Below are 57671 nucleotides of genomic sequence, written 5' to 3'. Positions count from 1 at the left end.
AGTTCCAGCACAGCTTCTCGGAAGTGACGGTCTGGGAGAAGCTCTGAACCTCAGGTTCGGGTCAGGCTGTCCCGGCGAATGGCCCGCTCCAGGCGCCGGTGGCTTTCGCTGCGCTCGGAGAGCACCTGCTGCACATACTGGATGTGGGTGCCGGCGAGTTCCCGGGCATCCTCCGCGCGCCCCTGCATGATGGCATTGAACAGCAGTCGGTGCTGCTGCTTGAGACCTTCCCGGGTCTCCGCTTCCCTGGCGTACATGCCGCCGATGTTGGTCACCACACTGCTCTTGAGCATGTTGAACAGGGTACGGATGGTGTGCAGCAGAATGACGTTGTGACTGGCTTCGGCGATGGCCAGGTGGAAGCGGGCGTCGGCGGCGCCTTCCGCTTCCAGATCCCGCTCGGAATCTTTCTCATAGCAGGCCTGGAGTTCATCGTAGGCGGCCTGGAGATGTTCCCGGTCCACTTCGGTAGCTCTCAGGGCGGCGTAATAGGCGCAGTCCGCCTCCAGGGTACGGCGGAATTCCAGCAGGTCGCGCTGGGCCTCGGGGCGATCTTCCAGCAGCGAGATCAGCGGGTCACTGAAACTGGAGCCGAGGTTTTCGGTGATAAAATTACCGCCGCCCTGGCGGCTGGTGAGTAGCCCCTTGGCGGCCAGCTTCTGCACCGCTTCCCGAAGCGAAGGCCGTGACACCCCGAACTGCTCGGCCAGAACCCGTTCCGGTGGCAGCCGCTCTCCCGGCTGCAGGGTTCCTTCCAGAATCATGGTTTCCAGTTGCTCGACGATGGTGTCGGCCAGGCGCCGGGGCGCAATGTGTCCGATGGCCATGGATTGCTTTACCTGAGAAATTCGATGGGTTTCAGATTGGTCTTACCAAAACAGCATACTCCGATTACCGGTTGATTTGACAGCAATCACCAAACGCAATTGGACCAATGTCGAGGGTGGTCGTTTTGACAGCAGTCTGCCCCTTCCCCTAACGTAAGCGCCTATCTCTTGTAAATTGGTAATACCAATTATCCGATAAAGATTCCAAAAACAAGATTTGGAGATTTGTATGTCGTCCGGATTGCTCGCCCTCTTGGCGTTTACGCCCATCCTCCTGGCCGGGATTCTGTTGCTCGGCCTGCGCTGGCCGGCCCGCCGTGCCATGCCACTGGTGTTCCTGGTTACGGCCCTGATTGCCTATACCGGCTGGGACATGAGTTTCAACCGTATCCTGGCGTCCTCGCTGCAGGGTCTGGTGATCACCCTTGGTCTGCTGTGGATCATCTTCGGCGCCATCCTGCTGCTGAACACTCTGAAACATTCCGGGGCTATCACCGCCATCCGGGCGGGCTTCACCAACATCAGCCCGGACCGTCGGGTACAGGCGATCATCATCGTCTGGCTGTTCGGCTCCTTTATCGAGGGTGCCTCTGGCTTCGGCACCCCGGCGGCCATCGCCGCGCCTTTGCTGGTGGCCGTCGGCTTCCCCGCCATGGCAGCGGTCATGCTGGGCATGATGGTGCAGAGCACACCGGTGTCCTTCGGCGCGGTCGGCACACCGATCATCGTGGGTGTCACCACCGGCCTGGACCGCAACACCATCAGCGGTCGGCTGGAACAGCTGGGGTCCAACTGGGATCAGTACCTGCAACTGATCACCTCCGAGGTGGCCATCACCCACGCCATCGTGGGCGTGCTTATGCCGCTGTTCATGGTCATGATGATGACCCGCTTCTTCGGCAAGAACAAAAGCTGGCGCGAAGGCCTTGAGGTGCTGCCGTTTGCCCTGTTTGCCGGCATTTCCTTTGTCGTGCCCTATGCCCTGACCGGCGTGATTCTCGGCCCCGAGTTCCCGTCTTTGCTGGGCGGCCTGATCGGTCTGGCCATTGTCACCACGGCCGCCCGTAAGGGCTTCCTGCTGCCGAAAACCGCCTGGGATTTTGCGCCCCGTGACCAGTGGCCGTCCGAGTGGTTCGGTCGTATCGAGATGAAGCTGGAAGATCTCGCCGCCAAGCCCATGAGTGGCTTCCGTGCCTGGCTGCCCTACGTGCTGGTGGGCGTGGTGCTGGTGATCAGCCGGGTGATCCCTGAGGTCAAGGCGGCCTTCACCTCCGTGGGCGTGGGTTTCTCCAACATCCTGGGCGAGACGGGCATCAACGCCGGCGTGCAGCCGCTGTACCTGCCCGGCGGTATCCTGGTGATGGTGGTGATCGCCACCTTCTTCATCCATCGCATGCAGGTTCGGGAGCTGACCGCTGCGGTGAAGGAGTCCGGCAGCGTGCTGCTGAGCGCCGGTTTCGTGCTGCTGTTCACCGTGCCCATGGTGCGCATCCTGATCAACTCCGGCGTGAACCTGTCTGACCTGCCGAGCATGCCCATTGCCATGGCCACCTGGGTGGCCGATACCGTCGGCGGCATCTATCCGCTGCTGGCGCCTGCCGTTGGTGCCATGGGCGCGTTCCTCGCCGGCTCCAATACCGTGTCCAACATGATGTTCAGCCAGTTCCAGTTCGGCGTCGCCGAGAGCCTGGGTCTTTCCACCGCATTGATTGTCGCGGTTCAGGCAGTGGGCGCGGCGGCCGGCAACATGGTGGCGATTCACAACGTGGTGGCCGCGTCTGCCACGGTCGGTCTGCTTGGCCGCGAGGGCCAGACCCTGCGCAAGACCGTCTGGCCAACCCTGTACTACCTGTTGATGACCGGCCTGATTGCTCTGATCGCCGCCTACGGCCTGGGCATCGTGGATCCTTTGGTCTGACTGTAAGCGCGCGAGCGCCGTTTCCGTGAAGGAGCCGATCATGAACGAACTGTTTTACGACGCTGCCCCGAATGCCACCCGGGTTGCCCCGGAGCGACCCGGACCGCGGCAGTATCCCGCTAAACCCCGGGAAGTGATCCTGTTCGGGACCTGCGTGGTGGATCTGTTCTTTCCGGAAGCGGGTCTGGATGCCATTCGTCTGCTTGAGCGCGAGGGCATCCGGGTGCATTTCCCGGAAGGCCAGAGCTGCTGTGGTCAGCCGGCCTGGACCTCCGGCTATGCGGCCGAGGCCCGCGAGGTGGCCCGGGCGCAGCTGGCCGTTCTCGATGCGGGTATGCCGGTGGTGGTGCCCTCAGGGTCCTGTGCAGGCATGTTTCGCCAGCATTACCGGGAACTGTTCGCCGAGGAGCCCGACACCCTCAAGCGGGTGGCGTCGCTGGCCGAGCGCACCTTCGAGCTGACCGAGTTCCTGCTCAACGTCTGCCAGGTTGAGTGGAAGGACCTGGGTGAACCCACCCGGATCGCCCTGCATACCTCCTGTTCCGCCCGCCGTGAGATGAACACCCACCTCCATGCCCGGGAACTGCTGGGCAAGCTGGCCAACGTGGAGCGGGTAGACCACGACCACGAGAGCGAGTGTTGCGGCTTCGGCGGCACCTTCTCAGTAAGGATGCCGGAAGTCTCCGGCGCCATGGTAACGGACAAGACCCAATCCCTGATGGCCTCCGGTGCCGACGAAATGGTTACCGCCGACGGCGGCTGCCTGATGAACATTAACGGTTCCCTGGACAAACAGCAGCAGGCCTTCCGGGGCCGGCACCTGGCCAGTTTCCTCTGGGAGCGGGTGAGCGGGGAGGGCAGGGCATGAGCCAGCGGATTCCTGTTACCGAACTGACCAGTGGTTTCCGGGACCGGGCGGAAGTCGCGCTGGCGGACGGCCAGCTGCGGACCAACTTCCGCACCGCCATGGATTCACTGATGAAGAAGCGGGCCGATGCCTTCCCCGATGAGGAGGAGCGCGAGGGCCTGCGGGAGCTAGGCAACCGCATCAAGGCCCGGGCCCTGTCGCGGCTGCCGGACCTGCTCGAGCAGCTCGAAGCAAAGCTGACCGACAACGGCGTGAGGGTGCACTGGGCCGAAACCACCGAACAGGCCAACGAGATTGTCCATGGCATCATCCAGGCCCGTCAGGGCTCGCAGGTGGTGAAGGGCAAGTCCATGGTCAGCGAGGAAATGGAGATGAACGACTACCTCGCCGAGCGTGGGGTAGAGTGCCTGGAGTCGGATATGGGCGAGTACATCGTCCAGCTCGACGGTGAGAAACCCTCCCACATCATCATGCCGGCGATCCACAAGAACCGGCATCAGGTGGCCCGACTGTTCCACGACAAGCTGGGCGTGGAGGAGACGGACGACGTCAACGAGCTGATCCAGATCGGCCGCCGCACACTGCGCCGCAAGTTCATGGAAGCGGATGTCGGGGTTTCCGGTGTGAACTTCGCTATTGCCGAGACCGGCACCCTGCTGCTGGTGGAGAACGAAGGTAACGGCCGGATGAGCACCACGGCACCCCCGGTCCACATCGCCGTGACCGGGATCGAGAAAGTGGTGGAGAACCTGCGGGACGTGGTGCCGCTGCTGTCCCTGCTGACCCGTTCCGCCCTGGGTCAGCCGATCACCACCTACGTGAACATGATCTCCGGCCCGCGCAAGGCCGACGAGCTGGACGGCCCGGAGGAGGTTCACCTGGTGTTGCTGGACAATGGCCGCAGCGGTGCCTTTGCCGATGCCCAGATGCGCCAGACCCTCAACTGCATCCGCTGCGGCGCCTGCATGAACCATTGCCCGGTATACACGCGAGTGGGTGGCCACACCTACGGTGAGGTTTACCCGGGGCCAATCGGCAAGATCATAACGCCGCACATGGTCGGCTTGCACGAGGTGCCGGACCATCCCAGTGCCTCCTCGCTGTGCGGCGCCTGCGGCGAGGTGTGCCCGGTGAAGATCCCGATCCCGGAACTGCTCCAGCGCCTGCGCCAGGAAAATGTGAAAAGCCCGGCCGAAGGGCCGAAGGTGAAAGATGGGGGGGCCAAGTATTCCCGGAAGGAACGTCTGATCTGGCGGTTCTGGCAGACCCTCAATACCAGCCCGGGCCTTTACCGTCTGTTTCTCTGGGGGGCCACCCGGTTCCGCAAACTGACACCGAAAAACGTCGGCCCCTGGACCGAAAACCACACCGCGCCGGTTCCGGCGAAACGTTCCCTGCACGATCTGGCCCGGGAGCACCTGGCCCGTAATGGAGGGCAGTAACATGAGCGCCCGCAGCAATATCCTGAACAAGCTTCGCAGCGGCCTGGCAGGCTCCATTCCGCGCCCGGACGACTTCGACGAGCGCCTGGTGACCGAGCCCTGGCAGTACGCGCCGGAGGACCGGATCACCCGGCTGCGCAACCTGATGGAAGCGGTGCACACCGAGATCCATCAGGTCAGCAGTGACAACTGGCCGGAAAAAGTGGCCGCGATACTGGCCGAGCGGGACCTCGCCAATCTGGTCCATGCCCCGGCAACCGCCCATGGCCAGCAACTCGCGGAATACTGGCAGCAGTCAGGGTCGTCGGTGCAACTGCTGGCCTACGACCGGCCGGTGGAGGAATGGAAAGAGGAACTGTTCTGGGAAGTGGATGCGAGCATTACCGGCACCGTTGGTGCCATCGCTGCCACCGGCTCGCTGGTGCTCTGGCCGGACCGGCACGAGCCGAGGCTGATGAGCCTGTTGCCGCCGCTGCACATCGCCCTGCTCAAGGCCAGCGAGATAGAGGATAACCTTTACGCCATGATGCAGCGCCAGAACTGGTCGGCGGGCCTGCCCACCAACCTGTTGCTGGTGTCCGGCCCGTCCAAGACCGCGGATATCGAGCAGGTCCTGGCCTACGGCGCCCATGGCCCGAAGGAGCTGGTGGTCCTCATCCTTGAGGACGCCTGAGGCGGGGGGTTACTTGACCCCGAACCCGCGCTTGTTGAGGAATTCCTTCATGTGGGGCCGCAGTTTGGTGGTGAACAGCGGCTTCAGCTCCTTCGACCAGTTGGAGTCCTTGTTGCCACCAGTGCGGTCCAGGTAATACTGGTGCATGGTGTCGTCGAACCCGGCGACCTGTTCCTCGTCCTTGCTGTCGTCGTAATAATCTTCCTTGAGGATGGTCTCCAGCGGCAGCCGGGGCTTCACCTCCGGATCCTGGTCCGGGTAGCCGAGGCTCATGCCGAACACCGGGTAGACGTGCTCCGGCAGCTTCAGAATCTCGGCCACCTGGGCCGGATCATTCCGGATACCGCCCACATAACACAGCCCCAGGCCCTCGGATTCGGCGGCAACCGCCACGTTTTGGGCCATCAGGGCGGCATCCACACTGGCCACCACCAGTTGCTCGGTCATACCCCGGACCACGTCGGCGCCCGCTCGCTCCGCGGCCTCGGTGGAGCGTTTCATGTCGGCGCAGAACACCAGGAAATCCGAAGCTTCCACCACATGGGCCTGGCCACCGGCCAGTTCGGAAATCTTCCGGCGGTTCTCCGGATTGACCACGTGGATGATGGAGTAGGCCTGCACATGATTTGAGGTGGCGGCGCACTGGCCGGCGCGAACCAGCTCTTCCAGCCGTTCATGGGGGATCTTCTGATCCTTGAACTTGCGGATGGAGCGGTGGGATTTCAGGAGTTCAATGGTCGGATTCATGGGTTCTCTCTGGTACATGGCTTTCAGGTAGCATACGAAACAAGTCACAATAATCGGTTCAATGCCCGCAAGGCAAACCACCGACAAACCCTTTCCCTGGAGATTACGCTGTTGTCTGCTGACGAGACCAAACGAAACTTCGTGTCCGTCTGCGTATCGCTGACGTTCTGTTTCGTTGTCTACTCGATGTTGCTGGTGACGGTTCCGGTCTATGGCCTGGAGTTGGGTGCCAGCCCGCTGATGCTGGGCGTGGTGCTGAGTTCCCAGTACCTGCTGCCGTTTCTGCTGGCCATTCCCCTGGGCGGTGTGGTCACCCGGCATGGGGGACGGGTGACCCTGGTGGCGGGGGCGCTGGTCATGGTGGTGGGTCTGGTGTTGATGCAGGTGGTGCCGGGCTTCTATGGCCTGATTGCCGGCCAGCTGCTGGTCGGGCTGGCCCATCTGCAGATGGTGCTCTCGGCGCAGACCGTGATCTCGTCACTGGCGACTGGGCCCAGGTTGGAAGGCTATTTCGGGTGGTATGCGACCTGGCTGTCCGGCGGCCAGGTGATTGGGCCGCTGATTGCCGGTGGCTGGATCGAAGTAGCAGGAGGCGTTGGCAATCTTTTCCTGGTGATGGCGGCGATCGCCTTGGCTGGCGGCGTTACCGGCCTGTTGCTCACCGGCGAGGCGAACCGGGGCGAGCGGGTAGCCCGGTCGCAAACCGGATTCCGGGCTCAGGCCAGGTTGATGCGCGAGAATACCGGCGTGCAGGTTTCGGTACTCATCACGATCGCCGGCATGTTCGCGCTGGGCGTTTATGGCAGCTACCTGCCCGTGTATCTCGACAGTCTCGAGATGAGTGCGGCGGTGATCGGGGTGCTGGTCAGCCTGCGGGCGGGCGTCTCCATGCTCGCCCGCCCGTTCATCCCGAGAATCATTGCCTGGGTGGGCGGCCGGGAAAACGCCACCTACCTGTCCCTCGGTACGCTCTCACTCGGCCTGGGGTGCCTCGGATTTGCCGGTAATGCGCCGCTCGTGGCGCTGTTGTCGGTTCTGGTGGGACTCGGGGCCGGGCTCTGTCAGCCCTTGTCGATGGTGGTGCTGGCGGAGAATGTCGAGAAGGCCCAGCGGGCCGGCGCGCTCGGTATGCGGCTGATGGCCAACCGGGCGATCCACTTCCTGGCTCCGCTGCTGTTCGGTGCGATCCTGGAAGCGGGCGGTTTTGGCGTGTCCTTTGCCCTGTCGGGGGCTGTGGTGGCGGTGATTGCCGGGGTGTTGTACCGCTTCGGGCTGTCTCGACCGGACCTGTGGAAGTTACGGATGTAGTAAAGTGACGGCCATTCAACAGAAGGATCTCATACCATGTCCTTTAAAATATTGATGATCGGCGCCGGCGGGATCGGCGCCTATTACGCGGCCCGGCTTGCCAAAGCGGGTCACTCGGTAGTGCTCACCGCCCGGGGGGAACACCTGACAGCCCTGCAAAGCGCGGGGCTTCGGGTAGATTACGAGGGCGAGAAGCTGGATTGCGGGCTGCCGGCGGTGGATCACGCAGCACTGGTACAGAATTATCAGCCGGATGATTTTGATCTGGTTGCGGTTGCCTTGAAGTCCACTGCGACCGGACCGGTGATGAAGGAACTCGGCGACTGGCTCCGGGCCGGCTCCGTTCCGGTGCTCTCTCTGCAAAACGGCGTGGACAATGAGCCGCTGATTGCCGATGTCGTCGGACAAAGCCGGGTGTTGGGCGGCCTGGCAGTGCGCATCGGTGGGCATATCGTCGAGCCCGGCAAGGTGTTCGCCGAGGGCATGGCCCAGGTTGTTATGGGGGCGTGGCCGCAAGCAGACAACCAGAACGATACCCGGTTGCCGCTGCTCGATCGCCTCGAGAGTGCGTTCAACGAAGCCGGCATTCCCACCACGGTCACCGACAATATCCGCTACGAACTGTGGCGCAAGCTGGTGATCAACAACGGGGTCAATCCGCTCTCGGCCCTGACCGGCCTGGATACCCGAAGCCTGACCCATCACCCGGAATTCGGCAAGATCGTCTACGGCATGATGGCGGAGACGGTGGAGGCTTCGAAGGCGGATGGGGTAAACCTGGGTCAGAAGGATCTGGACGAGATGTTTGACCTGATCAGCAACTTCAACGCCATCAAGACGTCCATGCTGGTGGACAAGGAAAAGGGCCGGCCGCTGGAGCTGGACAGCATCGCCGGGGCGGTGCTCCGGCGATGCGAACGTCTGGGCATTCCGGCACCCTACACCCAGACCGTCAATGCCTTGTTGCAGTTTCAGGAGAGTGGGGATCACTCGGTGCCGTAACGGTCCTCGGACCAGTCCATCAGGCTGCGCTTCTGCAGTTGCGTCAGCAGGCTGTTGATGCCGGCGAGCATCAGGAACACGAAAATGCCGAAAGGCACCAGGCCGTGAACCTCGGGGTTCGGCGCGGCGACGGCGGGCACCAGGATCAGGCCGATGCCGTTACGCAACAGCCGGACGCCGAGGATGCTGTAATGGAATCCCGGCTGAAGGGTGTTGGCCGGTCCCGTCAGAGTGCGTCCCAGCACAGGTAACAGGTGTACTGTGTTCAGAAGCAGAACGATAAAGATAAGTGTCTGGGCTACTTGTAAAATTGTCATGGTACTGGGCGGAAAAGTAAAAACAGCGGGTTAAAAAACGGGTTGTGATTATCCCCGATTGGCGTTTTTTTATCCAGTGCCTGGCGCACCCGGCGAGGGGAGCAACCTGGCACCCCGTTGGTGAGGGCCAGGTTGTCCGGTCTCAGAGGGCGACGCTGAGTTGGGGATCCCGAAGGCTCTGGCCATCAAGTTCCTCGATGTCATCGAGCAGGGAGCGGGTAAAGGATTTCATCAGTTCGATATCGCCCCGGCTCTCCACGTTCAGCCGGATTACCGGTTCGGTGTTGGACATGCGCAGGTTGAAGCGCCAGCGCTGGAACTCCATGCTCAGACCATCGGTGTGCGTGACCGACAGGGCTTCCTCCAGATACCGGCGCTCGATGCCCTGGAGGATGTGTTCCGGGTCCTTCACCGTCCGGTTGATTTCACCGCTGGCGGGGAAGGTCTCAATTCGGGCATCGATCAATGACGACAGCGACACCCCCGATTGGCACAGCCGCTCCGCCACCAGCAGCCAGGGGATCATGCCACTGTCGCAATAGGCGAAGTCCCGGAAATAATGATGGGCGCTCATCTCGCCACCGTAGATGGCGTCCTCGTCCCGCATGCGCTCCTTGATGAACGCATGGCCGGTTTTGCTTTCAATGGGCTCGCCGCCGGCTTCCTGTACCAGCTCGCGGGTATTCCAGGTCAGGCGCGGGTCATGGATCACCTTGCCGCCGCCGGTCTTGCGCAGGAACTGGTCTGCCAGCAGGCCAACGATGTAATAGCCTTCGATGAACCGGCCCTTCTCGTCAAAGAAAAAGCAGCGGTCAAAGTCGCCGTCCCAGGCGATGCCCATGGCGGCATTGCTGGCAGTGACGGCCATGGATGTGGGCGTCCGGTTTTCCGGGAGCAAAGGATTCGGAACGCCGTTGGGAAAGTTGCCGTCGGGCGTATGGTGGACACGGTGGAACTCGAACGGCAGATACGGTTCGAGGGCATCAATAACCTCTCCGGCACCGCCATTGCCCGGATTCACCACGATGTTCAGAGGGGTCAGGGTATCTATGTCGATGTAGCCGAGAAGATGCTCGATGTAAGGTTTCATGGCATCGATCTGGAAAAGTTCACCCGGCTGGCGGGCATTGCCCAGGGGTTCCCGGCACCCCTCCCGGATTGCCAGCAAGCCGTTGGTGGAACTGATCGGGCGGGCATCCGGGCCGACCATCTTCATGCCATTGTAGTCTTTGGGGTTATGGCTTGCGGTTACCATGATGCCGCCATCCATGCCGAAGTGGCTGGTCGCGAAGTACACCTGCTCGGTACCACACTGGCCGATATCGAACACATTGGCACCCGCTGTCCGTAGTCCCTCGCTGAGTGCCGCCGCAATCTCGGGGCTGGACAGCCGGATATCGTAGCCGACGATCACCTTGCGGGCGCCGGTGACCTCCACATAGGACCGGCCGATGCGCTCGGCCAGTTCGGGATTGAGTTGTTCCGGTACCTTGCCCCGGATGTCATAGGCTTTAAAGCAGTCAAGATCCATGGTCAGTCTCCTCTGAATCGCTGGGAAACAGGCCCGGGCCCCGGAGGCCGGGCCCTGGTTTCAGGCCCGGGTCATCATCACCGGGATGGCTTCTTCTTCCACTTCGTCGTAGCCGGACTCCGTTTCCTGGGGCGTGCGGCCGTACTGGTCATCCAGTCGCTCGATATCGTCCTCGCCAAGGTAGGCGCCGGACTGGACCTCGATCAGTTCCAGGGGAATCTTGCCGGGATTGAGCAGGCGATGGACCGAACCGATCGGTATGTAGGTGGACTCGTTCTCCGAGAGCAGGAAGGTTTCCTCATCCCGGGTCACTTCCGCGGTGCCGCGGACGATGATCCAGTGTTCGGCTCGGTGGTGGTGCTTCTGCAGGGAGAGCTTCTCGCCGGGTTTGACGGTGATCCGTTTGACCTGGAACCGGTTGCCGTTGTCGATACTGTCGTAGCTGCCCCACGGGCGGAATACTTCCCGGTGAACCTCGGTTTCCGACCTTGCCTGGGACTTGAGCTCATTGACGACGTGTTTGACGTCCTGAACGCAATCGCGGCGGGCGACCATCAGGGCGTCCTTGGTGTCCACCACAACCAGATCTTCAACGCCAACCATGGCCACCAGTTTATCGGGGGCATGGACCAGGCACCCGGAGGTCTCCCGCAGGCAGGCGTCGCTGAAGACGGCGTTGCGTTGGTCATCCTTGTTGCTGATGTCCCAGATTGAGGACCAGGCGCCCACGTCATTCCAGCCCGCATCCAGCGGCACCAGGGTGGCGCGGGTGGTTTTTTCCATCACCGCGTAGTCGATGGAATCCTCGGGGCAGTGCTCGAAGATTTCAGCGGGAATCCGCTTGAAGCCCATGTCCTGCTCCAGGGATTTGGCGGCCAGCAAAACGGTGTCGTAGATATCGCGGCTGTGCTTTTTCAGCTCCGCCAGATAGACGTCGGCGCGGAACATGAACATGCCGCTGTTCCAGTAGTAGCCACCTTCCTCGAGCAGTGTCCGGGCTGTGGCCGCATCGGGCTTTTCAATAAATTGGCGGACCGGACGCGACTCGTTGGGTTCAAGCTCCGGGTTGCCGGCAGCGACATAGCCGTACCCGGTTTCCGGCCGGTCCGGAGTGATGCCGAACAGGACCAGGTTGCCGTCCCTGGCAACCTTCATGCCCTCCGCGATGGCCTTGTGGAAAGGCTCGGTCTGATCAATGGCATGGTCCGCCGGCAGTACCAGCATGACGGCCCTGGGGTCCCGCCGGGCCACCTCGATGGCGGCCAGAGCCACGGCGGGTGCGGTGTTGCGCCCGAACGGTTCCAGCAGGATGGATTGTGGTGCTTTGCCAATGGCGCTGAGCTGTTCCTGAACCAGGAACCGGTGGTCCTCGTTGGCCACGATGACGGGGGCCTCAACCTCCGTTTCCGGCAGGCGGGCCAGAGTCTGCTGGAACATGCTTTGTTCGTTCAGCAGGGGAAGAAACTGCTTGGGGTAGGCACGGCGCGATAATGGCCAAAGCCGGGAGCCTGTGCCACCTGAGAGTATCACTGGAATCATAGTCCTGCTCCTTTCCTCGTTTCTTGAAGGCCCGGTGTCGGTTCCGGGCGGGTTTCTGACCTGGGTTGGTTCCATTGGTCAGCCGTTGGTTGTGTGTCCGTTGATGCGCAGGTCCGTCGGGGGGAAGGGATCCGTTCCGTCGGGCCAGAGCGGCTCGATGCCATACAGAAACTCGATGTCGCCACCGAGGCGGGTGCTCTTCATCGGGCCATACTCCTCCAGGAAGGAGGACATGCCCGGCAGGCCACTCCAGGTTTCGGTCCAGGGGCGCATCCAGGCCAGGCCCCAGCCGGTATAGAGCCCCTTGGTGATCTGCTCGTGGCCATTGATGGCGGCTATCCGGTCGGGCTCCTCCAGGCCATCCACCACGTTCTGGGCCAGCTTGACGAACCGCTCCCGGTTACCGTCGTAGGCCGGCGTATCATTCACCTCGGCGAACACGGCAAGGAGCGTCAGTGGCTGCATGGCGTAGTTCAGGTACTCCAGGGCGCGGTCCTCGCGGCTGAGCTCCTTGGGCAGGTAGCCGTCGGAGGTGATCTGGCCCATGGCCTCGTCAAACTTGGCAAGGGACCAGGACCAGTCGTCACAGTCACCGGTCGCCACGGACGCAGACATGACCGCCCAGGCGGCCCAGTAGTCGTGATTGTTCACCTTCCTGGGTTCGCGATCGGTGTAGTACTCGCGCACGCCACCGACCACCCGGGAGAGCCAGTCCTCGATGCGGTCCATCCGCTCCGGTTCCAGGGCGGTTTCGCTGGAGGACAGCTTCACCCGCAGATAGGCGTTGGCCGATGCCGCCAGTGCCCATTTGCGCACCGCCTGGCCAACATGATTGATGTTCTCCGGCAACAGGGCGTCGGCGCTGGCCCACTGTTCCAGGTTGTCCAGCACGCAGTCCCGGGCGGCGGGGCCGTCCCCGTCCACCTGGTAGTCGTCGGCGGCGGCAATGACCGCTTTCTCGAAACCACGGATGTTTTCCGATGCCTTCAGGTATTCCTGGTAGGCAGCCTCGTTGAGTTCGTTACGGGCGCTGTCACTGCCCTCGTACTTGCTGGTGAAGTCCATGTCACCGGTGTGCGGTGGCACCATCTCGCAGTCGTAGTCGCCGGCATCCTCCCTGGCCTCGGGGATCTGGTAGTAGCCGAGAGGCGCCCTCAGGCCCTCGGTCGGGCATTCTGCGGCGTTGAGAACGGGCGTGGCGGCCAGGCTCAGCGCCGTGGCAGGGAGCAGGGCGCGCCAGGCTCCCGGTATTCGTCTCGGATCTTCCGTGCTCATAAGGCAACTCTCCTTTCAGAGTTGATGAATTGCTCAGATGTCCTGACGGCGGCAGACTTTGGCCGTGACCGTCAGGCCTTCGGTGACCTGTTCCGGTTCGAGCGCCAGGTCGAGGGACATGAACAGTTCGTCGTTCCAGCTCTCGCCGGTGGGCAGCTCGAACATGAAGCGTCCGGAGGTCTCGACCCGGGAGCCGTACTCGAGATCGATCCGGTCCTTCCGGCCAAAGACGAACCAGATGAAAGCGTCCAGTTCCTTCACGCCCGGATCGCTGAACTGGAGCTCGATCAGGTACTCATCACTTGGCAATTCCAGGAACTCACCACCACCGTTGAACAGCACTTCCGTGGTGCCGGCAGAGACCTTGGCGGTGTTCTGGAGCACCGGCTCACTGCCGTTGCAGCCGTCGGTCACCATCGGGACGACCTGGCGGTAGAACTCCACGCTGTCGAGGGTGTGATAGGCCGGCACTTCCCAGATCAGGATCTTTGGCGGCGACTGCCGGAAGTTGTCGGACATCAGGTATTCGAAGACGGAGCCGTTGTAGCTGCCCCCGGCGACGGCGAAGTTGAGAATCTCCACGCCGAGATACTCCTGCAGGTAACCGACAAAGTTGTAGTCCTGGGCGCCCTTGCTGTTGCTGGTGCCCACCAGGGTTATGGGAGGCAGCGAGTCATCACCAAACAGGGCGCTGGCCTCGGACGATTCCAGGGTGCCGGCAGCCTGGGTACGGAACTCGTCCACATACTGGGTGGGCCAGGTCTGGCCACAGATCCTTCGGGCGGCATCCTGCAGCGAACCGTCCTTGCGGATTAGGCCGGTGCGCCGGGTCTCGAAGCTCTGTTTGGGCAGGGACCGGTAGGCCGGCATCTGCTTGATCCGGTCGGCCACCAGCTGCGCCGTGCGTTTGGCGCCGAAGGGGGTCCAGTGGTGGTCACGCTTGAAGTAGTAGGCATCCTCCCGTTCCTGCTCCCGGAGCAGTGGGCTGAGGTCAGGCACGACCAGCCCGGCCGAGCGGAAACGTTCCAGCGCAGCGACATAATTGGTCCGGGCAAAGGGCCAGGAGTAGGACACCGGCAGGTACTCCGGTAGCTTGTCCGGATGGACCAGGCCCTTGGTTGGCTGGAATGCCAGGACCAGTTCCGTGCCGGTGGTCTGTTTCAGGTGCCGGGCAAACCGCCTGAGATGGGGAAGGCCCTCGGCGCTGGGACCGAATTGCTCGGGCAGCTCGGCTTCTGACCGGAACAGCCAGCCGTCCTTGCCATCGACGAGAACATTGAAGTTCTTCAGGTAGCTGGTGTCATAGGACTCGATCCGGGAAGCTGCCGGGCAGAGGTCGCAGCAGGGCTCGACCTCGTACTCCGGGAACTCCACCGCCGATGCGTCCGGCAGGCCGAAGGCAAACCCGGCCAGAGCCGCCGCCAGAAACCGCCCCGGCCACGGGGCGAGGCGGAGTGCACGCTTGCTGATGCGGTGCATGAATACCGTCTCCAGTTGTTTCACGGAATATCTCTTTGCCCTGTCGCGGCTCAAATCGAGGTGTCCACCTTGTTCTCGCTCACGATCAGCCGTGGTGAGCCTTCCACCTCGAGGATGAAGAAGCTGAAGACCTTGCCGCGCTGCAGGTTGACCGGCGGGGTGGTAGCCAGCGCCTGACCGTCGTCGAAGGCGCCCAGGGATACCTTGACCGCATTGATCTCGCGGTTGGCCACGTCCATGGAATCCAGGCCCTTGATGACGTCGACCTTGCCGTCGGCGGTCTTCAGTGAAAGGGGCGCGTCAGGCGTCAGGTTGTAAAAAGAAATCAATGCCTTGCGAGGATTGTTGAAAGCCTCGTCCTCGAGGATCATTACCTCTCCGGAATCCATCACCACCGCGGTGTAGAACTGGTTCTTTTTCATGCTTACCTGTGCCGAGCGGCCGGCGACCGATAGCTGATAACCACCCTCCGGCAGATAGATGTAGGGGCTCGCCTGCAGGGGCTCGATGTCCTTGAGGGATTTGCCGCCAATGGAGGCTTCGGGCACCGTGCCCTTGATGTCGGCGTTGACGACCCGGATGAACGCGGCGCCATCCGGGGCTTCAGCGGCATACAGGGCGTCCTCCCCCGCCTGGGCAGCCAGAGGGGTGAGCAGAAATATCAGTAGCAGAGTCAGGGCCTTGATTGATGAATGCATGTCAGTGCTCCTCGGGGTTTGATGGATTGCGGTTGATGGCAGCTGCCAGTTGATGGCTGGTGTTCCCGAACCAGGCCAGGGCCTGCTCGGATTCAATGGGCTGGGCCAGGTATCGCTCCGGGAATTCCCAGAGCACCAGGCTCGGCCGGTTGGTCCGGAACTCCTCGGACTGGAGGTATTCCGTCATGGGTTCAAACGGGCCTTGTCCCTCCTCGGCCAGGTTGATCAGATCCTTGCCCAGGTAGCGCCGCAGGGCACCCGGAAAGTCCCACAGGGGATTGGCGCTGTAGCTGGTGCCGACCAGCACCAGGTCAGTCTGCTGTTCCGAAAACAGCAGGTCAGTGGCGCTCTCGTCGCTTTTGGCCTTCACCGTTTCGCGCTTGTTGAAACGGTCCGGGCGGGGAGCCAGGTGCTCGAACAGCGGGTCCAGGGGCAGGTAGTTGAGCAGATCGCCCTCATGCCGGATCGGTTCGCCCAGCGTGGTCACAAACGTCTGCTCTCCCCATGGCTGCTCGTCCAGGCTATGGCGGATGAAGCCCGAGGCATGGCGCGCGAAGACATCGGCGCCTGCAGGCGACCAATGGGTATCGGTTCGGAGAAAGACCTGCGTTCCTTCCACCTGCGCCCGCTCCAGTTCGTCCAGCAGATCCGGCCCGGTGATGCCTTCCGATTCCAGGCGCTCAAGGAACCGGGGGTACAGCGCCTGCATTTCGGGGGCAGGGCGGGTATCGCCGAGTTTTTCGGTGTAGATGCGGGCTTTGCTCGGTACCACCAGCACCACCAGGGGAATGTCCCGGGCGCGCAGGAACCGGTTGACCTCGACCACCCGTTGGAGGTTGGTGTCGATCAGTTCGGAGTTGTCGGTGGCCGGGAACAGTTCCTCATCGGTGAACAGCCAGTTCTCACGCCCGATGGTCACGCCGGGACGTCCCTCGTCGAACACCAGGTAATTGATCGCGGCCCAGATGTTGGTCCCGAGGTCGCGAACCGGAAACCTTTCGTCGTAGTGGTTCTCCAGGTCCCGGGCCAGCTCGCCGTTGATGGGATCGAGCTTTTCGGCTCCCCCGTAATTGGCGAGCGAGCGCAGGGACAGGCCGCCCAGGGTCAGGACGGTGACGATGAAGAGTCCGGCGGTCAGTTTTTTCGAAGTCCTGGTCATGGCATCACCTCAGAACTGGAAGTAGAGGAACGGCGAGAAGCTTTCCGCGGAGAGCTTGAGCACCGCCATCAGGAACACGGGAAGCAGCAGGGTTGGCAGCACCACCCGCAGCGGCGTGGCACGGACCCCGTCGAGGCTCCAGGAGAAACGGTCCCTCATACCCATGACCACAACGATCAGGTAGGCCAGTATCAGGATCGCCACGTTGAGGCCGCGGATGTCCTTCAGGTAGGCGCCGCTCAGCTCAAAGCCGGAGAAACTGAACATGGCGCTGTAAAACTCGAACGCCGATCCGATGGTCGAGGCCCGGAAGGTCACCCAGCCGACCATCACGAACAGGAAGGTCATGAGCCAGCGGCTGATCCGGAAGCTCCGGGGTGCACCGGACACACCCAGGGCCCGCTCGATCGCCAGCAGGCCACCGTGCCACGCGCCCCAGAGCAGAAAAGTCCAGTTGGCGCCGTGCCAGAGACCACCGAGCAGCATGGTCAGCAGCAGGTTGCGATAGGTGCTGACAACGCCGCCCCGGTTACCCCCGAGCGGAATGTACAGGTAGTCACGCAGCCAGCTGGACAGGCTGATGTGCCAGCGCCGCCAGAACTCGGTGATGCTCTGGCTGATGTAGGGCTGGTTGAAGTTCTCGACAAAACGGAAGCCCATCATCAGGCCCAGCCCGATGGCCATGTCCGAGTAGCCGGAAAAGTCGAAGTATAGCTGGGCGGTGTAGGCCAGGATGCCCAGCCAGGCGTCCGCCGTGCTCGGGTCGGAGAGGGCAAAGGCGCTGTCTGCCAGCGGCGCGATCGAGTCGGCGATGAACACCTTCTTGATGAAACCCTGCATGAAACGGATGGCGCCTTCGCCGAACTTCTCCAGGGTATGGGTGCGGTAGGCGAACTGGTCCGCCAGATCCTTGTAGCGCAGGACCGGACCGGCAATCAGTTGCGGGAACAGCGCGATGAAGGCGGCGAAGTCGACGAAGCGCCGGGTCGGCTCGGTGTCGCCCCGGTAGACATCCACCACATAGGAAATGGCCTGGAAGATGTAGAAGGAGATGCCGATGGGCAGGATGATGTGGGCCAGTTCCAGCGGCTGATAACCCAGGGACACGAACAGGCCGTTCAGGCTGTCCACGCCGAAGTTGGCGTATTTGAAATAGCCCAGGGTAGCCAGATCCCCGGTGATACCCACGGCGACCCATTTCCGGGCCCGGGCCGTGCCGATCCCGCTGCGGTAGATGCCGAGGCCGATCACATAGTTCCAGAGTGTGACCGCAACAAACAGCAGCAGGAAGTCCACCCGCCACCAGGCGTAGAAGGCGTAACTGCCCAGCAGGATGACCCAGGACCGGTGCCGGAAAGGCGTCAGGTAATACAGGCCCAGGAACGCCGGCAGGAACAGGAACAGGAAGATATTGGATGAGAAAACCATGGTCAGCCTCCGGCGTTACCGTTGTTGGAAACGGGATTCGGCGTCAGGCGTACGGCATGGCGCCCGTTCAGGAGAGCATCGAAGATCTCGGTCTGATAGGTGCCCAGCAGGCCCTCGAAGTGGATGCCCACGTCCGAGCGCGGAAAGCGCATGTTGACGTCATAGAGTTCCAGGTACTGGGGGTTGTCCGAGGCCAGCGGACCGCTGGCGTTGGCGGCCAGGTTGCCGCCGACGATGGTCATCGACACGGCCTGGTGGTAGTAGTCTTCCTCGAAGTTCCGGTCGGTGGCGCTCAGGTCCTTGACCTGACCGAGTACGCCGTAGGTGCCGTTGAGGGCGGCGACGTTGTTGTAGACCCGGACATTGGTGCTGTTGCGCACACGGATGCCGTTGCGCAGGTTGTTCATCAACCGGTTTTCCCACAGCAGGTTGTCCGGTGACTCGTACAGGCCGATACCGTCGCCCTGGTTGTCATGGACCAGGTTTTTCGCGACGACGTTACGGCGACTTTGCCGGTCCAGCACGATGCCCGACAGGCCGTTCTCGTAGCTGTGGTTATTGATGATCCAGCTGTCGTTCACCTCCCGGGAGATGATGATGCCGTGCTTCTCCCGGGTGCCGTAGACCTCGTTGCCGGCGATCAGCAGATGGCTGGAGTAGTCGTGCGGGTCGATGCCATAGACGATATTGTCGTGGTAGACATTGTTTACGATGGCCACGTTCTCCGCTTCGTAGCAGTAGAAGCCGTAATAGATGCCGGAGAAGGTGGACTCGACCAGCCAGGCTTCTGGCGCCGACCGTTGAAGCCGCTTGTTGTCGTACTCCGAGTACTGAGCCACGGTGAAGCCGTAGGATTTGCTCTGGTTGTAGCCGAGGTGCTGGAAGGTGGAGCCGAGCACAAAGGTCTCGCTGCCGCCCCAGCTGACGAAGAACGGTCGGAACTCGGACTTCCTGATGAAGGTGGCTGGCCCGTTCGCCTTCTCCCGCCAGCCGGTGATGGTGCTGTCGATCACGAACAGCCAGCCGTCATTGGCCATGAACGCACCCCGCTCCTCGGACAGGCGCAGGGTCTCGTCCCGGATCACCAGGGTCGCTTCCGGCTGCACCACCAGGGGCAGACGTACTGTGTAGGAGCCGTCGTCGCTGCGCTCCATGTAGCGGGGATTGCCGACCTGCCGGTACACGTCATCGAGGGTGGTCCGTCCGGCCTCCACCAGGATCGCCTTGGGATGGGAATACTGGCGGATCACCCATTCCCGGGCCCGGCCCTGATCAACGAAGTCCCCCAGGGCGGGAATCTCACCGATGCGCTGTACGGATACCCGTGGAGCATTCTCCGGCCGTTGGGCCAGCTGCTGCTCCACTGCATCGCGGCTGTATTGCGATACGTCCGGCAGTTCCGGAAGCTCGGTGGCCACCTCCTCGCCCGGTACTACCTGCAGCCGATAGTCCTCCAGCTCGTACTGGGGCGCGGATTCCGATGGCTCCAGCCGGGTTTCCAGATTCGCCGCAGCCGCCACGGGTATCAGCAGGACGCAGGTATAAATAGGCAGCAGGCGCAACAGTTGATGGTGTTTCATGGCCATTTCCCTAGAATCGCTTCGCTACGTCGAGCACGACACGATGACGGGCGTCGTCCGCGTCTGGACCATAGGCGTCGCCCGGGAAGAAAACGCCGCCGCGCAGTCGCACGTCAAAGGTGTTCCAGGCAGCGCCGTCATCACCGTAGTAACCCAGCACCAGATCGACGGACTCGCCCAGGTCGTCACTGGTGCCGGTGAATCCCGGTTCGATCAGGTCCGAGGTCACCGTGCCGGCCTGGTCTTCCAGCCAGTAGCGGTGGTACATGAGGTTGGCCGCCCAGTCGTTCCGGTTGGTGAGGGCGGTGTAGGCCGTGATGGTCTTCAGGTTGCTCCACTCGGGCTGGAAGGCCTCCCCGAACCGGGCGACCTGGGATCGGGTACCGGTGTACCGGGACCGGTTGCTTTCCAGACCGGTCTGGCGGAAGGCGTCGGATTCGTCGGCGCTGTCACCACCGGAGGCGATGGCACCGTGGACGCCCGCGGTCCAGCGTGGGCTGTCCACAAGCTGGGCCCGCAGGCCGATATCGGCAGCCCAGCCGCTGACATCCTGCTCCTGGCGGGACAGCAATCCGGTCTCGGTGGTAGTCAGGCGGGACTGGTCACCGGTCACGGCGGCCACTGACGCCAGGTACTGGAGCCGGCTGTGGGAGTGCCAGTCGAAGTAGGCGTTATCCGCCCGGGCACTGGCCCAGGTCAGTGAGTCGGTCACCCGCCCGGGCAAGCCATTGTCGGCCTCGGCTGCCAGGTCGCGGTCATTGCTGTAGCGCTCGGCATGGGTCACAAGGAACGTGAGGTAGTGGTCCTTGTGCCACTGCCACCGGGTCTGACCAAAGGCCCGGGCAATGTCCTGTTCCTCGACCGGCAGCTCGCTGACATCGGTGCGTGCCTCGGAAACCTTGTTGGCAATACCTGCCGTGGCGTCCAGCAGCGTGGTGTCGAAAATCCAGCGCGTCAGGGTGATGTCATCGTCCCACCACATACCGGTGTCCTCTTTCAGTCGCTCACGACCGAAACGGATGGATTCCCCGGGGTAGTCGGTAAGGCCGTTGTAATCGAACCAGAACTCCCTGAGCGCAAAGAAGGCGTCGGTTTCGGTGCCGCCGATTTCATCACTGACGTCCACCTGGCCGGTGGCCCCGAAGGCCTGGAGGCGGAGTTTGGAGCGCCAGTGCTGTGACAGCTGCCAAACCCACTCGGGCTTGAGGTCCAATGCCACTTCGTCCGACTTGGTGCTGGAGCCGGGGGTGGTGCCGAGCCTGCGGTCACCTTCGCTGATCAGGCTGAGCTTGGCCCGGGTGTTGTAATCCAGAAGCCTCGGATAGGACACGTCGGTTTCGCTGTCCCGGGTTTCCTGTGCCCAGCTGGCTGTTGTGCCCAGGCAGCCGAGTACCATCATCAGTCCGGCCATTCCGGTGGTTCCGTTCGTTGCCATGTGGGTTAGCCCCCCTGACGTTGTCTGTTTGTTTGGTCTGAAGCGCCGGTGGCCTGGCGGCGTGCTGCCAGTTCCCGGTTCGCCAGTGTTTCAGCCGCCTGCTCCAGGGCCCTGGGCATCTGGGGCACCATTTCCACCAGAAGCTCTCTTGCCCGTGGCAAACCGGCATCGGTGGCGAGCAGGGCAAAGGACCAGGCGTACAGCCTGTTCACTTCGATGCCCTTGCCCTCCCAGAACATTTCGGCCAGCAGGTAATCCGCCTTGGCGTAGCCGCGCCGGGCGGCTTTGAGCAAATGGTCCCGTGCCTTTTGCGGTTCCGGCTCGCCCAGGTACCCCCGCTTGTAGATCCGGCCCAGCAGGTAGTCCGCCGAGGGGTAGCGCTCGCTCGCCTCGCTGGCGTACTCGATGGCCTTGCGGGCATCAATCGGGACAATTCGTCCCCGCTCATACAGCCGGGCGAGTGTCAGCGAGGCCTTCAGGTCCCCCTGGCTGCGGGATGTCTCCAGCAGGCGGATCACCTCTTCGGCGTCCGCCAGGTAGGTGTTATCCATGATCAGGCGGGCCCGCCCGGTGATTGCGGGTACGTAGTCCGGAATCAGCAGCTGGTAGAGTTCGTTGGTTACAGCGACCTGCTTGGCGGGTGATTCGTCGTCGGACAGCCAGCGGGCGAATACATACAGGTCGCGATCGTCGATCTCGCCCTGCTCCCAGGCCTTGCGGGCCCTGGCCACCAGTGCGTTGAAGCGCTCGGTGTGTCCGTCCGCCAGGTAGACCCGGGCAAGGATCACCAGGCAGTCCGGATGGGACACTGCGATCGGCTCGCACAGGGACACGATTTCACCGGCCCGGGCCTGTAGCTGACCGTTCAGGATGTAGTAGCGCGCCAGGGCAAGATCACCGGAGGGGTCGCCTTTCTGCCGTGCCCGCTGGATCCACTGCATCGGGTCGGCCTTGGGGAACTCCTGCGGGCGATCCAGGTAGAGCTCGATCAGCGGCATCAGCGCACTGTCATCGCCCGCCGCCATGGCTTTTTTCAGGTAGAACTCGCCTTTGGCTCGCTGGCTGACGCTTTTGCCCTCGCGGGCGTACAGCTTGCCCAGCCGGCTCAGGGCCCGGTCGCTGCCTTGCTCGGCCGCAGCCTGGTACCAGTGCAATGCCTTGCCGAAGGCCTCTTCGGATTCCTCGTCGGAGTACAGGTCGCCGAGCTCCACCTGGGCGTCGGCAAGCCCGAACTTTGCGAGTTTGGTCAGCTCTGCCCGGGCCGCGCCGAGGTTACCGGCGGCGGCCTCCTGCTCGGCGCGCTGCATGTCCGGGAGGCCGCTGCAACCGGCGATTCCCATCAGCAGGAGCATGGCTGTGGATGCCTTGTGGATCATGACCTGGGCTCCAATTAGTTGCCGGATACTCGGTCGACGATGCCGTCCAGTGCGGACAGCTGGATGACGTCAACGGTCACGCCGATGGGGCGGCCCACCGCTTCAAGCGGCATGGGTTCCTCCGCCTGGATCAGGGCGTTGATGGCGGTGCCCGGCTGGTTGGGGGTCTCGGCGTCGACATAGAGTGATTCGATGGCGCCCGCGCGGGTCTCGCCACCGGCCAGGTGCAGGGTGACGCTCTGGCCCTCCTGCAGATTTTCGCCTTCAGTGAAATTGAACCGGGCGATGATGTGGGCAGAGGCGTCGGTCGGGACCAGCACCGCGATCTGTTCACCCTTGCTCATGTACTGGTCTTTGGCCGGCAGCAGGTTGAGCACCTTGCAGTCGCACGGACTGGTCAGGGTGCCCCGGACGCTCTGGCCCAGGAGTTCCTCGATCTGCTCGACGGTGTAATTGCCGTTGCCCACCAGTTCGTTGACGTAAGAGAGCATGGGCGCATCGAAAGTGGCGATCGGCTGGCCGGCTTCGACCTGGTCGCCGGGCTTGACCAGGGTGGTGACCTTGCCGTCCTTGGGCAGGCTGACCGGTATGTCCTCGGAGGCCACCATGGCGGTCTCCGCCTTGGTGACGAAGTAGATCTGCCAGAGCTGGTAGCCGATGAAGGTAACGGCGATCAGGCCAATCCCCATCACCACCAGGCTCACGACCATCGCCCGGGCGCTGGCGAAGAACCCAAGGGCCTGGCTGGATTTGCTCTTGCGCGCCTTGGTGAAGTTCTCCCGGGACAGGGTGTTGAGGACATCTCCGGCGGAGACCAGTTCACCGCTGAGGAACGAGGTGATCAGGTAACGCAGGACCGAGACCTCGCGCTGGCCCAGGTTCTGGAATTCACAGCCACAGCGGTCACTGTCGTGCCCGAGGTTCCTGGGCACGAATTCCACTTCCACCGCCATGTCCATGCCGTCCACCTTGAACACCAGCCGGCCGTTATAGACCTTCCCGCGGCGCAGGGACTCATTGCCCAGGCGGATGCAGAAACCACCGGCAGACAGATCTTCCAGTGGAAAGCGCACGGGGGCGCCGTCGAGTTTCAGGAAGAGTGTCGCCGGCATGCGGACCCGGGCGAACTGCCTCTGTGCTTCGGATTCGTGTACAAACTGCGGTGCTATCGCTGCCGTGTTCATTACTTTGACCCTTGAATGTTGGCTGTTTTGTTAATGCTTGATTCCCCGTGGCGCGGTTGGCGTCACACGATGAACATGACGGTTGCCAGGAAGACGCTGCTGGCAGAGAACGTCATGATCCGGGATGACCAGCGGTTCATGCGCTGCTGGAACGAGGCCGAATCCGTGCTGTAACTGGTCTTCTGGCGTGTCCAGGACTGCCGGTCGAGCCGGAAGAACACATAGATCTTCATCAGCGACCCGAAGATCTGGTTGAAGTACAGGATCAGCGGGTAGGCCGGCCCCACCGGGTGCCCCGTGGCCAACAACATGGCGCTCAGCACCAGGCGGGTAAGGCCGATCCAGAGCAGGTAGGCGATCAGGATCACGCCGGAGTACTTGATCGCTGCCACGATCGCGGCGGTCAGACCCAGGATGCTGGTCCACATGGAGATCCTCTGATCCCAGAGCACGTACCAGGTGAACCACCCCAGGCGGCCCGGCCCCAGCTTGGTGGCCCGGCTGTTTTGGCGCAGGTTGTTGCCATACCACCGGAACATGAGCTGCCTGGCCGAGCGGATGAAACTCGGATCGGGTGGATGCTCGACGGTGTGGATGGACGCATCGGGCACGTAGAAGGTGTCGTAGCCCAGGCGCATCATGCTGTACCAGCTGGACTTGTCGTCGCCGGTCAGGAACCGGAACTGGCCCAGCCGCCAGTGTTTGAGGGAGTCGTACTCCACGTCGGAGATGAACTCCGGACGGGTCACCACGCTGGCGCGGAAGACCGACATCCGGCCGGTCAGCGTCAGCACGCGCCGGGACAGCCCCATGGAGCACATGTTGATGTGCCGTTGGGCGAACCGCAGCTTGTGCCACTCGGACATCAGGTAGCTGCCCTTCACTTCGCAGAATTCGTTGGTGGTCAGAGCACCCACCCGCGGCATCAGCTTGAAATAGGGGGCGGTCTTGCGCACCACACCGGGATCCAGGACGGTGTCGCCGTCGACCACCGCAACGATGGCGTTGTCATCGGGAATGGCGCGGGAAATGGCCCGGAAGCCATAAGCGAGGCCGTCGCGTTTACCGGTGCCGGGAATGCGGACCAGGTTCAGCTGGACCCGCTCCGGTGGGTTGAGCTTGCGCCAGAGCGAGCGCATCAGCATTTCATCGGACAGTTCCACGATGGAGGCGACCACGGTGGTCGGCCAGCCACAGTCGATGGCTTCGCGGATGATCGACTCGTAGACCTGTGCGGTGGTGGCGGCGTCGATCCGGAAGCTGGTCACCATCAGGAAGACATGGGATGGCGCACCCTCGTCCCCCAGTTTCCGGGCCTTGCGACGCAGGATCGGGTAGGCGTGATGCAGGAAGTACATGCCCCGGACAAAATGGGTGATGCCCACGGAGTAACGCCAGAGGCCGATGCCGCCGATCAGCAGGATGAAGTGGGCGCCGCCCGGGACAATGAACTCCCTGGGCAGGGCGACCGCTAGCGATCCCAATGCCGCCAGGTACAGGCACCAGCCACCGGCACGAGAGAAAGGGTTGTCCGGAATCATCGACATGGCCGAGGTTCTCCAGGGTTCATCAGTAAGGTCTGCTCACAAGGAGCCCCGGCGCACTGGGGTGCCGGGGCGCGGGTGTTACCAACAGATGCCTTCGAGCACACCGTTGGTGGTGGTTTTCATGAAACCCACCAGGTCCACGACCCGTTTGCCTTCGGGCACTTCCGCGATGACGGTTTCGAAGAGCTCGTCGTTGTTGCCGACCACCAGTACATCCCCATGCTCGACCACGCCGCGCAGATCGCTGTCCATCAGGTTGGAGAGATGGGGAATCTTCTGGTTGATGTATTCCCGGTTGGCACCGTGGGTGCGGGCGTAATCCACGTTGCGGTCGAAGATCCGGAGGTCATAGCCCTTGCCGATAAGCAGCTCGGCCAGCTCCACCAGGGGGCTTTCCCTGAGGTCGTCGGTGTTGGCCTTGAAGCTCAGGCCCAGCATGCTGATCTTGCGGCGGCCGTAACCGGTCACGATGTTGAAGGCCTTGGCCACCTGCTCATTGTTGCTGCTCATGATGGAGCTGAGCAGGGGATGTTTGACGTCCATCTGATTGGCCCGGTAGGTGAGGGCGCGGACATCCTTGGGCAGACAGGAGCCGCCGAAGGCGAAGCCGGGGCGCATGTAATAGCGGGAGATGTTCAGCTTGTTGTCGAGGCACATCACGTCCATGACGTCCCGGCCGTCCACACCCATGGACTTGGCGATGTTGCCGATCTCGTTGGCAAAGCTGACCTTGGTGGCGTGCCAGACGTTGCAGGTGTACTTGATCATTTCCGCCACCTCGATGGGCTTGCGGATCAGCGGCGCATCCAGATCGCCATAGAGTTCCGCAAGCAGTTCACCGGAGCGGTCATCCAGCTGCCCGATCACGGTCATGGGCGGGTGGTCGTAGTCCTTGATAGCCGTGCTTTCCCGGAGGAATTCCGGGTTCACGCAGACACCGAAGTCCTGCCCGGCGATCTTGCCCGAGGCCTCCTGCAGGATCGGGATAACCACGTCCCGCACGGTGCCCGGCAGCACGGTGCTGCGAACCACCACCAGGTGCCAGGCGTCCTTCTCGCGCAACGCCGTGCCGATGTCCCGGGCAACCTTCTCAACAAAGGTCAGATCCAGGTCGCCATTGGGCTTGCTGGGTGTGCCGACGCAGATCATGGACATCTCGCTTTCCAGTACAGCGGCCATTCCCTCGGTGGTCCCTTTGATGCGGTGGGCGCGAACGCCGTCCCCCAGCAACTCTTCAAGGCCCGGCTCGACGATCGGCGATTTGCCGCTGTTCACCAGCTCGATCTTGACCGGGGAAACGTCCACCCCGACCACCTCATGACCGCGACGGGCCAGACTCGCCGCACAAACGGCACCCACATAACCCAGACCAAATATGCTTACACGCATGGTTATCCGCTCCCTTGTTGTTCCGGAAAGATGTACCGTTGTTACCGGTTTCGGTGTTGCTTTCCGGAAAACGTCAAAAAAATGGTGTTTCTGAGGTTGTTAGCCAAAGCCGTTATGTCCTGGCTTCGTGTCTGCAAAAAATGGTCCTTCACCGCGTTGTGAATCGGTGCGAACACGACCGGTTTTCCTGCAGTCCTTTTCCTGTTTCGGGCTCTGGAAAAATTTCCTCCGGCGGCCCTGAAACAGTTTTAAAACGTACCGAAACAAATAATTAAATGCCTGTTACACAATGATAATTTTGAATTGTCGGCTTGATTTACATGTATGGAATTTGGTGTGAATCCGGGATAGACAGGTGTGCGTCAAGTGCTTGATTCCCAGTGGGAGCACCAGGCAGATCTGTCGTTTTCACAGGCAGGAATGGGCGACAAAATATTGACGACAGCGGTTTTGTAAATTCTGTTTATCTATTTTGGGGAGGAAAACTATTTCGAAAACGTCTTAAAAATAGTTCTTGTTACGGGAACTTTCTGAACGATGTCCCGATTGTCATTTCCTGAATGGATCTTTTTTTACGGGTTCATCGTGTCCGCGCGCCACCTTCCGGAAATTGGGGCTTGAATATTTCGAGCGCTCGTTCTATTTTTGGGTTCCGGAGGTCGAGATATGAACAATTCCAATAACACGAACCCTGGCAATACAGACTGGTCCCTGCACGTTGGCGGCAAGACCGCACTGGTCACCGGCGCCGCTGGCGGTCTGGGCCACAGCTTTACCCGGTGCCTGCTCGAAGCGGGCGCCACGGTCATCGTCAGTGGCCGCCGCCGCGAGGCGCTGGAGTCCCTCAAGAGCTGTTTTCCCGAGCATGCCGGTCGGATCCATGTGGTCACCATGGATGTCACCGACGAGGCAAGTGTCACCGAAGCCTTCGACACCATGGCCGATGACGTCGGCATTCCGGATGTGGTGGTTTCCAATGCCGGCGTCGCCACCAGCAAAAAGGCGCTGGACCTGACCGGTTCCGACTGGGACCAGGTAGTCGATACAAATCTGAAGGGTTGCTGGCTGGTGGCTAATGAGGCCGCCCGTCGTCTGTCCGCCATCAACCGGGGCGGCAGCATCATCATGATTTCTTCCATCCTTGGCCATCGGGTGGCCGGCAACGTGGCACCCTATGCGGCGGCCAAGGCAGGTGTCGAGCAGCTGACCCGGGCACTGGCGCTGGAATGGGCCCGTTATGGCATTCGCGTCAATGCCCTGGCTCCCGGCTACATCGAGACCGATCTGAACCGTGATTTCTTCGCGACCGAGCCCGGCCAGAAAATGATTCGCCGGATCCCCCAGCGCCGCCTCGGGCAGGCGGGGGATCTGAGCGGGCCATTGCTGCTGCTGGCCTCGGACCTTTCCGACTACATGACCGGCAGCACCCTCGTGGTGGATGGCGGCCATCTTCAATCCTCGCTGTAAGGAGCAGGCTGTGGACTTCAATCTGGATCCCAGGAACGAATCGTACCGGAAACGCATCCGGGACTTTGTGGAACAGGAGCTGTTACCGCTGGAGCAGAACCCCGACGCCTATGACGAGCATGAGAACATTGCGCCGGAATATCTGGAGCAGATGCGCGCCAAGGCCAAACAGCAGGGTCTGTGGTGCCTGCAGATTCCCGAACATCTCGGTGGCCAGGGCCTGGATATCTCCGGCATGGCGGCCTGCTACGAGGAAATGAACCGATCCATATTCGGACCGGTGGTGTTCAACTCCGCAGCGCCCGATGACGGCAACATGATCGTATTGGCCAAGGTAGCCACCGAGGCCCAGCAGGAGCGTTGGCTCAAGCCCATTGTGGAGGGCCGGGTCCGGTCGTCCTTCGCCATGACCGAGCCACCTCCCGGCTGCGGCTCGGACCCCGGTATGATGCAGACCACCGCCACCCGCAAGGGCGACAGCTGGGTGATCCATGGTCACAAGCATTACATCACCGGGGCCGGAGAGGCGTCCCATTTCATTTTAATTGCCCGTACCTCCGACGATACCCGCAAGGGCCTGAGCGCCTTCATGTTCCACAAGGACGATCCGGGCTGGGAAGTGGTCCGCCGCATTCCGATCATGGGGCCGGAGGAGCACGGTGGTCATTGCGAGATCCGTTTTGACGGCCTGGAGATTCCCGACGAGAACCGGCTGATGGAAGTGGGCGACGGCCTCAAGGTGACCCAGATTCGTCTGGGCACGGCCCGTCTGACCCACTGCATGCGCTGGCTGGGACTGGCCCGCCGTTCCCTGGAAATCGCTACCGACTATGTCGAGAAGCGTGAATCCTTCGGCCAGACCCTGGCCCAGCGTGAAGGTGTCCAGTGGCTGCTGGGCGAGGCCGCCATGGAGATCCAGATCGGCCGGCTGCTGACCATGCACGCCGCCTGGAAGCTCGATCAGGGCGACTTTGCCCGCAAGGACGTGTCCATGGCCAAGGTTGCGGTGGCGGATACCCTGCATAAGGCCGTCGATACGGCTATCCAGCTCTGTGGTGCCCGGGGTTATTCCAAGGATACACCGCTGGAGTGGATCTACCGCTATGCCCGCCAGGCCCGCCTGGTGGATGGTGCCTCGGAAGTGCACAAGATGGTGTTCTCGAAGCTGCTGCTGTCGGAGCGCACCGATTTCTGGCACTGGGGAGTGAAGCCCTGATGTCTGCTTTGGCCGACACCTTCAGCAATTTTATTGTCCGGCAGACCGGTGCCCGCAACGCGCGGGTCATCGATTTCAGCAAGCTCTCCGGGGGCGCCATCCAGGACAACTTCGGGTTAACCCTGGAGCTGGAAGGCGGCGACCGGCCGGGCCGGCAGGAATTCGTGGTCCGGCAGGACGCCCCCTCCGGGGTGGCGGAGAGTCTGTCCCGGCCGGAGGAATTCCGGGTGTTGCAGGCCGCATTCGGCGCCGGAGTTACCGCTCCGGAGCCGCTCTGGCTGTGTGAGGACGCCGAAGTCAGCGGCCGTATCTTTTATGTCATGAGCCGGGCATCCGGTACCGCCTCACCACGGAAACTGGTCAAGGGTGATCTCACCGACGATCAGCGTCGGCACTTGGTGCGCCGGCTCGGTGCCGAGCTGGCCCGGCTGCACACAGTGCGGCCGCCGATGGATTCGCTGGCTTTTCTCGAGATGCCGACAGGGAGCAATCCGGCCCTGAGCCGGGTGGCGCTGTACCGCCGCTACCTGGAGGAAATCGGGGAACCGCATCCGGTGCTGGAATGGGCCCTGAACTGGCTCGAGGACCACGCGCCGGAACCCGGTCCCACGGTGCTGTGCCACTGCGATTTCCGCACCGGCAACTACATGGTGGATGGTGACGAGCTGACTGCGGTGCTGGACTGGGAATTTGCCGCCTGGAGTGATCCCTGCGAGGACCTGGGCTGGCTCTGCTGCCGCAGCTGGCGCTTCGGTGGTGATGACCGGGAAGTCGGTGGCGTTGGCGACAAAGACGATCTTCTGGCCAGTTACCGGGAAGTGAGTGGCGCCGACATCGATCCGGCTGCAGTCAGCTACTGGGAAGTCATGGCGCTGGTGCGCTGGGCGATGATCGCGTTGCAACAGGCACGCCGTCATATGTCCGGAGAACAGCGCTCACTGGAGCTGGCCCTGACCGGGCGCATGGTGGCCCAGATGGAATACGACCTGCTGAACCAGATTCCGGAATTGGAGGAGGGGCAATGATCAACGAGCCGGATAGCCGCGACCTGCTGACCGAGGCCCGCCAGGTGTTGCTGGATTCCCTGGTACCGGATCTGGCGGGGGAACAGAAATACCAGGCCCTGATGATCGCCAACGCCATGGGCATGGCCATCCGGGAGATCGAGCAGCGGGCGCAGGGTGAGCCTGACGCCACCGACCGGTCGCTGTCGCAATTCCTGGCCGGACACCAGTTGCCGGATGACCCTTCACAGGGTGAGCAGACTCTCGCCCGGGCCCTCCGTGACCGCCGGCTCGATGGCGATGATCCGGAACTGAGATCGGTTCTGAAGGGCATGACGGAGGCCCGGTTGCGAATCAACAATCCGGGCTTTCTGAAGTAATCCGGACAGTCCAACACGGTGCGATATGAACAAGTACAAGAACCTGAACAAGACCGCCGCCAACCATTCCGCCCTGACCCCGCTGACTCTGCTGCAGCGGTCGGCGCGGGTCTACCCGGACAAGCAGGCGGTCATCGACGATGACATGAGCCTGTCCTACCGGGATCTGTATCGCCGTTGCCGGCAGATGACGGATGCCCTGCGCGCCCGGGGTATTGTCCCCGGCGACACGGTAGCGATCCTGTGCCCGAACAGCCATGAAATGCTCGAGTCCCACTACTCGGTGCCCATGGCCGGGGCGGTGCTCAACGCCATGAATATCCGTCTGGACGCCGGCACTCTCTCGTTCATCCTCGCCCACGGTGAGGCGCGGGTGCTGTTCTACGACACCCAGTGGGAAAACCAGGTCCGGGCGGCGATTGCCGAGCTCGAGGTGCCGCCACTGCTGGTGGCCATCGAACGCAAGGCCGGCGCCAGCGAAGGACTGGCGGAACTGGATTATGAGTCCCTGCTCGCGGAGGGTGACCCGGAGGCATCGTGGTCGCAGCCGGACGACGAGTGGGATGCCATCACCCTGAACTACACCTCCGGCACCACCGGCAATCCCAAGGGCGTGGTCTACCACCATCGCGGTGCCTACCTGGCCGCCATGTCGAACGCCATGGCCTTCGACATGACCGCCGAGACCGTCTACCTGTGGACCCTGCCCATGTTCCACTGCAACGGCTGGGCCTACACCTGGGCGATCACCGCCGTCGGCGGCACCCATGTCTGCCTGCGGGAAGTGGATACTCGGGAGATCTATCGCCGGATCGAGGAATACGGCGTGACCCACATGTGTGGCGCCCCGGTGGTCATGAACATGCTGGTGCAGGATCTCGGTCGTGAGAACCTGACTCTCTCACGGCGCGCGCGATTCGCCCTGGGTGGCGCCGCGCCCCCCAGCGCCGTGATCCGCAAGGCGGAGGAAATCGGTTTCGAGATCACTCACCTTTACGGCCTGACCGAAACCTTTGGTCCGTCCACCCTGTGCGTGCCTCAGCCGGAATGGCAGGCGCTGCCCCTGGAAGAGAGGGCCGTGAAAATGTCCCGCCAGGGCGTGCCCACCCATGGCCTGGACGACGTAGACATCCTCGATATGGCCAGTGGTGAGCCGGTACCGGCCGATGGCAGGACCATGGGTGAGATCTGCATCCGGGGCAACACCGTGATGAAGGGCTATCTCAAGAACCCGGACGCTACCGACAAGGCCTTCCGGGATGGCTGGTTTCACACCGGTGACCTGGCGGTCATGCACCCCGACCGCTACGTTGAAATCCGGGACCGGGCCAAGGACGTGATCATCTCCGGCGGCGAGAACATCTCCAGCCTCGAGGTGGAGGAAGTGCTCTACCGGCACCCGAAAGTCTCAGAAGCGGCGGTGGTGGCCATGCCCGACGAGAAGTGGGGCGAGGTGCCCTGTGCCTTCGTCAATCCCATTGATGACGGTGACGAGCTGACCGCCGAGGACATCATTGCCTTTTGCCGGGACAACATGGCGCACTTCAAGGCGCCGAGGAAGGTGGTGCTGGGCGAGCTGCCCAAGACTGCCACCGGCAAGATCCGCAAGAACATTCTCCGGGACTCCCTGTCCCGATGATTGGGCTGACCATGGTCAGCAGGAGGTTGCGATAGCGCGAACAACGCATTCAGACCCACGACAACGGGCCCCGATGTAACGGGCCTGACAGTTCCAGTGACAACAAAGACAAGAACGCAGGAGCAATACCATGAAGAAAACAAGCATGAAGAAACTGCTGGTTGCGATGACCGCAGCCGCGACCCTGACTACCGCCGGGACCAGCTATGCCGAGGATCCGATCCGGATCGGCGGCCTCTACATCCTTTCCGGCAGTGCTGCCACCTACGGTGAGTTTGCCCAGAAGGGCATTGATCTGGCGGTCAATGAAATCAATGCCTCCGGGGGTATTCTCGGCCGGCAGGTGGAAATGATCTACGAGGACAGCCAGGGCAAGGCCTCGGTGGCCATCCAGGCCGCCCGCAAGCTGGTCTACTCCGAAGGGGCAGACGCTCTGGTGGGCCTGGACAGCTCGGGTGTGGCCCAGGGCATGGTGCCGACCATGCCGGAGCTGCAGAAGCCGCTGATCATCACCCACGCGGCCACGCCTGATGTCACCGGCAAGCTGTGTAACCCGTTCACCTACCGCATCAGCGTCAACGTGGCCCAGAACATGAAGGCAGCGGCGATGGTGGCGGCGGAAACCGATGCCACCAACTGGACCACCATCGGTCCGGACTACGCCTTCGGTCACCAGTCCTGGGAGTTCTTCGGTAACTACCTCAAGGACATCAAACCGGACGTGAACCTGATGTCCGAGACCAACTTCCCGCGCTTCGGTGCCGAGGACTTCACCCCGTTCATTGACAGGGTAATGAACTCCGATGCCGAGGGTGTGCTGATTTCCGTCTGGGGTGGTGACCTGGTCAACTTCATCCGTCAGGCCAATAACCGTGGCTTCTTCGAGAAGGACATGGAGCTCATGTTCACCGTCGGTGCGGCCACCGAAGTGCTGTCCGCCCTGGGTGAGGAAATGCCCGAGGGTGTGCACCTGTCCACCCGCTACTGGTACGAGGCCTACGACAACGACATCAACGACCGTTTCGTGAAGGCCTACATCGATGCCTACGGCAATCCGCCGAGCTATAACGCCGAGGGTGCCTACGCTGCCATCTATGCCTACAAGCAGGCGATGGAAGCGGCCGGAACCACCGAGGGTCCGGCTGTGGCCAAGGCCCTCAGTGGCATGAGCATGGAAGCCCCGAACGGTACGGTGACTTTCCGCAAAGGCGATAACCAGGCCATGGTCAGCCCGAACTGGGGTGTTTCCGGCCCGATGCATCCAGAGCACGGTATCCGGACCCTGACCAACCTGCAGATCTTTGACGGTGAAGAAGTAGCCCGCACCATCGAAGAGACCGGATGCAAGCTCTGATCTGAACCTTTTCAACAGCTTGCCGTGGCGCCCTCCGGGGCGCCACGTAACCGGCCCTAACCTAATGAGGTAATCCATGTCTGGCATCGGAGCGGCGTTGCTGAACAGTCTCGATATCGGGCTGCTGCTATTCATCATCGCAGTGGGTCTGAATATCGTGTTCGGTGTTCTGAACATCATTAACTTTGCCCACGGGGCTCTCTACATGCTGGGAGCCTATCTGGCGTTCACCCTGATCAATCTTGTGGGAATGCCCTTCTGGGCAGCCCTGTTACTGGCACCAATCGGTGTGGCCATCCTGGCCGTCATCATCGATCGGGTGCTGTTGCGATTCATCTACAGCCGGGACGTGGCGGACAGCCTGCTGCTGACCTTCGCGATCCTGCTGATCATCAACGAGAGTGTCCGCACCATCTGGGGTAGCGGCATCCAGGTGGTCCAGCCGCCTCAGTTGCTGTCCGGCTCGGTGCAGCTGTTGGGCAGTTCCGTGGCCACTTACAGCCTGTTCGTGATTGTCATCGGCCTGCTGTTGCTGGCGGGGCTCTGGTACCTGTTCAATCGCACCCGCGTGGGTCGCATCATGCGCGCGGCGGCACTGGACCGGGACATGGCCGAAGCCCTGTGCATCAACACCCGCATGGTGGTCACCGGCGTGTTCGCCTTCGGGGCCTGGCTGGCCGCCGTTGGTGGCGTGGTGGCAGCGCCGATGCGGGCCCTGGACCCGGGCATGGGTGACAAGATCATCATCGAGTCCTTCATTGTGGTGGTCATCGGCGGCCTGGGCAGTTTCCCGGGCGCACTGCTCGGCGCCATCGTCCTCGGCCTGATTCACGGCTTTGGTGGCCGCTATCTGCCGGAAGTGAACCTGCTGCTGCCGTTCCTTGGCATGGCGCTGGTTCTGTTGTTCAAACCCAATGGCATCATGGGCAAGGGGGCGACCGCATGAAGACCAAGATTCTGATGGGCCTTCTGGCCGTGGTGATCGCGGGGTTGATTGCGGTGCCCTGGATTGCCTCCTACTTTTACATATTCATCCTCACCGAGATCCTGATCCTTGGCCTGTTCGCGGCCAGTTTCAACCTGATCTTCGGCTACACCGGCATGCTCAGTTTCGGGCACGCAGCCTTCTTCGGCATCGGTTCCTACGCCACGGCGCTGGTGCTGATCCACCTGGAGTGGCCATTCCTGGCCTGTTTGCTGGTGTCCATGGGCGCTTCCGCGCTGCTGGCCCTGGTGATCGGCTTCCTCAGCGTCCGCCTCAACGAGGTCTACTTCGCCATGCTGACCCTGGCGTTCGGCATGATGGTGTTCGCCATCGCCTACCAGTGGCGCTCCGTGACCAACGGCAGTGACGGCCTGGCCGGTTTCACCCTGGGCTCCTTCGGCCTTGGCCTGGACCTGACCCTGGGTAACCCGGCGGTCTACTACCATGTGGTGCTGGCCATCGTCGCCATTGCCGCGGTGGTGCTGTACCTGATCTGCCGCAGTTCCTTCGGCATGATCCTCAAGGCGATCCGCCAGAACCCGGAGCGGGTGTCCTTCGCCGGTCTGAATGTGCGTACCTACCGCCTGGTGGCGTTTGTCATTGCCGGTACCTTTGCCGGTCTCGCCGGTGGCCTGATTGCCCCGTTCCTGCGGGTGGCCAGTCCGGAGCTGCTGCACTGGTCCATGTCCGCCGAACCGGTTCTGATGGCCATTCTCGGTGGCACCGGCTATTTCCTGGGACCATTCGTCGGCTCCGCGGTGTTCGTGCTGCTGGAAACCTGGATCACCAGCTACACCGAGTCCTGGATGCTGGTTCTGGGCATCATCCTCGCGATGATGGTGATTTTCTTCCGTAAGGGTCTGCTGGGTACCGCCCTTGACTGGTGGACGGAGGTGAAGAAATGAGCAAGCCAATCCTGACCATAGAAAACCTCACCAAGCGTTTTGGTGGTGTCCACGCAGTCAACGGTATCAACCTGGAAGTCATGCCGAAGGAAACCATTGCCATCATCGGTCCCAATGGCGCCGGCAAGACCACCTTCTACAACATGGTGTCCGGGCGGATGCTGCCGACCGAGGGCAAGATCACCCTGGACGGCCAGGACATCACCGGGCTGCCGCCGCACAAGATCAGTCGGCTGGGGGTGTCCCGTTCGTTCCAGATCAACAACATCTTCCCTGAGATGACCGTTCAGGAGAACGTGGAAGTGGTGCTCTCGGCCTACCATGGTCACAGCCGCAAGCTGTTCAATATTGCCTCCCGAAATACCGGGATCCAGCAGGAAGCCGTGGAGTATCTGAAACGGCTGGGCATTGACGGTCTGAAGGATCAGCGGGCCGAGGTCATCAGTTACGGTGACAAGCGCTTGCTGGAAATTGCCATGGTGCTGGCAACACAGCCCAAGCTGGTGCTGCTGGACGAGCCCACCGCCGGCATGACCCCGGACGAGACCCGGCGCACCACCAAGCTGGTCAAGAGCCTGGCGGACAGTGGTGATTACACCTTCCTGATCACCGAGCATGATATGGACGTGGTGTTCAATCTGGCCGACCGCATCCTGGTCATGCATCGCGGCGAGAAACTGTTTGCCGGCACTCCGGAGGAAGTGAAGAACCATCCGGAGGTTCGTGTCGCCTACCTGGGTGAGGAAGAAGAGGAAGCGGTCGAGGAGGCCAACCCATGATTCTTGATGTTCGCAATATCCAGACCTTCTACGGCGAGAGCCAGGCGCTTCAAGGTGTCACGCTGCAACTGGACGAGGGCGAGACCGTGTGCATTCTGGGACGGAATGGTGCCGGCAAGAGTACGACCCTGAAAAGCATCATGGGCCTGACACCGCCGCGATCCGGCGAGGTGATCTTTGATGGCAAGCCTATCCACGGTCTGCCGGCCCATAAGATTGCCCGGGCCGGTATCGGTTATGTGCCGGAAGACCGGCGGATTTTTCCGGGCCTGACGGTGCGGGAGAATCTGGATGTGGCTGCCTACCAGCGCAAGGGCAGTGCCGCGCGCTGGACCGTGGATGGCATCCTCGATAAGTACGAGATGCTGGGTGAGCGGGCCGATCAGGATGGCGCCACGCTTTCCGGTGGCCAGCAGCAGATGCTGGCGGTGGCCCGGTCCCTGATGATCCAGCCGCGGCTGTTGCTGCTGGATGAGCCCAACGAAGGGCTGGCGCCGGTTATTGTGCAGCAGATCGGTGAGCTGATCGACGACCTCAGCAAGACCACCACCATTCTGTTCACTGACCAGAGCGTACAGTTCGCCCTCAAGCATGCCCGCAGGGCGTACATTCTTGAAAAAGGGCAGGTGGTGCACGAGGCACCCAGCGATGAGTTGCGTAGAGATCAGGCAACCCAGGACCGCTTCCTGTCGGTGGCGTGATCTGACTTATAATCCCCGCCGCAGGAGCAGACAGGCGTGGTACCAATGATTGAAAACTACGAGGCATTTCGCAACGAGCTGAGCATGTCCAAGGAGGATGTGGTCCGCGAGGTTTATCGCCAGAACAAGGACAGGATCAGCATCAAGAAGGAGGCGACGGCGGTCAAGAACCTGATCCGCATCATCGAGTCGACGCTGAGACTGGCCAATTCCAAGGGCTTCCATGCCATGACCCTGAGGGATCTGTGTTCGGACTCGGGCATGAGCATGGGCGGCCTTTATGCCTACATTCGCAACAAGGACGACCTGATCCACCTGATCCAGAGCCACGGCTTCACCATCACCCGCCGCACTTTGTTGCACTACACTGGCGAGGTGGATGACGTACGTGACAAGCTGTTCTCGGCGATCAAGGCGCACCTGTACCTGAGCGAACTGATGCGGGCCTGGTTCTATTTCTCCTACATGGAAGCGAAGACCCTGCCGGCACCGGAGAAGCGGGATGCGGTGGCCATCGAACTGGAGATCGAGGACATCTTCCTGGGTGTTATCGAGGACGGTATCGAGGCAGGCCTGTACCGGCCGAGGAATGCCCGGCTGGTGGCCTCGATGATCAAGGCCCTGTTGCAGGACTGGTACCTGAAGCGCCGGAAATACCGCGACCAGAATGTGGCCGTTGACGACTATGCTGCCTTTGTCAGGGATGTGATTGAAAGCTATCTGCTCTGAGGGCGATGACTCTCTCCTGTGAGGACTGTGATGAATATCAGTTTGACGAATCCGGAACTGCTGCGCGAAAGCGCCTATATCAATGGTGAATGGGTCCAGGCCCGTTCCGGTGATCTGTTGCCGGTGACCAACCCGGCCAATGGCGAACATCTGGCCAACGTGCCGGACATGGGCGCCGACGATACCCGACAGGCCATCCAGGCGGCCGAGGCGGCCTGGCCGGAATGGCGTGCCCGTCCTGCCAAGGAACGTGCGGGTATCCTGCGCCGGTGGTTTGATCTGGTGATGCAGAACCAGGAAGACCTGGCCCGGCTGATGACCGCGGAGCAGGGCAAGCCGCTGGCGGAAGCCCGGGGCGAGGTGGGTTACGGCGCCAGTTTCATCGAATGGTTCGCCGAGGAGGCCAAGCGGGCCTATGGCGACGTGATTCCGGGCCATGGCCGTGACAAGCGCATCGTGGTGATCAAGCAGCCCATCGGGGTGGTGGCGGCAATCACGCCCTGGAACTTCCCGGTGGCCATGATCACCCGCAAGGTGGCCCCGGCCCTGGCCGCCGGCTGTCCGGTGGTGGTCAAGCCGGCCGAGGATACCCCGCTGTGCGCCCTGGCCCTGGCGGTGCTGGCGGAAGAAGCCGGTGTCCCGCCCGGGATTCTCAACATCGTGACCTGCTCGAAAGCTCGGGCGCCGGAGGTGGGCGAGGAACTGACCACCAACCCGGTCGTCCGCAAGGTGTCGTTCACCGGCTCCACGCCGGTGGGCAAGCTGCTGATGCGCCAGGCCAGCGGCACGGTCAAGAAAGTGAGCCTGGAACTCGGTGGCAATGCCCCGTTCATCATCTTCGACGATGCCGATCTCGATGCCGCGGTGGCGGGGCTGATGGCCTCCAAGTACCGCAACACCGGGCAGACCTGCGTGTGCGCCAATCGCATCTACGTCCAGTCCGGTGTCTATGACGAATTTGTTGAAAAGCTCAAGGCTGCCGTCAGCAAGATGGTGGTGGGTGCCGGCCTTGAAGGTGACACCCAGCAGGGCCCGCTGATCAATGCCGCGGCCCTGGACAAGGTCCGGCGCCACATCGAGGATGCCACCACCAAGGGCGCAAAGGTGGCTCTGGGTGGCAAGGTGCATGCGCTGGGCGGTACCTTCTTCGAGCCGACCATCCTTACCGACGTCACCCAGGACATGCTGGTGGCCAGTGAGGAAACCTTTGGCCCGGTGGCACCGCTGTTCCGGTTCGACACCGAGGAGCAGGCGATTGCCATGGCCAATGATTCGGAATTCGGCCTGGCAGCGTACTTCTACAGCAATGACATCCGTCGCATCTGGCACGTGGCTGAAGCCCTGGAAACCGGCATGATCGGTATCAACGAGGGCATCATCTCCACCGAGGCGGCGCCGTTCGGCGGGGTCAAGGAAAGCGGCCTGGGCCGGGAAGGTTCCCGTTATGGCCTGGATGAGTTCATGGAGCTCAAATACCTGTGCCTTGGTGGCATGCGCTAACACGTCGGTTGCGAGGAGAGTCGGATGGCAGGCCCGCTGTCGCACCTGCGTGTGCTGGACCTTTCCAGGGTTCTGGCTGGCCCCTGGGCGGGTCAGATTCTCGGAGATCTTGGCGCCGAGGTGATCAAGATCGAGCGCCCGGGCACCGGGGATGACACCCGGTCCTGGGGGCCGCCCTATCTTCAGGGCGCGGATGGCAATACCGAGTTGTCCGCCTACTTCCTGACCGCCAATCGCAACAAGCAGTCCCTGGCCGTGGATATCGCCCATCCCGAGGGGCAGGCGCTGGTCCGCAAGCTGGTGGCCGAATCGGATGTGGTGCTGGAGAACTTCAAGGTCGGCGGTCTCAAGCGCTACGGCCTGGATTACGACAGCCTCAGGCGCATCAATCCGAAACTCATCTATTGCTCCATTACCGGCTTTGGCCAGGATGGCCCTTACGCCGCCCGCCCGGGCTATGACTTCCTGATCCAGGCCATGGGCGGGCTGATGAGCATCACCGGCCAGCCAGATGGCGAGCCCGGGGCGGGGCCCATGAAGGTCGGCGTGGCATTGACGGACATCATGACCGGGCTCTACGCCACCATCGGAGTGCTCGCTGCCCTCAGCCACCGGGACCGGACCGGGGAAGGGCAGTACGTGGAGGCCGCCCTGCTGGACGTGCAGGTGGCCTGCCTGGCCAACCAGGCCATGAATTACCTGACCACCGGCAAGGCACCGGCGCGTATGGGCAATGCCCACCCCAACATCGTGCCTTACCAGGACTTCCCCACCGCGGACGGCAACATGGTGCTGACGGTGGGTAATGACCAGCAGTTTGCCCGGCTGTGCGACGTGCTCGGGCACCCGGAATGGGCCAGCGATGAACGCTTTGCCACCAACCGGGCCCGGGTGGCCAACCGCAAGGAACTGATCCCGAAACTGAGGCAGGCCACCGTGATGCGGTCGACCCGGGAGTGGGTCGCGATTCTGGAACAGGCTGGCGTGCCCTGCGGACCGGTGAACACCCTGGGTCAGGTCTTTGAGGACCCCCAGGTACTGGCGCGGGGCATGAGGCAGACTGTCACTCACCCCAGCCTGGGCGAGGTGCCTACCGTTGGTAATCCGATCAAGCTGAAACTGACCCCGGTGGACTATCGCACGGCACCACCGTTACTCGGCGAGCAGTCCGAGCAGGTGTTGCAACGGGTTGCCGGCCTGTCTCCCGGAGAGATCGAAGCGCTCAGGGAGCGCGGTGTGATCTCGTGACCGCGGCAGTGCGGCTATTCAGGTACGGGTGCCCGCACCGCTCATTGCCCCCGGAATTGTGCCGGTCGCTTGGCGAGAAACGCGGCGACCCCTTCCTGGAAGTCCGAAGTTCCAACCGCCTCCAGGAAGGCTTGTCTCTCCGCTTCCAGGTGTCCGGAAAGGCTGCCCCCGAAGGCATCGTCCGAGAGCCGTCGGAAGGCGGCGTAGGCTCGGCTCGGGCCGTTCGCAACCTTGCGGGCAAGGTCGGTCAGGGCACCGTCAAACTCACCTTCGGGGGCAACCCGGTTGATCAGCCCCCAGTCCAGCGCCTCCTCGGCGGTCAAGGTCTGGCCCAGCAGCATCAGCTGACTGGCCCGACCGGCACCGATGCGGCGGTTCAGGAACCAGGTGCCCCCGCAGTCCGGAACCGTGCCGATGCCATCGTAGGCGACCATGAACCGGGCGTTGGCGTCAGCAATAATCAGGTCCGCGCCCAGGGCGAGGCTCAGCCCGGCACCGGCCGCAAAGCCCCGGACTCCTGCAATGACCGGGGCGTTCAGTTCGCGCAGGATCAGAATGGCCGGGTTGAGGGCGTCCAGCAGGGCATTGACGACTTCCCGGGCCTGTTCAGGACCGCCAGCCATGCTGGCGACATCCCCGCCGGCCATGAAGGCGCGGCCGGCTCCGGTCAGCACCACGCACCGAAGTCCAGGCTGGTCCCTCAGGGCTTTGGCGGCCTCCAGGAAGGCCTCGGCCATGGGAATGTCGATGGCATTGAGTGCTTCCGGACGGTTGAAGATCAGGGTAGCCACACCGGTGTTTTCGTCGAACTGCAGGATCACGGGGGAGGTCATTGTTGTTCCTCTTTTTTATCGGACCTGAACCCTGAATATAGAACACGGTTTTCTGGCGCGGGGAAGCTGCGTCGACTATTTTTAGGTCTGGACGTTCCAGACTCGTCCGGACCAGCAAATAACAACAATCATAAACATCTTGAGGCGTGTTATACGTGAGTATCCTCGAGGTCAGTAACCTGTCCTTGTCCTTTGGCGGGGTAAAAGCGCTGCAGGACGTCAGTTTCCGTGTGCCGGAGAATACCGTCACCACCATCATCGGTCCGAACGGGGCGGGCAAGACGTCGCTGTTCAACTGCATCTCCGGTTTCTACAAGCCCCAGCAGGGCACCATCCGCTATGAAGGGCGGGAGCTTTCCAGTGGCATCAAGCCGCCGAAACGGGCCGCCCTGGGGCTGGCCCGGACTTTCCAGAACATCGCCCTGTTCCGGGGCATGACCGTACTCGATAACATCAAGCTCGGTGCCCATGTGCACATGAAAAGCGGGCTGCTGGGTTCGATGTTCTACTTCGGGGCCGCCCGTCGGGAAGAGATGGAAGTGCGCCGGGAAGTGGAACACCGGATCATCGACTTCCTGGAGATCGACCATATCCGTCGTCAGCCGGTGGCCAGCCTGTCCTATGGCCTGCAGAAGCGGGTCGAGCTGGCCCGGGCGCTGGCCATGCGCCCGAAGGTGCTGATGCTGGACGAACCGGTGGCGGGCATGAACCGGGAAGAAAAAGAGGACATGGCCCGCTTCATCCTGGATATCCGGGAAGAGTGGGGTGTGACCGTGCTGATGGTGGAACATGACATGGGCATGGTGATGGACATCTCCGACCACATTGCCGTGCTCAACTTCGGGCAGGTCATCACCGAGGGCGAACCGGCGGATGTGCAGAAAAACCCGAAAGTCATCAAGGCTTACCTGGGCAACAGCGATATCGACAGCCTGCGCAAGAAACTCAATCCGGAAGTGGAGGTCGCCTGATGGACTGGTTGTTCTTCGGTGAAATCAGTCTGGCGGGGTTGGCCATGGGCGGGCTGTATGCCCTGATCGCCCTGGGATTCGTGATGATCTACAAGGCCACCCGGGTGATCAACTTCGCCATCGGCGAAATCATGATGTTTGCCGCCTACCTTTTCCTGGCGTTTGCCGGTGGTATGGAGCTGTCCGCCTGGATTGCACTGCCACTGGCGGTGATTGGCGGCAGTATCCTGGGCGGGGTGATCGAGAAGACCATGATCCGCCCGATGCTGGGGGAGTCCCCGATCTCGGTGGTGATGGTGACCATCGGTATCGCCAGCATCCTGGTGGGGCTGGTGGAATTCATCTGGACCGCCGATCCGCAGTTGCTGCCAAACTTCCTGCCCCGGGAACCGGTGTTTATCGGCCCGCTCTACCTGGCCCCGAAAATCGCCTACGGCTTTCTGATCGGTTCCGCCCTGTTGATCATCTACCTGCTGTATTTCCGCTTCTCCCGCGGGGGCGTGGCGCTGCGGGCCACCGCCTCGGACCAGGCCGCAGCCTACTCCATGGGCATCAACGTGCGCCGGGTGTTCAACCTGGCGTGGGTGTTCGGCTCACTCGCGGCCTCCCTGGCCGGTGTGCTGGTGGCCGCCACCGGCGGGCTTAGCCCGCAGTTCGGGATCATCGGTCTCAGTGTGCTGGTGGTGGTGATTGTCGGTGGACTGGACAGCATCCTCGGTGCCCTGGTGGCTGGCGTGTTCATCGGCTGGCTGGAAACCGTGGCCGGCGCCTACCTCGGTGGCGAATACCGGATGCCGGCGACCTTCGTGGTGCTGGCGGTGATCCTGGTTATCCGGCCCTATGGCCTGTTCGGCACCCACGAAATAGAGCGAGTATAAGATGCGCATCGGTGACGCAAAACAGACCTACGAGGCCGATGAGGCAATCTGGACCAGCAGCACCCAGAAGTTCTGGTTCGGCCTGTTACTTCTGATTCTGTTGTTGTTCCCGTTCATGGCCGATTCCTATCTGCTGTACCTGGGCTGCCTCGTGGGCATTGCCGTGATCAGCACCACCGGCCTTAATATCCTGACCGGTTTTACCGGACTGATTTCCCTGGGCCAGGCGGGCTTCATGGGGGTGGGCGCCTACACCGTGGCCTGGCTCTCCCTCAACACCGGCCTGCCGTTTCCGGTGACGCTGCTGCTGGCAGGACTGGTGGCCGCCGCCGTCGGTATTCTGGTGGGGCTGCCCTCGCTACGTGTCAAAGGGCTGTACCTGGCCATTGCCACCCTGGCGGCCAGCGTGTTCCTGCATTTCATCTTTGCCGAGTGGGAATCGGTCACCGGCGGTATGGGTGGGCTGAGCCTGGAGCCGGCGCATCTGTTCGGTCTGACCTTCCAGAGCGACTTCCGGATGTATTTCATCATCGTGCCGCTGGCGGTGCTGATGGTGTTCGCCGCCCGCAACGTGTTGCGGACCCGGGTTGGCCGGGCCTTCATCGCCATCCGGGACCGGGATATTTCTGCCGAGATCCTGGGCATCAACCTGCTGCGCTACAAGCTGATGTCCTTTGCGCTCAGTTCCTTTTATGCCGGTGTTGCCGGCGGCCTGTTCGCCTACTTCTATCGGGTCGTGACCCCGGAGAGCTTCCCGCTTTCCATGTCGATCTTCTACCTGGCGGCGGTGATCGTCGGCGGCATGGGGAACCTGCTGGGGGGCATTCTCGGTGCCGCCTTCATGACCCTGGTGCCGGAAGCCCTGAAACTGCTGACCGCCGCGCTGACGCCGTTCTATCCCAACGCCCCCGTGTTCATGTCGCCGATGCTGGAAATCATCTTCGGTGCCCTGATCGTGGGCTTCCTGATCTTCGAACCCCATGGCCTGGCGGAGATCTGGCATCGCATCCGCCGGTTTTTCCGGCTGTGGCCATTCCGGAATTAATCGTGTTTCAACGAGTCTTTCTTCGAGAGACCGTGCAACAGCAACAACAAGAAGCAGCAAGGAGAAGAAACATGTTCAGAAACATCCTCAAAAAAGGACGCAAGCTCGCCGGGCTTGGTGGCCTGGTTGCTGCGTTGACCGTAGCCGCCCCTGCCATGGCCCAGGATAAGGAGCCCATCGTGTTCGGTGGTTCCATCCCGCTTTCCGGTGTCTTTGCCTTTGCCGGCATTCACCTTCATGCCGGGCTCACCGACTACACGGACTGGATCAACAGCCAGGGCGGCATCAACGGCCATCCGGTGGAATACGTGATGGAAGACACCGCCTACGAGGTGGACCGTTCGGTGGCGGCCTTCAAGAAGATTTCCGGCAGCAGTTCGCCGGCCACCTATTACGGTGACAGCACCGGCTTCATGAAGGCCATCGCCTCGGAGCTCAACAGCATGGGAACCACGCTGATGAGTGGCGCCTCGTTTGCTACGGCGCTGACCGACAACGAGCAGTACCCATACCAGTTCATCCCCGGGCCCAACTATAGCCAGATGTTCGGCATCATCCTGGAGTACATCGCCTCGGAGGGTGAGGGCGGCGATATGCCGACCGTGGCCTTCGTGTACAGCGATACCGAGTTCGGCAAGGATCCCATCGAGAACGGCAAGGCCCGGGCTGCGGAGTTGGGCATCGAGGTGGTCGAGGAGATCGTCACCAAACCCGGCAGTGTGGATGTTTCCGCCGAGGTCCTGAAGTTGCGCCGGGTTCGTCCGGATTACGTGGTGTTCCACGGCTACGTGCTGTCGCCGATCAACGAGTTCATGGTGCAGATGCGCCAGATGGGTCTGGACACCAAGTTCATGGGCACCTTCTGGTCCTCGGACAAGCTGATCATCGACAAGATGGGCGCGGATGCCGATGGCTATATGGGCGTCATGCCATACAACTATTACGACAGCGAGGAAAGCGGCCCGATGCTGGATGCCCTGAGGGCGCAGGCAGAAAAGAGCGATCCTGACGCTGGCTACCGTCCGACCGGCTACATCCAGGGCTGGTTCAATGCCATGGTCTGGACCGAAGTGATCAAGCGCACCCTCGATGCCGGTAAGGAGCTGAACGCGGACAACATGGCCGAGGCGCTGGCTTCCATCAAGGACTGGGACACCGGTGGCATCATCGGCATTCCGGTCACCGTGAAAGACATGTCGTTCCCGGTTGGCCGCATCTGGCGGGTCAATGCCGAGGCGGGCCGTTACGAGCCGGTGTCGGACTGGATCCACCTCGACTGAGGGGCTGTATGGAAGCCTTACTGGAAATCGATAACATCGAGGTGGTTTACAACAAGGCGGTGCAGGTCCTCCGGGGCCTGTCACTGCGGGTACCGGAGGGCGCCATTGTGGCGCTCCTCGGCTCCAATGGCGCCGGCAAATCCACCACTCTGAAAAGTGTTTCCGGTCTGCTGACCCTGGAAGACGGTGAAGTCACCGCCGGCGAGGTGCGGTTCCGGGGCCAGGATGTGAAGGGCATACCGCCGGAGAAACTGGTGCGCAACGGCCTGTTTCACGTCATGGAGGGGCGCCGGGTGTTCGAGGACCTGACCGTCGAGGAGAACCTGATCGCCGCCACCTATGCGCTGACCGGTCGCAAGCCGTCACTGAATGACAGCTACGAGCTGGTCTACAACTATTTCCCGCGACTCAAGGAACGGCGCAAGCAGCTGGCGGGCTATCTGTCCGGGGGTGAGCAGCAGATGCTGGCCCTGGGTCGGGCGCTGATTGCGCAGCCGGACCTGATCATGCTCGACGAACCCTCACTGGGGCTGGCGCCGCTGCTGGTGGAGGAGATCTTCACCATCGTCGCCCGGATCAACCGGGAGCAGGGCACCGCCATTCTGCTGGTGGAACAGAACGCGGCAGTATCACTGGCGATCGCCTCCTATGGTTACATCATGGAGAACGGCAAGATCGTGATTGACGGGCCCACGGAAAAACTCACCGCCAACGAGGATGTCCAGGAGTTCTACCTCGGAGTAGGTGGCGCCGAAGGTGAAACCCGCAGTTACCGGGATATCAAGCATTACAAACGTCGTAAGCGGTGGCTCTCATGACAACACCGGCAGTGCCTGAACTCACTCTCCCACAGATGTTGCGGGCCCATGCCCGGGACCGGGCCGATCATCTGGCCCTGCGCCAGAAGGATTTCGGGATCTGGCAGGCCTACACCTGGCAGCACTATTATCAGCGCGCGTGTCACTTCGGATTGGGGCTGCGTGCACTTGGCCTCGGCGAGGGTGGCCATGTGGCGATCATCTCGGAAAACCGGGTGGAGTGGGTGATTGCCCAGATGGGTATCGGCCTTGTGAAGGGGATCTGCGTCGGTGTCTACCCCACCAGTCCCTGGAATGAAGTGGCCTACGTACTGGAACACAGCGATGCCGAAATCGTGGTGTGCGAGGATCAGGAACAGACCGACAAGGTGATCGAGGCCTGGCCGCAACTCCCGCACCTGCAGCACTGCGTCACCATCGATATGAAGGGCCTGCGCAACTATCCGGCGCCGCCCACGGCCTTCGAAGCCGTGGAAACCATGGGCCGCGAGTATGAAGCGCAACACCCGGACCTGATTGACCAGATGCTCGCCAGCCAGGCCATGGACGATACTGCGCTGATGATCTACACCTCCGGCTCCACCGGGCGGCCCAAGGGCGCCATGATCAGCTGGGGCAACCTGCATGCGGCGGCGCCGGGGCTGATTGAACTGCTGGGTGTCGACCGGCATGCCTCCAGCCTGTCCTACCTGCCGCTTTGCCACGTGGCCGAGCAGGCACTGACCAACATTGCGCCGATGTATGTGGGCAGCACCGTGAGTTTCGGGGAAAGCCTGCGGACCGTGCAGGAGGATCTCCGGGAAATCGCTCCGACTTTTTTCCTGGGTGTGCCCAGGATCTGGGAAAAGCTGCATTCCGCCATCTACATCAAGATCCAGGAGACGGGGCGCCTGCGCCAGGCCCTTTTCAATTGGGCGATGCGGGCCTGTGAGCCGATGGCCACCAAAAACCGTGGGCAATGGACCCTGAAGGAAAAACTGGTTTACGGGGTCAGCTACTGGCTGATCTTCCGGGCCCTGCAAAACTACATCGGCCTGCGCCGCTGTCACATTGCCCTGACCGGCGCGGCACCTATTTCCACCGGTATCCTGTCGTTCTTCCGGACCATTGGCATTCCCCTGGTGGAGGTCTATGGTCAGACGGAAAGTACCGGCGTTGCCACCGCCCAGCCCCTGGACGACATCCGGCTCGGTACCGTGGGCGTGGCGATCAGGGGGGTCGAGGTCAAGCTCGGGGAGCAGGACGAAATCCTCATGCGTGGCGGCAGCATGTTCAAGGGCTATTACAAGAATGATGAGGCCACTGCGTCAACACTTAAGGACGGCTGGCTCCATACCGGCGATGTGGGTGAATGGCGTGACGGCCAAATCAGGATCGTCGACCGTCTCAAAGACATCATGATCACCGCCGGCGGCAAGAACCTGTCGCCCACCGAGATCGAGAACACCATCAAGGCCAGCCCCTACATCAAGGAGTGCATCGTGGTCGGGGAGGCGCGCAAGTACGTCTCGGCCCTGATCCAGATCGATTTCGAAACCGTGGCCAAGTGGGCGGAGCAGGAGCGGATTCCCTACACCACCTTCCGCAGCCTGGCCGAGCACGAACAGGTCAATGACCTGATCCGCGCCGAAATCGAGAAGGGTAATGACCAGCTGCCCCAGGTGGCGCAGATCAAACGCTTCCACCTGCTGACCAAGGAACTCGACCACGACGACGATGAAGTGACGGCGACCATGAAGGTGCGCCGCAGCAACATCTACGAAAAATACATTGATGTGATCGAGTCGCTGTACGCCTGAGGCGACTCTCAGTAACTGTCATTCAGCAGCTGGTGGTATTCCGTCTTGAAGCGCTCCAGGCTCAGGTAACGGTTCCGGTGGTCCACCAGCCCGGCGGCGTTGAAGGCTTCGACAAAGGCTTCGGATTCGCCGGAATAGACCGTGCCGTCCAGGCCCTCCCAATCCGCGAACTGGACAAGATCCAGAAGTACCGTCAGGGCCAGTTGGCCGTTGGCTTCTTCCAGGTAGTCGTAGGCGAGGGCGTAGTGTTCGAAGCGGTAGTCGGCGGTGGTGGCGTCGTAGACCGTGACATCCAGCAGCGGATCGTAATCATAGTGCTGGTAGACCGGCGCAATGGGCTCGCCGGCCACCACCGCCGCCTGGCCTTCGGCAAACCACAGGGGCAGGAGCGAATCCCGCGCCTGATAACGGCTCAGGTTTTCCTGGACGTAGTGGGCCAGTTCATGGGTGATGATCCGGTCGGTGTCGTAGGGCCACTGGCTGGCATAGGGCATGATGCTGACGGCCGCAACCGATGCGGACGCAAACTCGGTTCGGGAAACGGTCGGGCTCAGGCAACCAATCAGCCGGTCCGGGTAGCGAACCGCGGTGCTCCGATCGTCGACAAACTCCGGCCAGCGCAGCTGGAACCGGCTCAGCACTCCATCAATGCGCCGCTCCAGTTCGGTTGCCGCCGCCCGGAAGTCGGTTTCGCTGTAGGCGGATGAACCGTAGACCCGGACCCGGCCGCTCTCGGTTTCAAAATACAGGTTATCGTCGACACAGACTTCCGCTGCCGCGTCCAGGCTCCAGGAATCGTCCGGGAAGTCATCTCCGGTGTCACCCACGTAGAGGAAGAAACCGGGGGTATAGGAATCCCGGTCCCAGTCGTCATCATAACCTTCGGACACCGTCACCTTGCAGCCTGAGAGCAAGACAACGGCAAGGCCTGTGAGTACTGCTGCGGTTCTGTTCATCCCGACCCCCGGCGATATTGTTGTTACCCGCTATCTTCTCAGAGCGGGTAACGGAATGCCGTCAACCGGTGTAAAGATCCGGTAAATGCCGTTCCCCCGAGCCTTATTCCGGATCATTCGCCTGCTCCTTGGGCGAATCCTCAGCCCTGCCCGGGAATGAGCCCGTAGCGGTGCGGATGTGAATATCCCGCTGCGGGAAGGGGATCTCGATCCCTGCCTCCCGCAGCGACCGGGTGATGGTTGCGTGCAGCTCGTGAGACAGCAGCATGATGTCGTTGATGTCGCGCACGAACACCCGGATCTCGAAGTCCACGCTGCTGTCGCCGAGGCCAACGCAGAACACCGCCGGCGCCGGATCGTCTACCACCCGTTCGTTGTCGGTGGCTATCCGGAACAGCAGTTCCTGAACCTTGTCCACGTCGGAGCCATAGGCGACGGCAACCCGGACGATGACCCGGGTAATGGCGTCGGTCAGGGTCCAGTTGGTCAGGTCCTGGGTGACAAAGGTCTTGTTGGGAATGATCTGTTCCTTGCGATCCCAGTCCACCAGGGTAGTCGCCCGGATGCGGATCCGGGAGACGGTGCCGGTGATGCCGCCAATGGTGACAGTATCCCCGACCCGGATCGGCCGCTCGAACAGCAGGATCAGGCCCGAGACGAAGTTTGCCACGATCTCCTGCAGACCAAAGCCCAGCCCCACACCGAGGGCCGCCACCAGCCACTGCAGTTTCGACCACTGCAAGCCCAGCACCCCGAGCGCGGCGATGATGCCGATAAAGACGATGATGTAGGTGGCCATGGTGGTGATGGCGTAACCGACCCCAGGCTCCAGCCGCAGCCGGCTCAGGAACATGACTTCCAGGGTGCCCGGCAGGTTGCGTGCCGCCAGTACGGTACCTGCGCCGACCGCAAGCGCGAGCATCAGGTCACCGAGGTTGATGGGCACGGGATCTTCCCCTTCGACCCCGGCATCGATGCTCCAGAGGGTGATGGCGTCGAAGATGCCCAGGGCCGGGAATACGTCGTCCCACAGCATCCAGAGGCCGATGCCGGCGACCACCAGGGACAGGGTGCGAAGCAGGGTTTCGCTCTGCTGACTGATGGCATTCATATCCTGCCGGGGCGATTCGAAGCTTGCCGGCATGGCTTCACCGGTGGATTCTGCCGCTTCACGGGCTTCAGCCAGCTTGCGTTCGGCCTCGCGCTCTTCGAGGCGTCTTACCAGAGCCATACGCCGTTCCCGGACGGTCAGCCCCCGCAAGCCGAGATAATGCAGCAGGATGACGAAGGCGAGCCAGCAGATGCTGATGAACATCAGGCCTTCAAGGCGTACCGCACTGTAGTGGTAACCCCAAACCGAGAGCACTGCCAGCATGGGGGGTACCGCAACAGCCACGACATGCAGGATTCTAAGTGCGCGACGTCCCCGCTGATCCTGGCGCACAGCGGACATGAACTGGTGGGCAAACCAGGCCAGAGCCAGTGACGCGATGGCAAAGAGAACCCGTCCGAGGCTGTCGCTGTAGGCCGATCCCTCAGGCAGTGCCATGGCGGGCATGATGATGACGATGGGCGTCAGGACCCAGAGCAGCAGTGGAATCTCTCTGCGAAGGGCCTGAAGCGTGTTGGGGTTCCACTGGAAGTGACGTTCCCCCAGACCACCGGGATAGGCAACGGTATACACGCTCCGCAACAGCAGCATCGTGAACGCGGCGTTGGAAAAGCCCCGGGACAAGGCATGCAGGAATTCGTTGCCTTCATCCAGCAGCAGGGAGGCGATGCCCAGAGCGATCACCGCGGGCAGGGCCCGCAACAGGCTGAGCAGGCTGGCGTAGAGGGTCAGGTTCCAGTGGTCCTTGCCGACGTCACCCACATCCGCCCCGGAGTCGGTCAGGGCCTGGCGGAATGCCTTCCGCCGGACAGACAGGAAGATCAGCAGGGCCAGCAGCAGGGTGATTTCTGGCCAGTGCTCGTCAAGAGAGTCTTTGATGCCCTCCTGCAACGAGGTCCATTCCAGACCCGAAACCAGCCACCGGACACCTTCGAACAGCTTACCGAAGGTATCCAGACCCATGGTTTCGGTACTTGGTAGCCAGAACAGGCGCTGCTGGAGCAGCTCCTTGTACGCTTCCAGCCGGTCCTGCAGTTCGGCGACGGTGTTGTAATAATCGTTCAGCACTTCGATGTGCTCGGTGACCACGCCGTGCAACTGGCGGAGCAGCTGCGAACGCCGGACTTCCAGCTGGCCCCGGATGTCGTCGGTGGGATTGATCACCGCCTCGAATTCCTCAAGACGCAGTTGTTCTTCTCGAGCCGCGGAGAGCTGGGCGGTAATACCCTGGGTAAGGCCGGCAGCAATGGTCTGGCTGCGCAGGCGTTCCAGTCGCTGGCGCAGCAGGTTGGCGTAATCATCGGTGAGGTTCAGCCCGGCTCGTTCCAGCCGTAGCTGGAAGCTCTCGTATTCATTGTCCAGCCGATTAAGCAAAGACCCGGCAAACTCCAGCCGTTCCTGGCTGGTACCCAGTGCCTGCTGGCGGGTATTGAGGGCTTCCTCCAGCTTCTGGATCTGCTGGCGGATGTCTTCGGTCTCCGGCGCCGGCAGCTGGCTTTCCAGCGGCTCCTCGAGCGCTTCGATTTCCGGTTTTACCGGAGTGGGAGAGGGTTCGGGCTCCTTCTCCTCTTCTTCAGGCGCCTTCTCGTCCCCGGCCTTATCTTCGCCGTTCTCGCTTTCCTCCTCTTGCACGGGGGGCTGCTGCTCGGTCTGGGTCTGTACTGGGGGAAGCAGGTCGTCCAGGGCGGCAGTCATCTGTTGGGCGGCAACCCCACTGGTCCAGAAGGCCAGGGAGCAAAGCAACAGGAGAAGAACGCGAATAGTCATGGATGAAAGGAGATCCCGCACGAGTTTCCGATAGTGTAGCCAGAATACCGGGTGGGGAGGGAGGATAACGGCGTTACGGTCGTGTAAATGGCCGACCGGTAACGCCGCATGATATGCGGTGGGAGCTTACTCGCCGGTTTCTCCGGCGGCTTCGGCATTCAGCAACTGCGGCTTCTTGAGGGCCTTCTGGAACAGGTCCTTCTCTTCGGCGATGGCCATGGCGCATTGCTCGGCCAGTTGCTCGCCCAGCCCCTCGACCTTGCGCTCCAGGAACATCTGGATGTTCTCGGCCAGTTCCAGGATCTTGTCGCGGGCATCCGCCTCGGCTTTGGATTGAAAAAGCATCGTGTCGGGATTCTTCAGCGCCATTTCCAGGCCATCCTTATCCGAGTAGTAGAGTGCTTGTACTGCCATGAGGTTTCCTCGCAGTCTTTTGGGGTCTGTATGTTTATACAGTGGTGGATGGTACACGAGTGCGGGGAAGTTGGGGAGTCAAATAGAAGCGCCAGGGTGAATATGGAGCGTGGGGATACAGTCCGTAACGAAAAATACCGCTCTTTTTACATTGAACGACCGTTCAGTTTTTCAAATGCGGGTATAGTTCCGACACCAAAAAATACAAGACAAATCAGAGGACTGTATCAATGAAAAGGAGAGCAATCCTGCTTGCCGGCTTGATCCTGTGTATCACCAGTTTCCCGCTGATGGCGGAAACGATACGGCTGGGTTTCAATTATCCGGAGTCCGGGCGTTATAAGAACCTTGGCTTGCAGCAACGACTCGCAGCCTTCCTGGCGGTGGACGAGATCAACAAGGCTGGTGGCATCCTCGGTCGGGATGTGGAGCTGGTCATCCGAAATACCGCCGGGTCTGTTGAGCGGGGTGCCGCCAACACAGAAGAGCTGATCCGCCAGGAAAACGTGGACATGGTCTTCGGCGGCGCCTCCAGCCCCGTGACCATCGCCTCGGGCAAAGTGGCGAAGAAACTGGGCCGGCTGTATTTCGGAACCACCACCTCGGCCAATGCCACCACCGGCAGCGAAGGCCACGATCACATGTTTCGTGAGTATCCCAACGCCTGGATGACCGCGAACGCGCTCGGCCACTACCTGACCGAAAACTTTGGCGATGCCAATTACTTCTACGTGACCGCCGATTACACCTGGGGCCATTCCTCGGAAGCGTCACTCCGGGCGTTCACAAACACCACCGACACCGAGAAACACCCGCATGCCCTGACACCCTTTCCGAGGGCGCTGATCCGGGATTTCAGAAAGGCCCTGGAAAAAGCTGAAGCCAGTGACGCGGACGTGCTGGTGCTGGTTCTGTACGGCGATGACCTGGTGCGGGCACTGCAGGTAGCCTACGAAATGGGCCTGAAAGACAAGGTCCAGATTGTACTGCCCAACATCACACTGGGCATCGCCCAGGCTGTCGGTGCCACCATCCTGGAAGGGGTGATTTCCACCACGCCCTGGGAGTGGATGATTCCTTACCAGCTGGATTTCCCCCGTGGCCAGGAGTTCGTTGAGGCCTTCACCAAAGAATATGGCGTGCGGCCCACCTCCACGGCGGCGACGGCTTATGGCATCATCTACCAGTACAAGGATGCTGTTGAACGTGCCGGCACCACCGACACCCAGGCGCTGATCAAGGCCCTGGAAGGACACGAGTACACTCTGCTGAAGGACCGTCAGCAATGGCGGGCGTTCGATCACCAGAACCTGCAGACGGTTTACGTGGTGCGCAGCAAACCCCGTGGTGAGGTGCTGGACGATGAACTGCGCAGTGACTTCTTCGAGGTGGTTGGTTCTCTCGAGGGAGGAAAAGCCGCGCAGACACTGGAGCAGTGGCAGGCCGAGCGGGCGGAGGCTGGGAAGCCGCCGTATCTGTAAGGCGGGCTCCCGTACATATCTGACTCTGAAAAGCGCCCCGGAGCCGAGCGGGGCGCTTTTCTTATCTTTCCGGTCAGTCAGGATTTGTCGGCCAGCATCAGGTTCGACCTGCTGCCCGCATTCCTCATCACCTCAAGCTTGAACGCCGTCTCTTCCTCAAACCGCCCGGCCAATGCCTGGGGCACATCTGCCGCCGTTGGTATTTCAGCCTTCAGCGGATCGGTAGGCCGGCCATTGATGTGCAATTCGAAGTGCAGATGGGGGCCGGTGCTTCGGCCGGTGTTGCCTGAAAGCGCGATTTTATGGCCGCGCTGCACCTTTTCCCCTTTCCTGACCAGAATCCTGTCCAGGTGCAGATAGCGGGTTTTGTAGGCATTGCCGTGATCGATGTCGATGTACTTGCCCGCGTAGGGGTGGTTGCCGATGCGTTGCACGATGCCGTCGCCCGTGCTGAGGATCGGCGTTCCTCTCGGTGTTGCCAGGTCAACGCCGTTATGGGGCGCTTTCCGTCCGGTGACCGGATGGATTCGGTTGCGGCTGAAGTGGGAGCTCACGCGATAAGGCGTGGTCGTGGGCCAGCGCCGAAATGCCGGCAATACGCTTTTGCCGTTCTCGTCGTAGTAGTTGCCGTCTTCAAACCGGAACGCAGTGTAGGTATCAGAACGAAGTTGTAAGGACGCGGCCTCCAGCCTGCTTTTTCCGGTACTCTCATCGCCGGCCAGCTCCTGGCCAATGATCACCGAAAACCGGTCGCCGGCTCGCAGGTCGCGACGAAAATCCACCTGGTGCTTGAGGAGCTGACTCACAGAGGCGATCTGGTTTTCAGTCAGGCCCGCACGGATGGCTGAGGCATAGAAGCTTCCCTCAATGGTGCCCCTCAGCACTTCGGATACCCACTGGGTTTCGGCCTCGGTTTGCCGGTATTCAAAAGTGGCATCGTCGGTTTTGGTAAAGAAAATGGTTCGGGCCGCATCGATTTCGAGGGCCAGTTCGGTCAGCTGATTGGCTTCATCGAAGGTCAGCCGGAATTCGGTCCCGGGCTGAAGCGTCGCCAAGGCCAGGTACTCGGCATCGGCTTCCATGATCTTGCGGAGATCGGCCATGGGTACCCCAAGGGAACTGAAGATGGTGCTCAGGGTATCCCCCGGCTCAACCCGATGATGCACAGCTGTGAGTCCGGTGCCGGGGCCGGGCTGTATTTCAGCGCCTGCGCCGGGTGTGATGGTGGCAAGTGAGTCTTCCAGAGGATCCGGAGCTTGAGTCATCTGCCCCTCGGAAAGTGGTTGGATTCGTGCGGACGAGCTTTGGGTGGACCAAAGACTGACCACCAGCGCCAGCAGCGTGGCGATAACGAGTAGCATCCTGTGACTTGGCCTGAGAACTGTTTGTTCAGCCATGGGTTATTTTTCTCCGACGGATCACGAATCAACGCGCCCCCAGGTACTGGCGGTGCGTTGCTTGGTTGGGCTGCAGTGGTTGGGGTAGAGGTATACCCCCGATCTGACCGGTGATTCTAGAGGAGTATGGGAGTCAGGTCTCGGGTTGGGACATTAGGTCGCACCCGGCTATGCCAAACGGATGCGATAACGGAGGACACCTGCGTCCTCCTCACGAATCCATTCAATCCGGTGACCGGTAATCTCGCAAAGCGCCTGCATGTCCTTGCGGCCGCTGGGATCATCCGCCAGAAACTCGACCTGCGTGCCGCTGGGCAAACCCTGGGTGCGTTTCTTGAAGCGTAGGATCGGGAGAGGGCATACCAGACCGATTGCATCGATCTGGTATACCTCGGACTGATCAGTCAAGGCGAACGCTCTCACTGCTGCCCTGCTCGGCTGAAGACCAGCCGAACTGGTTCAGAACGATCGGGGAGAGAGAAGCAATGACCAATGCTGCGACAAATGCGGAAATCATGACTTTCATGAAGATCCTCCTTTGCCTTCTTTGGCCTCGACCTCGGCCACCCAGAGATCGTGGTGCTGGCGGGCCCACTCCAGATCAACCTGACCGTTACCCATGGCATCGAACGCACCTTCCATACCGACCGAGCCGATATAGATGTGGGCGATGATGGCCACCATCATCACGAACGCCACAATCGAGTGCCAGATGTTGGCATATTGCATCTCTTCGTGCGGTGCCAGGTCAGTCGGGAGACTGGTGCCCAGGACGCTGTTGATGACACCAAAAGTGTCGGCAAACATCGGCATCTGGAACGGGAACAGCAGCGACAGGCCGGACAGGGAGACAGAGACGCCCAATACCATGACCGTCCAGAAAATAATCTTCTGGCCCGCGTTGAATTTCTTCGCGGAGGGGTGGCCCTTGGTAAAGATACCTCCCCCTGCCTTGATCCATTGCCAGTCCAGCTTGTTGGGGATGTTATGCACTACCCACATGACAAACGTCATCACAAGCCCCAGCATAAAGGCCCAGGCTATGTTGTTGTGAAGCCACTTGGAGCCGGCCGCCAGAGTTGCAAAGGCGTCGGGCCCAAGCACGGGAATCAGGAAGCTGCGCCCCATCAAGGTAATCAGCCCGGTGATACCCAGGGCGATAAATGAGCCGGCGAGCAACCAGTGACCAAAGCGTTCTATGGGCTTGAATCGTTCAATGGTCGTGCCTGCAGGGCCGCCATCGATCATGATCCTGCCGCGAACGAAATAGAAAATCACGAGCAATACGATGATGCCCAACAGGGCGCTGCCACCGTAGGTGATGACCGGACCTTCCCGCAACTTGTACCAGGCAATGCCTTCACCCTGGATCATGACGGTATTGGCGGGACCGGGGGACTGAACGGTGGGGTCAATCTTGTTGTAGCGGATGGAACGCCAGGCATCGGCATCAGAGATCCCGCCCCGGGTCCCAAGCTGATCGGTGATCGGCGCCGCATTGGCAGGATTACCCAGGTTCTCGGACCGAAAGGACTCGTCGATCTTCAACTGTTCCTGACGGCGCATGATATCTTCGAGGGTCTGGGCTCCCCCGGTCGCTGTTCGATCAGCCGTCGGGGCCTCTTGCGCCCAGGCAGGATTGAACAGCAGTGTCGCCAGCACGAGGGCGGCGGCACCAAATAGGTTTTTGTTCATTAGAGCACTCCAACGGAATGAACAAGAAGACTTCGTTGCCTCAATGAATTCCGGGGTCCAATGGACCCCGGAATACTCAGGCCAGTTTATGCACCCTTCTTCTCGTAGGCTGTGCCCCATCCCCAGGCGCCGGAACCGAAACCACGGTTCACCACACGCTGACGATAGATGTCCGCCACCTCGTTGCCGTCACCGGCCAACAGGGCTTTAGTCGAGCACATTTCCGCACAGATCGGCAGTTTGCCCTCCGCAATACGGTTGCGGCCGTACTTGGAGAACTCGGCTGTTGAGTTGTCTTCTTCCGGACCACCTGCACAGAACGTGCACTTGTCCATCTTGCCCCGGCTGCCAAAGTTACCCGCTTGCGGGAACTGGGGCGCGCCGAAGGGGCATGCGTAGAAGCAATAGCCACAACCGATACACAGATCCTTGGAATGCAGCACCACACCGTCTTCGGTCTGGTAGAAGCAGTCCACCGGACAGACGGCCATGCAAGGCGCGTCTGAACAGTGCATGCAAGCTACCGAGATCGAGCGCTCGCCCGGCTTACCATCTTCGATGGTTACCACGCGGCGACGGTTGATGCCCCAGGGGACT

General features: G+C 61.6%; 52 protein-coding genes (2 of these 52 only partly in view). 27 read left to right on the top strand and 25 right to left on the bottom strand.

Features of this window, described 5'->3' with window-relative positions; all coding sequences use genetic code 11:
• Nucleotides 1-47 carry the 3' end of a putative 4-mercaptohistidine N1-methyltransferase gene (locus BM254_RS01280; RefSeq protein ID WP_091997747.1) on the top strand. The gene continues 712 nt to the left of window position 1, outside the view, so the window shows 47 of its 759 coding nt (coding positions 713-759); its start codon lies off the left edge, out of view; the stop codon is at nucleotides 45-47.
• Between the two features lie 3 nt (nucleotides 48-50).
• Here BM254_RS01280 and BM254_RS01275 read toward each other — a convergent pair whose 3' ends face one another.
• The gene (locus BM254_RS01275) at nucleotides 51-827 is read right to left on the bottom strand and encodes a GntR family transcriptional regulator (RefSeq protein WP_091997745.1); all 777 of its coding nucleotides are present in this window, start codon (nucleotides 825-827) and stop codon (nucleotides 51-53) included.
• Nucleotides 828-1056: 229 nt separating this feature from the next.
• Between BM254_RS01275 and BM254_RS01270 the strand changes: the two genes are divergently transcribed.
• The 4 genes from BM254_RS01270 to BM254_RS01255 are packed head-to-tail and all read left to right on the top strand — an operon-like array spanning nucleotide 1057 to nucleotide 5728.
• Nucleotides 1057-2745 carry an L-lactate permease gene (locus BM254_RS01270; RefSeq protein WP_091997742.1) on the top strand — a complete coding sequence of 563 codons (1689 nt, stop codon included), beginning with the start codon at nucleotides 1057-1059 and terminating at the stop codon, nucleotides 2743-2745.
• 40 nt (nucleotides 2746-2785) lie between these two features.
• Complete coding sequence (locus BM254_RS01265) at nucleotides 2786-3613, top strand: (Fe-S)-binding protein (RefSeq protein ID WP_091997740.1); 828 nt, start codon at nucleotides 2786-2788, stop codon at nucleotides 3611-3613.
• Nucleotides 3610-5055: a LutB/LldF family L-lactate oxidation iron-sulfur protein gene (locus BM254_RS01260; RefSeq protein WP_091997739.1), complete on the top strand. Its 1446-nt coding sequence runs from the start codon at nucleotides 3610-3612 to the stop codon at nucleotides 5053-5055. Before BM254_RS01265 ends, BM254_RS01260 begins: the two co-directional genes overlap by 4 nt.
• Before the next feature lies 1 nt (nucleotide 5056).
• On the top strand, nucleotides 5057-5728 hold the full coding sequence (locus BM254_RS01255) for a LutC/YkgG family protein (RefSeq protein WP_091997737.1): 672 nt from the start codon (nucleotides 5057-5059) through the stop codon (nucleotides 5726-5728).
• A gap of 9 nt (nucleotides 5729-5737) precedes the next feature.
• On the opposite strand, the gene nfsA is transcribed toward BM254_RS01255, so the two are convergent.
• Nucleotides 5738-6475 carry an oxygen-insensitive NADPH nitroreductase gene (gene nfsA / locus BM254_RS01250; RefSeq protein ID WP_091999097.1) on the bottom strand — a complete coding sequence of 246 codons (738 nt, stop codon included), beginning with the start codon at nucleotides 6473-6475 and terminating at the stop codon, nucleotides 5738-5740.
• Between the two features lie 111 nt (nucleotides 6476-6586).
• Here nfsA and BM254_RS01245 point away from each other — a divergent pair, with 111 nt between their 5' ends.
• Together BM254_RS01245 and BM254_RS01240 are read left to right on the top strand one after the other, a co-directional pair.
• On the top strand, nucleotides 6587-7783 hold the full coding sequence (locus BM254_RS01245; RefSeq protein WP_245777331.1) for an MFS transporter: 1197 nt from the start codon (nucleotides 6587-6589) through the stop codon (nucleotides 7781-7783).
• 36 nt (nucleotides 7784-7819) lie between these two features.
• The gene (locus BM254_RS01240) at nucleotides 7820-8785 is read left to right on the top strand and encodes a ketopantoate reductase family protein (protein ID WP_245777330.1); all 966 of its coding nucleotides are present in this window, start codon (nucleotides 7820-7822) and stop codon (nucleotides 8783-8785) included.
• Here BM254_RS01240 and BM254_RS01235 read toward each other — a convergent pair.
• The 14 genes from BM254_RS01235 to BM254_RS01170 all read right to left on the bottom strand — a co-directional run bounded on the left by BM254_RS01235 (nucleotide 8770) and on the right by BM254_RS01170 (nucleotide 26722).
• Nucleotides 8770-9102, bottom strand: coding sequence for a hypothetical protein (locus BM254_RS01235; RefSeq protein ID WP_091997734.1), 333 nt, complete (start codon nucleotides 9100-9102; stop codon nucleotides 8770-8772). The genes BM254_RS01240 and BM254_RS01235 overlap by 16 nt on opposite strands.
• A 142-nt stretch (nucleotides 9103-9244) precedes the next feature.
• Nucleotides 9245-10633 carry a phosphohexomutase domain-containing protein gene (locus tag BM254_RS01230; protein WP_091997732.1) on the bottom strand — a complete coding sequence of 463 codons (1389 nt, stop codon included), beginning with the start codon at nucleotides 10631-10633 and terminating at the stop codon, nucleotides 9245-9247.
• Nucleotides 10634-10693: 60 nt separating this feature from the next.
• On the bottom strand, nucleotides 10694-12172 hold the full coding sequence (locus tag BM254_RS01225; RefSeq protein ID WP_091997730.1) for a mannose-1-phosphate guanylyltransferase/mannose-6-phosphate isomerase: 1479 nt from the start codon (nucleotides 12170-12172) through the stop codon (nucleotides 10694-10696).
• Nucleotides 12173-12250: 78 nt separating this feature from the next.
• Complete coding sequence (locus BM254_RS01220; RefSeq protein ID WP_091997729.1) at nucleotides 12251-13447, bottom strand: alginate lyase family protein; 1197 nt, start codon at nucleotides 13445-13447, stop codon at nucleotides 12251-12253.
• A gap of 33 nt (nucleotides 13448-13480) precedes the next feature.
• A complete protein-coding gene (locus BM254_RS01215; RefSeq protein ID WP_245777329.1) occupies nucleotides 13481-14950 on the bottom strand; it encodes an alginate O-acetyltransferase AlgX-related protein in 1470 nt (489 codons plus the stop codon).
• 26 nt (nucleotides 14951-14976) lie between these two features.
• Entirely contained in the window at nucleotides 14977-15624 is a 648-nt protein-coding gene (locus tag BM254_RS01210; RefSeq protein WP_091997725.1) for an alginate O-acetyltransferase AlgF, read from the bottom strand.
• A gap of 1 nt (nucleotide 15625) precedes the next feature.
• Nucleotides 15626-16783 carry an alginate O-acetyltransferase gene (locus BM254_RS01205; RefSeq protein ID WP_091997724.1) on the bottom strand — a complete coding sequence of 386 codons (1158 nt, stop codon included), beginning with the start codon at nucleotides 16781-16783 and terminating at the stop codon, nucleotides 15626-15628.
• Between the two features lie 9 nt (nucleotides 16784-16792).
• Nucleotides 16793-18211: an MBOAT family O-acyltransferase gene (locus tag BM254_RS01200; protein WP_091997722.1), complete on the bottom strand. Its 1419-nt coding sequence runs from the start codon at nucleotides 18209-18211 to the stop codon at nucleotides 16793-16795.
• Between the two features lie 2 nt (nucleotides 18212-18213).
• The gene (locus tag BM254_RS01195) at nucleotides 18214-19791 is read right to left on the bottom strand and encodes a right-handed parallel beta-helix repeat-containing protein (RefSeq protein WP_091997720.1); all 1578 of its coding nucleotides are present in this window, start codon (nucleotides 19789-19791) and stop codon (nucleotides 18214-18216) included.
• A 10-nt stretch (nucleotides 19792-19801) separates the two neighbouring features.
• Entirely contained in the window at nucleotides 19802-21226 is a 1425-nt protein-coding gene (locus BM254_RS01190) for an alginate export family protein (RefSeq protein ID WP_091997719.1), read from the bottom strand.
• A gap of 5 nt (nucleotides 21227-21231) precedes the next feature.
• Nucleotides 21232-22602 (bottom strand): tetratricopeptide repeat protein, encoded by a 1371-nt coding sequence (locus BM254_RS01185; RefSeq protein WP_091997717.1) that lies wholly within the window; start codon nucleotides 22600-22602, stop codon nucleotides 21232-21234.
• 14 nt (nucleotides 22603-22616) lie between these two features.
• The gene (locus tag BM254_RS01180) at nucleotides 22617-23786 is read right to left on the bottom strand and encodes a PilZ domain-containing protein (RefSeq protein ID WP_091997716.1); all 1170 of its coding nucleotides are present in this window, start codon (nucleotides 23784-23786) and stop codon (nucleotides 22617-22619) included.
• Nucleotides 23787-23848: 62 nt separating this feature from the next.
• The gene (locus BM254_RS01175) at nucleotides 23849-25327 is read right to left on the bottom strand and encodes a glycosyltransferase family 2 protein (RefSeq protein ID WP_245777353.1); all 1479 of its coding nucleotides are present in this window, start codon (nucleotides 25325-25327) and stop codon (nucleotides 23849-23851) included.
• Nucleotides 25328-25411: 84 nt separating this feature from the next.
• Complete coding sequence (locus tag BM254_RS01170) at nucleotides 25412-26722, bottom strand: nucleotide sugar dehydrogenase (protein WP_091997712.1); 1311 nt, start codon at nucleotides 26720-26722, stop codon at nucleotides 25412-25414.
• A 666-nt stretch (nucleotides 26723-27388) separates the two neighbouring features.
• Between BM254_RS01170 and BM254_RS01165 the strand changes: the two genes are divergently transcribed.
• From BM254_RS01165 to BM254_RS01105, 13 genes are all read left to right on the top strand, one after another.
• On the top strand, nucleotides 27389-28189 hold the full coding sequence (locus tag BM254_RS01165) for an SDR family NAD(P)-dependent oxidoreductase (RefSeq protein ID WP_091997710.1): 801 nt from the start codon (nucleotides 27389-27391) through the stop codon (nucleotides 28187-28189).
• 10 nt (nucleotides 28190-28199) lie between these two features.
• Nucleotides 28200-29405, top strand: coding sequence for an acyl-CoA dehydrogenase family protein (locus BM254_RS01160; protein ID WP_091999091.1), 1206 nt, complete (start codon nucleotides 28200-28202; stop codon nucleotides 29403-29405).
• Entirely contained in the window at nucleotides 29405-30430 is a 1026-nt protein-coding gene (locus BM254_RS01155) for a phosphotransferase family protein (RefSeq protein ID WP_091997708.1), read from the top strand. Before BM254_RS01160 ends, BM254_RS01155 begins: the two co-directional genes overlap by 1 nt.
• The gene (locus BM254_RS01150) at nucleotides 30427-30789 is read left to right on the top strand and encodes a DUF6285 domain-containing protein (protein ID WP_091997706.1); all 363 of its coding nucleotides are present in this window, start codon (nucleotides 30427-30429) and stop codon (nucleotides 30787-30789) included. The genes BM254_RS01155 and BM254_RS01150 overlap by 4 nt, the downstream gene beginning before the upstream one ends.
• A gap of 25 nt (nucleotides 30790-30814) precedes the next feature.
• Nucleotides 30815-32428, top strand: a complete 1614-nt coding sequence (locus BM254_RS01145; RefSeq protein WP_091997704.1) for a long-chain-fatty-acid--CoA ligase — start codon at nucleotides 30815-30817, stop codon at nucleotides 32426-32428.
• A gap of 130 nt (nucleotides 32429-32558) precedes the next feature.
• Complete coding sequence (locus tag BM254_RS01140; protein ID WP_091997702.1) at nucleotides 32559-33782, top strand: ABC transporter substrate-binding protein; 1224 nt, start codon at nucleotides 32559-32561, stop codon at nucleotides 33780-33782.
• Between the two features lie 76 nt (nucleotides 33783-33858).
• The gene (locus BM254_RS01135) at nucleotides 33859-34728 is read left to right on the top strand and encodes a branched-chain amino acid ABC transporter permease (protein WP_091997700.1); all 870 of its coding nucleotides are present in this window, start codon (nucleotides 33859-33861) and stop codon (nucleotides 34726-34728) included.
• Nucleotides 34725-35672: a branched-chain amino acid ABC transporter permease gene (locus BM254_RS01130; RefSeq protein WP_091997699.1), complete on the top strand. Its 948-nt coding sequence runs from the start codon at nucleotides 34725-34727 to the stop codon at nucleotides 35670-35672. Before BM254_RS01135 ends, BM254_RS01130 begins: the two co-directional genes overlap by 4 nt.
• Nucleotides 35669-36451 carry an ABC transporter ATP-binding protein gene (locus BM254_RS01125; protein ID WP_091997696.1) on the top strand — a complete coding sequence of 261 codons (783 nt, stop codon included), beginning with the start codon at nucleotides 35669-35671 and terminating at the stop codon, nucleotides 36449-36451. Before BM254_RS01130 ends, BM254_RS01125 begins: the two co-directional genes overlap by 4 nt.
• Nucleotides 36448-37152 carry an ABC transporter ATP-binding protein gene (locus BM254_RS01120; RefSeq protein ID WP_091997694.1) on the top strand — a complete coding sequence of 235 codons (705 nt, stop codon included), beginning with the start codon at nucleotides 36448-36450 and terminating at the stop codon, nucleotides 37150-37152. The genes BM254_RS01125 and BM254_RS01120 overlap by 4 nt, the downstream gene beginning before the upstream one ends.
• 45 nt (nucleotides 37153-37197) lie before the next feature.
• Complete coding sequence (locus BM254_RS01115) at nucleotides 37198-37881, top strand: TetR/AcrR family transcriptional regulator (protein WP_091997692.1); 684 nt, start codon at nucleotides 37198-37200, stop codon at nucleotides 37879-37881.
• Nucleotides 37882-37917: 36 nt separating this feature from the next.
• A complete protein-coding gene (locus BM254_RS01110; RefSeq protein ID WP_281248023.1) occupies nucleotides 37918-39381 on the top strand; it encodes an NAD-dependent succinate-semialdehyde dehydrogenase in 1464 nt (487 codons plus the stop codon).
• A gap of 24 nt (nucleotides 39382-39405) precedes the next feature.
• The gene (locus tag BM254_RS01105; RefSeq protein ID WP_091997687.1) at nucleotides 39406-40629 is read left to right on the top strand and encodes a CaiB/BaiF CoA transferase family protein; all 1224 of its coding nucleotides are present in this window, start codon (nucleotides 39406-39408) and stop codon (nucleotides 40627-40629) included.
• Between the two features lie 41 nt (nucleotides 40630-40670).
• Here the strand turns inward: BM254_RS01105 and BM254_RS01100 are convergent, their stop codons facing one another.
• Nucleotides 40671-41462, bottom strand: coding sequence for an enoyl-CoA hydratase/isomerase family protein (locus BM254_RS01100; protein WP_091997685.1), 792 nt, complete (start codon nucleotides 41460-41462; stop codon nucleotides 40671-40673).
• Between the two features lie 155 nt (nucleotides 41463-41617).
• Here BM254_RS01100 and BM254_RS01095 point away from each other — a divergent pair, with 155 nt between their 5' ends.
• The 6 genes from BM254_RS01095 to BM254_RS01070 all read left to right on the top strand — a co-directional run bounded on the left by BM254_RS01095 (nucleotide 41618) and on the right by BM254_RS01070 (nucleotide 48253).
• Nucleotides 41618-42433, top strand: coding sequence for an ABC transporter ATP-binding protein (locus tag BM254_RS01095; protein ID WP_091997683.1), 816 nt, complete (start codon nucleotides 41618-41620; stop codon nucleotides 42431-42433).
• Entirely contained in the window at nucleotides 42433-43311 is an 879-nt protein-coding gene (locus BM254_RS01090) for a branched-chain amino acid ABC transporter permease (protein ID WP_091997681.1), read from the top strand. The genes BM254_RS01095 and BM254_RS01090 overlap by 1 nt, the downstream gene beginning before the upstream one ends.
• A 1-nt stretch (nucleotide 43312) precedes the next feature.
• On the top strand, nucleotides 43313-44356 hold the full coding sequence (locus BM254_RS01085; protein ID WP_091997678.1) for a branched-chain amino acid ABC transporter permease: 1044 nt from the start codon (nucleotides 43313-43315) through the stop codon (nucleotides 44354-44356).
• Nucleotides 44357-44427: 71 nt separating this feature from the next.
• Complete coding sequence (locus BM254_RS01080) at nucleotides 44428-45636, top strand: ABC transporter substrate-binding protein (RefSeq protein ID WP_091997675.1); 1209 nt, start codon at nucleotides 44428-44430, stop codon at nucleotides 45634-45636.
• 8 nt (nucleotides 45637-45644) lie between these two features.
• On the top strand, nucleotides 45645-46454 hold the full coding sequence (locus tag BM254_RS01075) for an ABC transporter ATP-binding protein (protein WP_091997672.1): 810 nt from the start codon (nucleotides 45645-45647) through the stop codon (nucleotides 46452-46454).
• Nucleotides 46451-48253, top strand: a complete 1803-nt coding sequence (locus BM254_RS01070; RefSeq protein WP_091997670.1) for an AMP-dependent synthetase/ligase — start codon at nucleotides 46451-46453, stop codon at nucleotides 48251-48253. The genes BM254_RS01075 and BM254_RS01070 overlap by 4 nt, the downstream gene beginning before the upstream one ends.
• Before the next feature lie 8 nt (nucleotides 48254-48261).
• Here BM254_RS01070 and BM254_RS01065 read toward each other — a convergent pair whose 3' ends face one another.
• From BM254_RS01065 to BM254_RS01055, 3 genes are all read right to left on the bottom strand, one after another.
• On the bottom strand, nucleotides 48262-49209 hold the full coding sequence (locus BM254_RS01065) for a gluzincin family metallopeptidase (protein ID WP_091997668.1): 948 nt from the start codon (nucleotides 49207-49209) through the stop codon (nucleotides 48262-48264).
• A gap of 103 nt (nucleotides 49210-49312) precedes the next feature.
• Complete coding sequence (locus BM254_RS01060; RefSeq protein WP_091997666.1) at nucleotides 49313-52087, bottom strand: mechanosensitive ion channel domain-containing protein; 2775 nt, start codon at nucleotides 52085-52087, stop codon at nucleotides 49313-49315.
• A gap of 126 nt (nucleotides 52088-52213) precedes the next feature.
• Nucleotides 52214-52501, bottom strand: a complete 288-nt coding sequence (locus BM254_RS01055; protein WP_091997664.1) for a YebG family protein — start codon at nucleotides 52499-52501, stop codon at nucleotides 52214-52216.
• A 230-nt stretch (nucleotides 52502-52731) separates the two neighbouring features.
• On the opposite strand from BM254_RS01055, the gene BM254_RS01050 reads away from it, so the two are divergent.
• On the top strand, nucleotides 52732-53982 hold the full coding sequence (locus tag BM254_RS01050) for an ABC transporter substrate-binding protein (RefSeq protein ID WP_091997662.1): 1251 nt from the start codon (nucleotides 52732-52734) through the stop codon (nucleotides 53980-53982).
• A 77-nt stretch (nucleotides 53983-54059) separates the two neighbouring features.
• On the opposite strand, the gene BM254_RS01045 is transcribed toward BM254_RS01050, so the two are convergent.
• The 5 genes from BM254_RS01045 to fdh3B all read right to left on the bottom strand — a co-directional run.
• Nucleotides 54060-55379, bottom strand: a complete 1320-nt coding sequence (locus BM254_RS01045; RefSeq protein WP_245777328.1) for a peptidoglycan DD-metalloendopeptidase family protein — start codon at nucleotides 55377-55379, stop codon at nucleotides 54060-54062.
• Nucleotides 55380-55547: 168 nt separating this feature from the next.
• A complete protein-coding gene (locus BM254_RS01040; RefSeq protein WP_091997657.1) occupies nucleotides 55548-55787 on the bottom strand; it encodes a sulfurtransferase TusA family protein in 240 nt (79 codons plus the stop codon).
• Entirely contained in the window at nucleotides 55780-55905 is a 126-nt protein-coding gene (locus tag BM254_RS17935) for a hypothetical protein (protein ID WP_281248015.1), read from the bottom strand. Before BM254_RS17935 ends, BM254_RS01040 begins: the two co-directional genes overlap by 8 nt.
• Complete coding sequence (locus tag BM254_RS01035) at nucleotides 55902-57074, bottom strand: formate dehydrogenase subunit gamma (protein ID WP_091997655.1); 1173 nt, start codon at nucleotides 57072-57074, stop codon at nucleotides 55902-55904. Before BM254_RS01035 ends, BM254_RS17935 begins: the two co-directional genes overlap by 4 nt.
• Before the next feature lie 86 nt (nucleotides 57075-57160).
• A protein-coding gene (gene fdh3B, locus BM254_RS01030; protein ID WP_091997654.1) for a formate dehydrogenase FDH3 subunit beta crosses the window boundary here: on the bottom strand, nucleotides 57161-57671 show its 3' portion. The gene runs 98 nt beyond the window's last position; 511 of the gene's 609 nt are visible here — the last part of the coding sequence; the start codon falls outside the window, past its right edge; it ends in the stop codon at nucleotides 57161-57163.

This window comes from Marinobacter pelagius, from assembly GCF_900114925.1.
Classification (GTDB): Bacteria; Pseudomonadota; Gammaproteobacteria; order Pseudomonadales; family Oleiphilaceae; genus Marinobacter; species Marinobacter pelagius.
Note: the sequence above shows the minus strand (reverse complement) of the source record. Positions and strands in the feature narration are given on the sequence as shown.

Coding starts and splice junctions, on each gene's coding strand:
- BM254_RS01275 (WP_091997745.1), bottom strand. CDS start 827: ATGGCCATCGGACACATTGCGCCCCGGCGCCTGGCCGACACCATCGTC.
- BM254_RS01270 (WP_091997742.1), top strand. CDS start 1,057: ATGTCGTCCGGATTGCTCGCCCTCTTGGCGTTTACGCCCATCCTCCTG.
- BM254_RS01265 (WP_091997740.1), top strand. CDS start 2,786: ATGAACGAACTGTTTTACGACGCTGCCCCGAATGCCACCCGGGTTGCC.
- BM254_RS01260 (WP_091997739.1), top strand. CDS start 3,610: ATGAGCCAGCGGATTCCTGTTACCGAACTGACCAGTGGTTTCCGGGAC.
- BM254_RS01255 (WP_091997737.1), top strand. CDS start 5,057: ATGAGCGCCCGCAGCAATATCCTGAACAAGCTTCGCAGCGGCCTGGCA.
- nfsA (WP_091999097.1), bottom strand. CDS start 6,475: ATGAATCCGACCATTGAACTCCTGAAATCCCACCGCTCCATCCGCAAG.
- BM254_RS01240 (WP_245777330.1), top strand. CDS start 7,820: ATGTCCTTTAAAATATTGATGATCGGCGCCGGCGGGATCGGCGCCTAT.
- BM254_RS01235 (WP_091997734.1), bottom strand. CDS start 9,102: ATGACAATTTTACAAGTAGCCCAGACACTTATCTTTATCGTTCTGCTT.
- BM254_RS01230 (WP_091997732.1), bottom strand. CDS start 10,633: ATGGATCTTGACTGCTTTAAAGCCTATGACATCCGGGGCAAGGTACCG.
- BM254_RS01225 (WP_091997730.1), bottom strand. CDS start 12,172: ATGATTCCAGTGATACTCTCAGGTGGCACAGGCTCCCGGCTTTGGCCA.
- BM254_RS01220 (WP_091997729.1), bottom strand. CDS start 13,447: ATGAGCACGGAAGATCCGAGACGAATACCGGGAGCCTGGCGCGCCCTG.
- BM254_RS01210 (WP_091997725.1), bottom strand. CDS start 15,624: ATGCATTCATCAATCAAGGCCCTGACTCTGCTACTGATATTTCTGCTC.
- BM254_RS01205 (WP_091997724.1), bottom strand. CDS start 16,783: ATGACCAGGACTTCGAAAAAACTGACCGCCGGACTCTTCATCGTCACC.
- BM254_RS01200 (WP_091997722.1), bottom strand. CDS start 18,211: ATGGTTTTCTCATCCAATATCTTCCTGTTCCTGTTCCTGCCGGCGTTC.
- BM254_RS01195 (WP_091997720.1), bottom strand. CDS start 19,791: ATGAAACACCATCAACTGTTGCGCCTGCTGCCTATTTATACCTGCGTC.
- BM254_RS01190 (WP_091997719.1), bottom strand. CDS start 21,226: ATGGCAACGAACGGAACCACCGGAATGGCCGGACTGATGATGGTACTC.
- BM254_RS01185 (WP_091997717.1), bottom strand. CDS start 22,602: ATGATCCACAAGGCATCCACAGCCATGCTCCTGCTGATGGGAATCGCC.
- BM254_RS01180 (WP_091997716.1), bottom strand. CDS start 23,786: ATGAACACGGCAGCGATAGCACCGCAGTTTGTACACGAATCCGAAGCA.
- BM254_RS01175 (WP_245777353.1), bottom strand. CDS start 25,327: ATGATTCCGGACAACCCTTTCTCTCGTGCCGGTGGCTGGTGCCTGTAC.
- BM254_RS01170 (WP_091997712.1), bottom strand. CDS start 26,722: ATGCGTGTAAGCATATTTGGTCTGGGTTATGTGGGTGCCGTTTGTGCG.
- BM254_RS01165 (WP_091997710.1), top strand. CDS start 27,389: ATGAACAATTCCAATAACACGAACCCTGGCAATACAGACTGGTCCCTG.
- BM254_RS01155 (WP_091997708.1), top strand. CDS start 29,405: ATGTCTGCTTTGGCCGACACCTTCAGCAATTTTATTGTCCGGCAGACC.
- BM254_RS01150 (WP_091997706.1), top strand. CDS start 30,427: ATGATCAACGAGCCGGATAGCCGCGACCTGCTGACCGAGGCCCGCCAG.
- BM254_RS01145 (WP_091997704.1), top strand. CDS start 30,815: ATGAACAAGTACAAGAACCTGAACAAGACCGCCGCCAACCATTCCGCC.
- BM254_RS01140 (WP_091997702.1), top strand. CDS start 32,559: ATGAAGAAAACAAGCATGAAGAAACTGCTGGTTGCGATGACCGCAGCC.
- BM254_RS01135 (WP_091997700.1), top strand. CDS start 33,859: ATGTCTGGCATCGGAGCGGCGTTGCTGAACAGTCTCGATATCGGGCTG.
- BM254_RS01130 (WP_091997699.1), top strand. CDS start 34,725: ATGAAGACCAAGATTCTGATGGGCCTTCTGGCCGTGGTGATCGCGGGG.
- BM254_RS01125 (WP_091997696.1), top strand. CDS start 35,669: ATGAGCAAGCCAATCCTGACCATAGAAAACCTCACCAAGCGTTTTGGT.
- BM254_RS01120 (WP_091997694.1), top strand. CDS start 36,448: ATGATTCTTGATGTTCGCAATATCCAGACCTTCTACGGCGAGAGCCAG.
- BM254_RS01115 (WP_091997692.1), top strand. CDS start 37,198: ATGATTGAAAACTACGAGGCATTTCGCAACGAGCTGAGCATGTCCAAG.
- BM254_RS01105 (WP_091997687.1), top strand. CDS start 39,406: ATGGCAGGCCCGCTGTCGCACCTGCGTGTGCTGGACCTTTCCAGGGTT.
- BM254_RS01100 (WP_091997685.1), bottom strand. CDS start 41,462: ATGACCTCCCCCGTGATCCTGCAGTTCGACGAAAACACCGGTGTGGCT.
- BM254_RS01090 (WP_091997681.1), top strand. CDS start 42,433: ATGGACTGGTTGTTCTTCGGTGAAATCAGTCTGGCGGGGTTGGCCATG.
- BM254_RS01085 (WP_091997678.1), top strand. CDS start 43,313: ATGCGCATCGGTGACGCAAAACAGACCTACGAGGCCGATGAGGCAATC.
- BM254_RS01080 (WP_091997675.1), top strand. CDS start 44,428: ATGTTCAGAAACATCCTCAAAAAAGGACGCAAGCTCGCCGGGCTTGGT.
- BM254_RS01075 (WP_091997672.1), top strand. CDS start 45,645: ATGGAAGCCTTACTGGAAATCGATAACATCGAGGTGGTTTACAACAAG.
- BM254_RS01070 (WP_091997670.1), top strand. CDS start 46,451: ATGACAACACCGGCAGTGCCTGAACTCACTCTCCCACAGATGTTGCGG.
- BM254_RS01065 (WP_091997668.1), bottom strand. CDS start 49,209: ATGAACAGAACCGCAGCAGTACTCACAGGCCTTGCCGTTGTCTTGCTC.
- BM254_RS01060 (WP_091997666.1), bottom strand. CDS start 52,087: ATGACTATTCGCGTTCTTCTCCTGTTGCTTTGCTCCCTGGCCTTCTGG.
- BM254_RS01055 (WP_091997664.1), bottom strand. CDS start 52,501: ATGGCAGTACAAGCACTCTACTACTCGGATAAGGATGGCCTGGAAATG.
- BM254_RS01050 (WP_091997662.1), top strand. CDS start 52,732: ATGAAAAGGAGAGCAATCCTGCTTGCCGGCTTGATCCTGTGTATCACC.
- BM254_RS01045 (WP_245777328.1), bottom strand. CDS start 55,379: ATGGCTGAACAAACAGTTCTCAGGCCAAGTCACAGGATGCTACTCGTT.
- BM254_RS17935 (WP_281248015.1), bottom strand. CDS start 55,905: ATGAAAGTCATGATTTCCGCATTTGTCGCAGCATTGGTCATTGCTTCT.
- BM254_RS01035 (WP_091997655.1), bottom strand. CDS start 57,074: ATGAACAAAAACCTATTTGGTGCCGCCGCCCTCGTGCTGGCGACACTG.